Origin of the sequence: Alcaligenes aquatilis (assembly GCF_003076515.1) — a bacterium.
Taxonomy (GTDB): Bacteria; Pseudomonadota; Gammaproteobacteria; order Burkholderiales; family Burkholderiaceae_B; genus Alcaligenes; species Alcaligenes aquatilis.
Genome location: NZ_CP022390.1, coordinates 288358 through 346028, shown reverse-complemented (window position 1 = coordinate 346028; position 57671 = coordinate 288358). Strand labels below are relative to the sequence as shown.

At 54.7% G+C, this 57671-nt stretch carries 49 protein-coding genes, 5 tRNA genes and 3 rRNA genes (2 of these 57 only partly in view); 31 read left to right on the top strand and 26 right to left on the bottom strand.

The genetic code is table 11. The features are described from left to right. A protein-coding gene (locus CA948_RS01560) for a patatin-like phospholipase family protein (RefSeq protein WP_094196075.1) crosses the window boundary here: on the top strand, positions 1 to 535 show its end. It extends 689 nt beyond the left edge of the window; only the last 535 of its 1224 coding nucleotides appear in the window; the start codon falls outside the window, past its left edge; the stop codon is at positions 533 to 535. Between the two features lie 18 nt (positions 536 to 553). On the opposite strand, the gene CA948_RS01555 is transcribed toward CA948_RS01560, so the two are convergent. Then, positions 554 to 1474, bottom strand: a complete 921-nt coding sequence (locus tag CA948_RS01555) for a DMT family transporter (protein ID WP_108727123.1) — start codon at positions 1472 to 1474, stop codon at positions 554 to 556. A gap of 339 nt (positions 1475 to 1813) precedes the next feature. Here CA948_RS01555 and CA948_RS01550 point away from each other — a divergent pair. Further along, positions 1814 to 1889, top strand: a tRNA-Asn gene (locus CA948_RS01550). 262 nt (positions 1890 to 2151) lie between these two features. Here the strand turns inward: CA948_RS01550 and CA948_RS01545 are convergent. After that, positions 2152 to 3294 carry a porin gene (locus CA948_RS01545; RefSeq protein ID WP_108727122.1) on the bottom strand — a complete coding sequence of 381 codons (1143 nt, stop codon included), beginning with the start codon at positions 3292 to 3294 and terminating at the stop codon, positions 2152 to 2154. 543 nt (positions 3295 to 3837) lie between these two features. Here CA948_RS01545 and CA948_RS01540 point away from each other — a divergent pair. Then, positions 3838 to 3913, top strand: a tRNA-Asn gene (locus CA948_RS01540). Positions 3914 to 4058: 145 nt separating this feature from the next. On the opposite strand, the gene CA948_RS01535 is transcribed toward CA948_RS01540, so the two are convergent. After that, a complete protein-coding gene (locus tag CA948_RS01535; protein WP_108727121.1) occupies positions 4059 to 4349 on the bottom strand; it encodes an IrmA family protein in 291 nt (96 codons plus the stop codon). A gap of 299 nt (positions 4350 to 4648) precedes the next feature. On the opposite strand from CA948_RS01535, the gene CA948_RS01530 reads away from it, so the two are divergent. Continuing rightward, positions 4649 to 6226 (top strand): Na/Pi cotransporter family protein, encoded by a 1578-nt coding sequence (locus CA948_RS01530; RefSeq protein WP_203226733.1) that lies wholly within the window; start codon positions 4649 to 4651, stop codon positions 6224 to 6226. Positions 6227 to 6469: 243 nt separating this feature from the next. Further along, entirely contained in the window at positions 6470 to 7558 is a 1089-nt protein-coding gene (locus CA948_RS01525; protein ID WP_108727120.1) for an AI-2E family transporter, read from the top strand. A 136-nt stretch (positions 7559 to 7694) separates the two neighbouring features. Here the strand turns inward: CA948_RS01525 and CA948_RS01520 are convergent, their stop codons facing one another. Then, entirely contained in the window at positions 7695 to 8078 is a 384-nt protein-coding gene (locus CA948_RS01520; RefSeq protein ID WP_094196070.1) for an MAPEG family protein, read from the bottom strand. 111 nt (positions 8079 to 8189) lie between these two features. Here CA948_RS01520 and CA948_RS01515 point away from each other — a divergent pair. Further along, positions 8190 to 8265, top strand: a tRNA-Thr gene (locus CA948_RS01515). Positions 8266 to 8541: 276 nt separating this feature from the next. On the opposite strand, the gene CA948_RS01510 is transcribed toward CA948_RS01515, so the two are convergent. After that, a complete protein-coding gene (locus CA948_RS01510) occupies positions 8542 to 9642 on the bottom strand; it encodes a DUF1176 domain-containing protein (protein ID WP_203226732.1) in 1101 nt (366 codons plus the stop codon). Positions 9643 to 9951: 309 nt separating this feature from the next. Here CA948_RS01510 and CA948_RS01505 point away from each other — a divergent pair, with 309 nt between their 5' ends. The 7 genes from CA948_RS01505 to CA948_RS01475 all read left to right on the top strand — a co-directional run bounded on the left by CA948_RS01505 (position 9952) and on the right by CA948_RS01475 (position 17386). Continuing rightward, a complete protein-coding gene (locus CA948_RS01505) occupies positions 9952 to 10386 on the top strand; it encodes a hypothetical protein (protein WP_108727119.1) in 435 nt (144 codons plus the stop codon). Between the two features lie 385 nt (positions 10387 to 10771). Then, positions 10772 to 11941, top strand: a complete 1170-nt coding sequence (pobA, locus tag CA948_RS01500) for a 4-hydroxybenzoate 3-monooxygenase (RefSeq protein ID WP_094196067.1) — start codon at positions 10772 to 10774, stop codon at positions 11939 to 11941. 38 nt (positions 11942 to 11979) lie between these two features. Then, positions 11980 to 12342, top strand: coding sequence for a c-type cytochrome (locus tag CA948_RS01495; RefSeq protein WP_094196066.1), 363 nt, complete (start codon positions 11980 to 11982; stop codon positions 12340 to 12342). A gap of 10 nt (positions 12343 to 12352) precedes the next feature. Beyond that, on the top strand, positions 12353 to 12844 hold the full coding sequence (locus CA948_RS01490; RefSeq protein WP_094196065.1) for a hypothetical protein: 492 nt from the start codon (positions 12353 to 12355) through the stop codon (positions 12842 to 12844). A 10-nt stretch (positions 12845 to 12854) separates the two neighbouring features. Beyond that, positions 12855 to 14420, top strand: a complete 1566-nt coding sequence (locus tag CA948_RS01485; protein WP_234354390.1) for an FAD-binding oxidoreductase — start codon at positions 12855 to 12857, stop codon at positions 14418 to 14420. Between the two features lie 36 nt (positions 14421 to 14456). Continuing rightward, positions 14457 to 15908: an aldehyde dehydrogenase gene (locus tag CA948_RS01480; protein ID WP_094196064.1), complete on the top strand. Its 1452-nt coding sequence runs from the start codon at positions 14457 to 14459 to the stop codon at positions 15906 to 15908. Positions 15909 to 15967: 59 nt separating this feature from the next. Next, a complete protein-coding gene (locus tag CA948_RS01475) occupies positions 15968 to 17386 on the top strand; it encodes an MFS transporter (RefSeq protein ID WP_230018738.1) in 1419 nt (472 codons plus the stop codon). Here CA948_RS01475 and CA948_RS01470 read toward each other — a convergent pair. Then, positions 17383 to 18339, bottom strand: coding sequence for a LysR family transcriptional regulator (locus tag CA948_RS01470; RefSeq protein WP_022983202.1), 957 nt, complete (start codon positions 18337 to 18339; stop codon positions 17383 to 17385). The genes CA948_RS01475 and CA948_RS01470 overlap by 4 nt on opposite strands. A gap of 136 nt (positions 18340 to 18475) precedes the next feature. Here CA948_RS01470 and CA948_RS01465 point away from each other — a divergent pair, with 136 nt between their 5' ends. The 8 genes from CA948_RS01465 to CA948_RS01430 all read left to right on the top strand — a co-directional run bounded on the left by CA948_RS01465 (position 18476) and on the right by CA948_RS01430 (position 26046). Further along, on the top strand, positions 18476 to 19585 hold the full coding sequence (locus CA948_RS01465; RefSeq protein WP_108727118.1) for a 4-oxalomesaconate tautomerase: 1110 nt from the start codon (positions 18476 to 18478) through the stop codon (positions 19583 to 19585). A 118-nt stretch (positions 19586 to 19703) separates the two neighbouring features. After that, positions 19704 to 21074, top strand: a complete 1371-nt coding sequence (locus CA948_RS01460; protein ID WP_108727117.1) for an MFS transporter — start codon at positions 19704 to 19706, stop codon at positions 21072 to 21074. Between the two features lie 33 nt (positions 21075 to 21107). Further along, complete coding sequence (locus CA948_RS01455) at positions 21108 to 22136, top strand: amidohydrolase family protein (protein WP_094196061.1); 1029 nt, start codon at positions 21108 to 21110, stop codon at positions 22134 to 22136. A 32-nt stretch (positions 22137 to 22168) separates the two neighbouring features. Further along, positions 22169 to 22852 (top strand): 4-carboxy-4-hydroxy-2-oxoadipate aldolase/oxaloacetate decarboxylase, encoded by a 684-nt coding sequence (ligK, locus tag CA948_RS01450; protein WP_094196060.1) that lies wholly within the window; start codon positions 22169 to 22171, stop codon positions 22850 to 22852. Between the two features lie 10 nt (positions 22853 to 22862). Next, positions 22863 to 23783, top strand: coding sequence for an amidohydrolase family protein (locus CA948_RS01445; RefSeq protein WP_094196059.1), 921 nt, complete (start codon positions 22863 to 22865; stop codon positions 23781 to 23783). 16 nt (positions 23784 to 23799) lie between these two features. Continuing rightward, positions 23800 to 24192 carry a protocatechuate 4,5-dioxygenase subunit alpha gene (ligA, locus tag CA948_RS01440; protein ID WP_094196058.1) on the top strand — a complete coding sequence of 131 codons (393 nt, stop codon included), beginning with the start codon at positions 23800 to 23802 and terminating at the stop codon, positions 24190 to 24192. A gap of 12 nt (positions 24193 to 24204) precedes the next feature. Then, on the top strand, positions 24205 to 25053 hold the full coding sequence (locus CA948_RS01435; protein ID WP_094196057.1) for a class III extradiol dioxygenase subunit beta: 849 nt from the start codon (positions 24205 to 24207) through the stop codon (positions 25051 to 25053). A 39-nt stretch (positions 25054 to 25092) separates the two neighbouring features. Beyond that, entirely contained in the window at positions 25093 to 26046 is a 954-nt protein-coding gene (locus CA948_RS01430) for a Gfo/Idh/MocA family oxidoreductase (RefSeq protein ID WP_094196056.1), read from the top strand. 228 nt (positions 26047 to 26274) lie between these two features. Here the strand turns inward: CA948_RS01430 and glcF are convergent, their stop codons facing one another. The 3 genes from glcF to glcD are packed head-to-tail and all read right to left on the bottom strand — an operon-like array spanning position 26275 to position 30064. After that, entirely contained in the window at positions 26275 to 27495 is a 1221-nt protein-coding gene (gene glcF, locus CA948_RS01425) for a glycolate oxidase subunit GlcF (RefSeq protein WP_108727116.1), read from the bottom strand. Further along, the gene (gene glcE, locus CA948_RS01420; protein ID WP_108727115.1) at positions 27480 to 28565 is read right to left on the bottom strand and encodes a glycolate oxidase subunit GlcE; all 1086 of its coding nucleotides are present in this window, start codon (positions 28563 to 28565) and stop codon (positions 27480 to 27482) included. Before glcE ends, glcF begins: the two co-directional genes overlap by 16 nt. Continuing rightward, positions 28565 to 30064, bottom strand: coding sequence for a glycolate oxidase subunit GlcD (glcD, locus tag CA948_RS01415; protein ID WP_108727114.1), 1500 nt, complete (start codon positions 30062 to 30064; stop codon positions 28565 to 28567). Before glcD ends, glcE begins: the two co-directional genes overlap by 1 nt. Positions 30065 to 30259: 195 nt before the next feature. On the opposite strand from glcD, the gene glcC reads away from it, so the two are divergent. Beyond that, positions 30260 to 31024, top strand: coding sequence for a transcriptional regulator GlcC (gene glcC / locus CA948_RS01410; protein ID WP_094196052.1), 765 nt, complete (start codon positions 30260 to 30262; stop codon positions 31022 to 31024). A gap of 11 nt (positions 31025 to 31035) precedes the next feature. Here the strand turns inward: glcC and CA948_RS01405 are convergent, their stop codons facing one another. The 4 genes from CA948_RS01405 to CA948_RS01390 form a co-directional block, all read right to left on the bottom strand. After that, positions 31036 to 32616 (bottom strand): phytoene desaturase family protein, encoded by a 1581-nt coding sequence (locus tag CA948_RS01405; protein WP_108727113.1) that lies wholly within the window; start codon positions 32614 to 32616, stop codon positions 31036 to 31038. 129 nt (positions 32617 to 32745) lie between these two features. After that, a complete protein-coding gene (locus tag CA948_RS01400) occupies positions 32746 to 33678 on the bottom strand; it encodes a LysR family transcriptional regulator (protein WP_094196050.1) in 933 nt (310 codons plus the stop codon). 25 nt (positions 33679 to 33703) lie between these two features. Next, the gene (locus CA948_RS01395) at positions 33704 to 35041 is read right to left on the bottom strand and encodes a sodium/glutamate symporter (RefSeq protein ID WP_108727112.1); all 1338 of its coding nucleotides are present in this window, start codon (positions 35039 to 35041) and stop codon (positions 33704 to 33706) included. A 34-nt stretch (positions 35042 to 35075) separates the two neighbouring features. Continuing rightward, positions 35076 to 36389 carry an NAD(P)/FAD-dependent oxidoreductase gene (locus CA948_RS01390; protein ID WP_203226731.1) on the bottom strand — a complete coding sequence of 438 codons (1314 nt, stop codon included), beginning with the start codon at positions 36387 to 36389 and terminating at the stop codon, positions 35076 to 35078. Between the two features lie 295 nt (positions 36390 to 36684). Between CA948_RS01390 and CA948_RS17540 the strand changes: the two genes are divergently transcribed. Next, positions 36685 to 36891, top strand: coding sequence for a hypothetical protein (locus CA948_RS17540; RefSeq protein WP_159086093.1), 207 nt, complete (start codon positions 36685 to 36687; stop codon positions 36889 to 36891). Positions 36892 to 37447: 556 nt separating this feature from the next. On the opposite strand, the gene rrf is transcribed toward CA948_RS17540, so the two are convergent. The 5 genes from rrf to CA948_RS01365 form a co-directional block, all read right to left on the bottom strand. Then, positions 37448 to 37560: ribosomal RNA gene (rrf, locus tag CA948_RS01385) — 5S ribosomal RNA — on the bottom strand. A gap of 180 nt (positions 37561 to 37740) precedes the next feature. Beyond that, positions 37741 to 40625: ribosomal RNA gene (locus tag CA948_RS01380) — 23S ribosomal RNA — on the bottom strand. Between the two features lie 377 nt (positions 40626 to 41002). Then, a tRNA-Ala gene (locus CA948_RS01375) sits at positions 41003 to 41078 on the bottom strand. 11 nt (positions 41079 to 41089) lie between these two features. Then, a tRNA-Ile gene (locus CA948_RS01370) sits at positions 41090 to 41166 on the bottom strand. 93 nt (positions 41167 to 41259) lie between these two features. Then, positions 41260 to 42798 (bottom strand): 16S ribosomal RNA (locus tag CA948_RS01365). Together the 16S, 23S and 5S rRNA genes with 2 tRNA genes alongside form the textbook arrangement of a ribosomal RNA operon. A 1276-nt stretch (positions 42799 to 44074) precedes the next feature. On the opposite strand from CA948_RS01365, the gene CA948_RS01355 reads away from it, so the two are divergent. Continuing rightward, positions 44075 to 44869, top strand: a complete 795-nt coding sequence (locus CA948_RS01355) for a uracil-DNA glycosylase (protein ID WP_238988630.1) — start codon at positions 44075 to 44077, stop codon at positions 44867 to 44869. A gap of 30 nt (positions 44870 to 44899) precedes the next feature. Continuing rightward, positions 44900 to 45253, top strand: a complete 354-nt coding sequence (locus CA948_RS01350) for a hypothetical protein (protein ID WP_094195338.1) — start codon at positions 44900 to 44902, stop codon at positions 45251 to 45253. Between the two features lie 335 nt (positions 45254 to 45588). On the opposite strand, the gene lipA is transcribed toward CA948_RS01350, so the two are convergent. After that, positions 45589 to 46593 (bottom strand): lipoyl synthase, encoded by a 1005-nt coding sequence (lipA, locus tag CA948_RS01345; protein WP_108727110.1) that lies wholly within the window; start codon positions 46591 to 46593, stop codon positions 45589 to 45591. A gap of 199 nt (positions 46594 to 46792) precedes the next feature. Between lipA and CA948_RS01340 the strand changes: the two genes are divergently transcribed. Continuing rightward, positions 46793 to 47584: an enoyl-CoA hydratase gene (locus CA948_RS01340; protein ID WP_108727109.1), complete on the top strand. Its 792-nt coding sequence runs from the start codon at positions 46793 to 46795 to the stop codon at positions 47582 to 47584. 67 nt (positions 47585 to 47651) lie between these two features. Here CA948_RS01340 and lipB read toward each other — a convergent pair whose 3' ends face one another. The 5 genes from lipB to CA948_RS01315 all read right to left on the bottom strand — a co-directional run bounded on the left by lipB (position 47652) and on the right by CA948_RS01315 (position 51503). Beyond that, positions 47652 to 48314, bottom strand: coding sequence for a lipoyl(octanoyl) transferase LipB (lipB, locus tag CA948_RS01335; RefSeq protein ID WP_108727108.1), 663 nt, complete (start codon positions 48312 to 48314; stop codon positions 47652 to 47654). 17 nt (positions 48315 to 48331) lie between these two features. After that, positions 48332 to 48604, bottom strand: coding sequence for a DUF493 family protein (locus tag CA948_RS01330; protein WP_094195334.1), 273 nt, complete (start codon positions 48602 to 48604; stop codon positions 48332 to 48334). Continuing rightward, entirely contained in the window at positions 48601 to 49473 is an 873-nt protein-coding gene (locus tag CA948_RS01325) for a D-amino acid aminotransferase (protein WP_094195333.1), read from the bottom strand. Before CA948_RS01325 ends, CA948_RS01330 begins: the two co-directional genes overlap by 4 nt. Before the next feature lie 24 nt (positions 49474 to 49497). Continuing rightward, positions 49498 to 50727: a serine hydrolase gene (locus CA948_RS01320; RefSeq protein ID WP_203226730.1), complete on the bottom strand. Its 1230-nt coding sequence runs from the start codon at positions 50725 to 50727 to the stop codon at positions 49498 to 49500. A 125-nt stretch (positions 50728 to 50852) separates the two neighbouring features. Continuing rightward, positions 50853 to 51503, bottom strand: coding sequence for an alpha/beta hydrolase (locus CA948_RS01315; protein ID WP_162496889.1), 651 nt, complete (start codon positions 51501 to 51503; stop codon positions 50853 to 50855). Between the two features lie 57 nt (positions 51504 to 51560). Between CA948_RS01315 and CA948_RS01310 the strand changes: the two genes are divergently transcribed. From CA948_RS01310 to CA948_RS01295, 4 genes are all read left to right on the top strand, one after another. Continuing rightward, the gene (locus CA948_RS01310) at positions 51561 to 52430 is read left to right on the top strand and encodes a biotin--[acetyl-CoA-carboxylase] ligase (protein WP_108727107.1); all 870 of its coding nucleotides are present in this window, start codon (positions 51561 to 51563) and stop codon (positions 52428 to 52430) included. A 38-nt stretch (positions 52431 to 52468) separates the two neighbouring features. Further along, positions 52469 to 53305: a type III pantothenate kinase gene (locus tag CA948_RS01305; protein ID WP_094195330.1), complete on the top strand. Its 837-nt coding sequence runs from the start codon at positions 52469 to 52471 to the stop codon at positions 53303 to 53305. A gap of 335 nt (positions 53306 to 53640) precedes the next feature. Then, the gene (gene galU, locus CA948_RS01300) at positions 53641 to 54471 is read left to right on the top strand and encodes a UTP--glucose-1-phosphate uridylyltransferase GalU (RefSeq protein WP_108727106.1); all 831 of its coding nucleotides are present in this window, start codon (positions 53641 to 53643) and stop codon (positions 54469 to 54471) included. Positions 54472 to 54724: 253 nt separating this feature from the next. Further along, positions 54725 to 54934 (top strand): cold-shock protein, encoded by a 210-nt coding sequence (locus CA948_RS01295; protein ID WP_026483779.1) that lies wholly within the window; start codon positions 54725 to 54727, stop codon positions 54932 to 54934. A gap of 156 nt (positions 54935 to 55090) precedes the next feature. On the opposite strand, the gene CA948_RS01290 is transcribed toward CA948_RS01295, so the two are convergent. Together CA948_RS01290 and waaC are read right to left on the bottom strand one after the other, a co-directional pair. Continuing rightward, positions 55091 to 56416, bottom strand: a complete 1326-nt coding sequence (locus CA948_RS01290; protein ID WP_108727105.1) for a 3-deoxy-D-manno-octulosonic acid transferase — start codon at positions 56414 to 56416, stop codon at positions 55091 to 55093. Next, positions 56413 to 57429 carry a lipopolysaccharide heptosyltransferase I gene (gene waaC / locus CA948_RS01285; RefSeq protein WP_094198233.1) on the bottom strand — a complete coding sequence of 339 codons (1017 nt, stop codon included), beginning with the start codon at positions 57427 to 57429 and terminating at the stop codon, positions 56413 to 56415. The genes CA948_RS01290 and waaC overlap by 4 nt, the downstream gene beginning before the upstream one ends. A gap of 124 nt (positions 57430 to 57553) precedes the next feature. On the opposite strand from waaC, the gene CA948_RS01280 reads away from it, so the two are divergent. Next, a protein-coding gene (locus tag CA948_RS01280) for a LysR family transcriptional regulator (protein ID WP_094195327.1) crosses the window boundary here: on the top strand, positions 57554 to 57671 show its 5' end (the start). Its footprint extends 782 nt past the window's final position; the window shows 118 of its 900 coding nt (coding positions 1–118); the start codon lies at positions 57554 to 57556; the stop codon falls past the right edge of the window.

The window sequence follows — 57671 nt, the reverse complement described above, 5'->3', positions numbered from 1 at the left end:
CGGTGGCCTGGTCTCCAATACGCCGCTGTCTTACGTGCTGGATCAGTCCCCCCGCCGCGACACCCTGGTTTTTCAAGTGGATTTGTGGAGTGCGCGTGGCCCGGTGCCCAATAATATGGGCGAAGTCAGCGACCGCCTGAACGAAATCCGCTACTCCAGCCGTACGCGTATGGTGACCGAGGACATGCGTCATTCGCAGTACATGCGTCATATCCTGTCAGAGCTGTTGCCGTTGATCCCCGAAGAGCAACGCAAAGAACTGCTGCCTTGCCGTCTGGCCGAAGAGCTGGCCAGCAACAAACGCTACAACGTGGTGCACCTGATTTATCGCAACCAGCCCTACGAACAGCACTACAAGGACTACCAGTTTGGCCGCATGACCATGCGCGAACACTGGCGCAGTGGCCTGGATGATATTCGCCAGACGCTGATCCACCGTGACAAACTGAATATGCCCGCAAATCTGGCCGGCTTTACCACCTACGACGTACATCGCGACGAAATCGAAAAACGGCTGGCAAACAACGGCAAGTAAGCCAGCCTGTGCAGGGACTTAGCGGCGGCTCAAGACCATCGCGCCGCTAAGCACAAAGGCCGTACCCAGCAATTGCATGAGCGTAATGGGCTCATTCAGGAACCAGTTCGCCAGAAACAAGACCGAGACCGGGCCAATCAAACCCATTTGAGCACTCATGGGCGCGCCAATACGTTCCACCGCCCACATCGTCATAAAAGTTGGCAAGACCGTATTAAAGACGGCGTGGATCATGGACAGACCATAAACGGGAGCGGGCTGCACCAAACCCTGCCAGCCAAGCACGGCAAAAAAGTGGATCAGGGTATAGACCACCGAGAAAGACATGGCATAAGCCACCAGCCGTGTAGAGCCAATCGCTTTGAGCAATTCGCCTGAGCCAATCAAGTAAATGGCATAGGAAATGGCCGAGCCCAGCACACAGAGCGCGCCCAGCAACACATCATCGCCTGTCAGGCTCAAATCCTGTATAAAGACCAGCCCTACCCCCAGATAAGCCAGCGCCAGAGCCAGCCACTGCTTAGGCAAAATCCGTCGTTTCAGAAAAACGGCGGAGAACAGCAGCACAAAGGTAGGCGACAAAAACAGAATCAGCCGCTCCAATCCTGCCGAAATATATTCAAGGCCAATGAAATCCAGCAAACTGGCCAGGTAATAACCCAGAAAGCCCAGCACCACCAGCTCCAGTTTCTGGCGGCCAGTCAGTGCGGCCAGCTTGCCCTGACGTACCTTCTTTACCTGCCATAGAGCGATAGCCAGAAAGAAAGGCAAGGACAACAACATGCGAAAGCCAATCACGGTCAGGGCGTTGACATCGTATTGGTAGGTCAGCTTGGCAACCACCGCCTTGGCGGAGAAAAGAATAGAACCGCCCCCCGACAGCGCCAGCCCAATTAAAAAGGAGCTGCGTTGCGCACTGGGGCTTTGACTAACTTGCATGGGGATTCATCACTTTGCAGGGCGACATGGTTAGCGCAAGAGCTATTGGCCCCGGCGAAAAAAGAGTCAGTAAGGACAATAAGATGTCGATTCTACCCTTTGCCTTGCACTGCGGCCATGTTGTCCCTGCCCGCATTCTCCACAATGACGAAGCAGCCCCTACAGCGCACCAAAAACAGAAGGGTGTGCCTGAAGCGATATCGAACAACGGGGTTCAATCAAGGCCAAGACCTCGCCTAGCCATCCTGAAAACAGCATCAATGTGCAAACAATTTTATCGCTCCCGCCCACAAAGGCTTGCACATTTCTAAAAATACATGCTATATTCTTTTTCTCTGGTCCCCGATAGCTCAGTCGGTAGAGCGACGGACTGTTAATCCGCAGGTCCCAGGTTCGAGCCCTGGTCGGGGAGCCAAGAAAACCATCAAAATCAGCCCATCGCATTTGCTTTGGGCTGATTTTTTTTGTCCCTGCAAAACGCGTCCATCCCATCACGAAGAAGCGGCGTTATTAACATTTGGACAAACAAAATCCACCCACTTATAAAGGACAGCGGGACTGCATGTTGATGCAGCCCCGCTGTGGCTCTTTTCCCCTGACCTAGCCCCTGCCCGGGACGATGCCGCCGCTGCTAACGCACTACGTCGACCCGGGACTGGCAGAATCAGTCAGAAAGATCAGAAACGGTGCGTAATACCGACCGTAGCAACCGTGCTCTTCAGATCGTTGTAGTAACCGATATTGCGAGCATAGGAACCAATGGCGTACAGGTTGGTGCGCTTGGACAGATTGTGCAGGTAGCCAGCACTGAACACGTGTTGAGTCTTGGCATCATCCGTGCTGCGTGGCGTCGAACGAGGGTCAGCCATGGTCCAGGAAGCCAGAACCGAACCGGCCTTCCCGGTAGGAACGGTCACACCCAAGGCATAGGAATTGACCTTCAGGTCTTTGCGCAGACCAGGGCCAAACTGTTCTGTTTGTAGCGAGCCACCGATGTAGCCGTTGCGGCTTTGACCAAAGGCAGCATGCACCGTAGCAAAACTGAATTGGTAGCTGGCGGCCAGACTCCAGGCGCTGACATTGCCGCTTTCAGCCGCAACCAGGTTGCCACCTTGCTCACGCGCCGAACCATAACGGGCCTGGTCGAAACTCAAGGCGGCTTTCAACGGACCATCGCTATAGCGCATGGCGACGCTAAAGGCTTTGACATTCGCGTCATCGCTGTTGATGGCATTGCCCGTCAAACCGCTGCGATCCCACTTTTGGGTGCCATTGGTGTTGAAGGAGTAGCCCGCACCAAACTGAAAGCCGGAAAATTCGGGGCTTTGGTAGGCGACCATATTGTCATAACGAACCGTATTGGCGGCGTTGAATGCAGCGCCAACACCGTACTGGTAGCCGTTACCACCAAAGGGGCTGGCCACACCGGCAACGTACAAGGAAGTAACCGTGGTTTGACGGCCCAGGTCCACACGCCCCCAGGAATCCCCACTCAAACCGATCGTCGCTTGACGGCCAAACAAACGGCCTTGGCGCATATTGCCAGTGCTCAAATCAAAGCCGCTTTCCAGCACAAAGTTGGCTTTCAGACCGCCGCCCAGATCTTCGCTGCCCTTCAGGCCCCAACGATTACCCATCCAACCCTGGTCATACAGACCAAAACGGCTTTGTTTGACGGCGCCACCGTTCAAGTCACTTCCTTTCCACTGCTCGTAGCCCAGGCCGGTGTCCACCACGCCGTACAAGGTCACGTTCGATGCTGCGTAGGCGGGAGCCGCCAATACGTGCATCAACAAGGCTGCCAAGATAGTTTTTTTCATGTTCTCTGTTCTCTGTAAACGTCTGAATGCCGGATTTCTTGTCTTGTCCGGCTCTTGATCCAGTGCTGAGACCTACCGCCTGAACGCTGATTTACCAGCGTCAAATTCCCGCACCCCTCCTGTTTCTTGAAGCAAAACGGCTCAACAGATCAACCCTGAAACGGGAACGAAAGGGGCTTGATAGTTGAAGCACATATACTGCAAGCATTTATATTTCAGACATAAACAATATTAATGTCAACAAATTGAATGCAGCGTGTTTTCTAGGTTTCATACGCATTTTCCCTAGTTTTTCACCTACAGAGAATTCAGCAAAAAACAGGCAAAGCAGGCGCAAAGCCAGTAAACAGCCGGCTTGCAACCATTTGCTACAAAACAGAGCGATGGACCTTATTGACCAGACGGTATGTTTTCAAGGGAAAAATCAGGAATTACGCCTATTGCCAAATCTGCATCCAGTTTTGCGTATATGAAAATACATTTCTTATAAAATAACTCTTTACAAGCTCGATAGCTTTACCCTATAATTATTTTCTTTGCTGGTCCCCGATAGCTCAGTCGGTAGAGCGACGGACTGTTAATCCGCAGGTCCCAGGTTCGAGCCCTGGTCGGGGAGCCAAAAATACCAAAGCCCAGCGACGCAAGTCGCTGGGCTTTTCTACGTCTGCTGCCATGAAAAAGCCTCTTGATTACGCAAGAGGCTTTTCCGGCCAGATCACGATCCTGGATCGCCTACGTTGCTCCTGCGGGCGTGATGCCGATCTCTATGGAACAAAGTTCTGCACATCCAGCCGGTCCTTGGCCAGCAAATCAACACGCTCGCCATTCATCACCGCCGTCGCCCCCGTCACCTCCACTCGCAAATTCTGATCGCAAGCGATTTCGTTATGCCAATACGCAGTGGCATAACGATCGGCACTGGAACTGCCAACATCTTCAGCCACCAGCTTATTGTTTTTCTTGCTCGGCGCCTGAACAGGCTCCATTAAGGAATCAAACATAGCGTTCGCAGCGCCCATCCCCTGATTCGCAAATACCGTATCGGAATGCCACATTTGAACCGCCTGCGCCTGACTAACCTTCAAACCCTCAGCAGCATGGCCCCTGCGGCCAGCTTCACGCTTTTACAAGAATCCACATTGCCCTCTATTTTGCAATAGGGATCCCAGCGCTTTTCTACACAAAAAGAGAATGATCGCTGCATTTGCACCATACGCTTGCACCAACATCCTGTGTGCAACACTCAAGAATTTCACTCCACAGACAGCGTAACTGGCGATAATGCACCATCCAACATTCTGTTCCGGCTTTTCTCGCCAGAACCTGCCGATTATTTCGCTGTTCGCACTTTTATATGCTTGATACTCTTTTCCCCTTTTTAGGGGGGCTTGGTCTGTTCCTGATTGGCATGATGCTGCTGTCCGAAGGGCTGGTGGCTTTTGCAGGCGGCTCTCTCAAGCAGATTCTGCTGGCGTTTACCGGCAGACCTATCAAGGCCTTTGCCTCAGGCGCGCTGATTACCGCCCTGGCACAATCCTCTACCGCCACCACCGTCACCCTGATCGGCTTTGTTAGTGCAGGACTGATCTCGTTTACACAAGCCATTGGCGTGGTCATCGGTGCCAGTCTGGGAAATACCGCGACCGGCTGGATCGTCTCCGGCCTGGGACTAAAAGTGGATCTGGGCTTTTACACCCTGCCACTCCTTGGTTTGGGTGCCCTGCTCAAACTGCTGGCCCCCGGTCGCTACAAAGAACTTGGCCGTGCGCTGGCGGGTTTTGGCATCCTGTTTCTGGGACTGAGCATGTTGCAAGACGGCATGCAAGGGCTGGCCGCCAGTTTCAGCCTGGCTCATCTGCCTACGCAGGGCTATGGTGCTCATTTTCTGATCATGTTGACCGGCCTGGCCCTGACTGCCGTGCTGCAATCGTCGACAGCCGCTATTGCCATGACCTTGACCGCTCTGGATGCCGGGGCCGTCAGCTTTGACCAGGCCGCCGCCGTTGTCGTAGGCGCCTCCATCGGCACCACCCTGACCGGAATATTGGTCGCCATCGGTGGCACTATCTACGCCAAGCGCACGGCCATCGCCTACATCCTGTTCAACGTCATTGCCGGTCTATTGGGGCTGCTGATCCTTCCTGTGTTTCTCAAGGCCATGCACGCCACCGGTTCCTATATCAACATCCCGCCCGGCGCAGTCGGATTGGCCGCATTTCACAGCTTGTTCATCAGCATCGGCGCCGCCTTGTGCCTGCCCTTTACGCAACAATTTGCCCGTTGGGTGCAAAGACTGGTGCCAGATCGCTCGGCCCGTCCCCAGCACCACCTGGACGACAGCTTGCTACAAGTACCGGCTCTTGCCCTGGAAACCACCCAGCGCACTTTGGAGGAGCTGGCGCAGCGTCTACTGAACCTGTATCAGCACACCCTGAACATGAGCCGCCCCAACACTGCTACCGCCGACTTACAACAAATCGAAACCGTGCTGGATCAAGCCTACGAATTTGTACTGCGTATCCCCAGCGCAGCGGATGATCCTGCCGTAGCCACCCGCATCAGTGCGCTCTTGCACACCATTGACCACATGCATCGCCTGCGCAGCCGCTTGCAAAACCCTCCCAACGGCGATCTGCACGATAGTCGCTATCAGCAAGCCCAAACCCTGGCCACCGAACTCAATACCCTGGCCCAGGCAAGCCTGCACGGGCAAGCCCCTGCCGATTGGCTCGAGCAAATACAAGTCAAGGCCCATGCCCTGACTGAACGCTTGAGCACCATTCGCGGCCAGCTTCTGGCTGCTCCGCAAGGCCATGACGACGCCTCCCGTACCCTGCATATCACCGATACCCACCGCTGGTTCGAACGCAGCAGCCAGCATGTCTGGCGCAGCAGCTATTACTTGAATCTGGCCCGCCAAACGGAACTGTGAGCCAGACAGCTCCGGTTCCACCAAGGTGACGCCGCTACCCGCAGGCAGACATGCTCCCACCTGACGATTCATACCTAAAGCAGCTGTTGCAGCCCTCCTGCGTGGCAAGACTCATATAACAAGAATATGAAAGAGCCTTTGTTCCAAGACTGACCAGAACCCTGCAAACGGATACCAAGATTCACTCCCGTCGTCAGGATTCCCCTTACAATCGGCTCAAATTCACGCTAATGGAAAAACTCCATGTCCACCCGGCCAAATTTACAATTCCGTACTTTTTTGCTTTTACTGGCCGCGGTCTCCGCTGCCTTTGTATGGATACTTCTTCCCTTTTACGGCGCCATATTCTGGGGTGCCGTTCTGGCTATTTTGTTTATTCCTTTGCAACGCAAGCTGCTGGCTAAAACAAAAGGCCGGCGTTCGCTGTCTGCCCTGATCAGTTTGCTGGTTATTGTGTTGATCGTCATTATTCCGGTCATCCTGATCTCCATGTCATTGGTTCAACAAATCGCCTCTCTGTACGAGTTGATGAATAGCGGCCAATTGAACCCTGGTGCCTATTTGCAAAAGATCCTCAATGCCCTGCCTCCAAGTGTGCATGACTTTGCCGCCCGTTTCGGCCTGCATGACACCGCATCCCTGCAAGAGAAGTTTTCCCAGTTTGCCGTACAAGGTGGCCAGTTCCTGACCAAACAAGCCCTGAACGTAGGCCAGAACACCTTCCAGTTCCTGGTCAGCCTGGGCATCATGCTGTACATGCTGTTTTTCCTGCTGCGCGATGGCGTGGAGCTGGGTCGTCACTACCGCCAACTGATTCCCTTGAGCGAGAACCAGAAAACCCATCTGTTTCGCAAATTCACCACCGTGGTGCGTGCCACCGTCAAAGGCAATATTGCTGTGGCTGCCACTCAAGGGGCGCTGGGCGGGATCATGTTCTGGTTCCTGGACATTCAGGGCGCCTTGTTCTGGGGTGTCCTGATGGCCGTCCTGTCCTTGTTGCCCGCTGTAGGTGCCTCGCTGATCTGGGCTCCCGTCGCCATCTATTTCTTTGTCGCGGGTCACTACGTCCCCGGCATTATCCTGACGGCCTTCGGTATTTTGGTCATTGGCCTGGTCGATAACCTGCTGCGCCCCTTGTTGGTGGGTAAAGACACCAAAATCCCGGACTACGTGATTCTGATCTCCACCCTGGGCGGTTTGTCGATTTTCGGCCTGAACGGCTTTGTGATCGGCCCTCTGATCGCCGCCATGTTTATTGCCTGCTGGGATCTGTTCCCCTCGGCGGTCAGCGCCCGCGTTGAAGCTGAAGAACAGGAAAATCACAGTAACTAAGCCCCAAGCACCCAGCCCAAGACATCCGCTGCTCTGGCCGGTTTATCAGATGAGATAGCGTGTTGTCTGGATGTATAAAAAAGGGGCTGGTTCTACCTTCTCAGGCGGAACCAGCCCCTTTCCCTTTGCAGCAAATTTACACCACGACCACTGGCAAAAACAAAATCCAGATATTGACCGCCACGGCCAGGAACCACACCAGCGAACGCAAGCTGGCCTTGTCCATGATGTACATCAACAGATACAACACACGCAGCGCGATCCAGACCATCATCAGGTTTTGCACGCGCAAGGCATCTGCCCCCGACCACAAGGCCAACAACACCGCCGCATAAAAGAACGGCAGTGCCTCAAACGCATTGGCCTGCGCCGCATTGGCCCGAGAGCGCCAGCCCGACAAACTGGCCAGCCACGGACGAGGTTCGTGATTCGTAAAACCCGCCGCACCGGCTTTAGCACAAATCGCTGCCAACCAAGGCAAGAAAGCCGCTACTACCAAACTGATCTTGATCCCCAGCATCACCGTCCCCTTAACAGGCTGAAAACGCCCAACATAGCACGCCACGCCCCAAATGCGCGCGCAGAATTTACAAACTCAAAAAAAACAGGATATACTTACTGTCTTAGGTTAGCCGATGTAGCTCAGTCGGTAGAGCAGCTCATTCGTAATGAGAAGGTCGAGGGTTCGATTCCTTTCATCGGCACCAGCTAATCTAAAACCATTGAAATAAAATAATCAATATCAATCAAATCAATGGTTTAGCTTTCTCAGCGTAGAAGCATTTGATCGCCTAGCTTCAACTATTCCACATAGACGGCCCCCAAAAAGCCCCACGGCAGGCCCCACGAAAATAGGCGCATGACAAAACAGGCGGGCGACCATCGCGGTCCAGCCCAGAAGCCGTCGGCATCTTTCAACTTGCCAACACACCATCGCCAGACTGAGCACAAAAAAAATAAACCCCAGACTCCAAAACCGGAGCTTATCCATCTCCAAAGGCCGCATCAATGGCTTTTTTACAGCCCCACGGCCCAACAACTTGGCTGAGATACTCCGGAATAACCCAAGCGCCCCCCGCTCGAATCAGTGCGCAGCGCCCCGTGTCGCCGCGTTCACTTGCAACAAACTCGGCTCCATCCCAGACCGATGCTTCATAACTCCAGCAATCGCCCAACCCACGGCCTTTCATGCTGGACGAAACGGTTCCATTATCGTAGTCAGTGGCACTGGTACTGACTAATACCGGAGCAGACTGCATAGTGTTATCGATCACAAAATAGGCTGCCCCAGCGTTGTAAGCCGCTAGCCAGCAAGGCGCGCCAACCAGGGAGAACTGCTGATTCAGTCGTGCAATTTCCCATGGCTCGGACAGTATGTCTGCGCTGCAGGATGGCTCTTGGTCAGCGGCTAGCACCTTCAAAAGCACAGGCCTGATCAAGGCGTCCTCTTGCGCTGTCATCGGGCGCAGGCTTTTATCCACTACCGGGGCACGGTTGATAACTGGCGCAGCAATAGGCGCCTTTACCGAAGACTCACTGCCTTTTCCTTTACGCAAAATAGCGCCTGGGGTATTTACCCGCCCTTGAACATCGTCCATTTTCAACAAGACCGCACTTGAACCGGCTCCCGAGAACGCATAGGTGCTGCCATTCTCACGAAAGGAGATTGCCTGATCTTTTTGCAAGGCTGTCAAAAACAGGGCTAACTGTGCCTCGTTCATTTGCCATGCTTCGTCACTCGCAAAACTCAGTGGACCTGCTTTACGGCCCGCAATAACAAGTTCTGGTGCTGAGCCTTTTTGCCACTGGGCATCACTATAGTGGGCAAGCATGACTCTATTGGCCACCGGCTCTCCACTGCCCGCTTTACGAGTCAATAAAACCGTTGAACCGGACTCTTCACCATCAGCAGCGTAACCGGCAGCACGGCAAGTTAGCGTGTTATCGCAGCTCAGGTCCCAGTCCTTATGAGAAAACGAGACTGACGCAGCATGAGCCGCTGCACCTCCCATACAGAGTACGAGCGATATAGCGACTGTTCGTACTGAAAAAAACGCACTACGATCTTGTTTCTGCCTGCTCATTTCCTCTCCTCCCTAAGGCCTTGTCTGGATACACAGCACATGTTACGTCGCCACGGTGCTAAATGCGTTTTCCCAAGCCTATTTCCGAAAACCACATTAAACGTCCGACCGCGTGTGTGTGTGTGACATTATTCTGTTCTATCGCCCTCTTGGCAAAGCTTGGCGCTATCTGGCTGAGCTGCGGACGCCTGGTTCACCCTGTTGCCGTTTGTGCTCTGGCAAACCCTTTGCATCGAATGCCAACAAAAAAACATGAAATGTCTATCAAGCGATAGATAATCAAACCTCATTCACGTCGAGTACATTCTGATGCGCAAATACCTGAATCCCATTGCAATTGGCTTGCTCAGTCTCCTTGCCGTTGCCAGCCACGCGGCTTCTACCGACTTTTCCGTCACCACTGAAGATCTTAAAAAACTGCGCTCGACTTCCGCCATGCCAGGCCAAGCGAGTCCTTCGCCAAGCACGCCCAGAGTTCCAGCCCAGGACTCGGAGTTCAGCAGAAACTTCCAAAAGGCACTGAACAATGAGGAAAAAGCACGCCAGGCGGCTCGCGAGCAGCAACTGGAGCGCAACCGCCTGCCTCAGCTTGAACAGAACAGGAACCCGGCCAATCGCTTCGGCCCGCCCGACAACAAGAAAGAAGACATGGGGATTTATTTTGATGCTGAGGGCACCGCTGCGACCTCTTGCCGAAAGGACGAGCTAGGAAAGACTCGTTGCAAAGTGCGTGAACTGCGTTAGAAACCTAGCCTCAGGCGTACCGTCCGCGCGCTATTTTCAGGAACGAAACGTCATGGCTTATCGGCACGCATCAGGCCAGCCAGCGATATAAGGCCGGACCCTGCGGCTCTCACCACGGCTGCGCCGCACCATGCCAAAGTATCGAACATACCGTGTGCTGGCCCAGGCAGACAGGGTCTTAAGCTCATCCGCTCACCGTGCAAAAGGAATAGACACACGCCCAACTCGAAGACAGAACACCTAAAATTGATTCGGCTACTCAAACAGTACTGTTCGCATAAAAACGCATAGCTGCTAGTACATATTCGATGTATTTGCCTGCTGATTTTTTCACGACAATACGCCAAACAGCGAGTAACACAGCAACATCTTGGTGGAGAAAAAAATGCGAACTCAAGTAGCTATTATCGGAGCGGGCCCGTCCGGTTTGCTGCTGGGACAGATTCTGTCCCGAAACGGTATCGACAACATCATTCTTGAACGTCAAACGGGAGACTACGTTCTGGGCCGCATTCGGGCCGGCGTGCTGGAAAGCGTCACCGTCGATGCCCTGGAGCAGGCCGGTGTCACCGATAATCTGAAAAAGAACGGTCTAGTACACAATGGCTGTGAACTGGTGTTTGGCGACACCTCGTTTCGAGTCGATTTTGAAAAACTGGTCAATCGCCATGTCGTGGTCTATGGCCAGACCGAAGTCACCCGCGACTTGATGCAGGCACGTGAAAAGATCGGCGCAACAACCGTCTATGAAGCCCAAGAGGTGGCCTTGCATGAAGTAGAAAGCAGCCACCCTTATGTCACCTATAAGCACGAAGGGCAGACACACCGTCTGGACTGTGACTTCATCGTCGGTTGTGATGGCTTTCATGGCGTATCGCGTCCCGCCATTCCGGCCGATATCCTGAAAACCTACGAGTGTGTGTATCCCTTTGGCTGGTTGGGCCTGATGGCAGACACCCCACCGGTCTCGGACGAACTGATCTATGTAAAGCATGAGCGCGGCTTTGTACTGTGCAGCCAACGCTCCAAAACACGCAGCCGCTACTATCTTCAGGTGCCCTTGAGCGACAAGGTAGAAGACTGGTCCGATGAGCGTTTCTGGGACGAACTACGCACTCGTCTGGGGCCTGAACGTTCTGCCAACCTGGTCACCGGCCCCAGCATTGAAAAAAGCATTGCCCCTTTACGCAGCTTCGTGACCGAACCCATGCGCCATCACAACCTGTTCCTGGCAGGTGATGCGGCCCATATTGTTCCTCCCACCGGCGCCAAAGGCCTGAATCTGGCCGCCAGTGATGTCTTGTACCTCTCGGAGGCGCTGCTGGACTTCTACCAGAACCAGTGTCGCGACAAAATAGAGAGCTACTCGGATCGTTGTCTGAAACGCATCTGGGGCGCGGAGCGGTTCTCCTGGTACATGACGCGGATGATGCACACCTTCCCGGACATGAATCACTGGGATCACAAACTTCAGGCAGCAGAATTTAACCAACTGATGAACTCCGAGCACGGCGCCCGCCTGCTTGCCGAGAACTACGTTGGTCTTCCCTACTAACAAAAAACATCAAAATCAATCGTAACCAGGAGACGGATATGGCTTACCACAGGCCAGCAATACAAGGCTTCACTTGCCACGCTCTCAGAACGGCTCGCTTGCTGACATTGGCGGGCCTGGGAAGCTTGTGTTTTTCGACAGGCGCTGCCGCCGAACAAGCAAAGACACTGGGGCAGAAAACCTACGAAAAAACCTGTATTTACTGTCACGAAGCAGGAATCGGCCCGGAGCTGAAAGGCCGGCAGCTTCCGCCCGAGTTCTTTGCCATTATTGTGCGCAGCGGCCTAAGAGCCATGCCTGCCTTTCCGCAGACCCATATCAGCGATGCCACCCTCAAGGAGCTAGGTCAGTATCTGTCCACCTCCCCGGCCCGGGTGCCCGCCAGCGCGACCAGCAAATAAGGAGCCTGGCATGAACAGTCAACGTCGTCAGGTTCTCAAAGGCATGGTACTGACAGGATCGGCCCTGGGCAGCCTGGGTTCGTCCGCCACTGCCTGGGCAAACCGTGTACAGCAAGCGCCCCCCCTGCATGTCATTCTTACGCCGGGCCAATGCGCGTCGGCATTTCTCAGCGGCGTACAGGCGTACCAGCCCGCGTCAGCCCCCCAGGTGCTGTACACCAGCACCGACTTGTCCTTTCTGCGCCAATGGCAAACCCTGCTAGAGCAGACAGGGCCTAAAAAAATCCTGGGGCTGGTCGATGATGCCAGCGCCACCATTGTGATCGATCTGCTGCGCAGCGCTCAGGGCCGTCTGCATTGGCAGGCCCACCACGCACAGCTCAGCACCCGGGACAGCCAAGGTCTGGGCGCTGCCTTGGCCGGGGCCGCACCCATACAATCTGCCATTCAAAACACACACTACGTAAACGGCCATCACGTGTCGTTCATGCTCGAAATTTAAGGAGGGGGTCGTGCAAAACAACAAACAAATGGTGCTACCCAAAGGGGTAGATCAGTCCCAGTTTCAACAGGCGCTGACCCAGTTCCAGACCTTGTTGGGCAAGGAAAATGTCCTGCTGGAGTCGGCACAGATTCAGCCCTACACCAAAATCATGATGTCGGTCTCCGAAGAGGCGCATACGCCCTCGGCGGTGCTGTCGGCCACCACCGTGGAGCAGGTACAGCAGATCGTCAAGATCTGCAACGAATACAAGATCCCTATCTGGACCATTTCCACTGGGCGCAACTTCGGTTATGGCTCGGCCGCGCCCGGACAACGGGGCCAGGTGGTGCTGGATCTGAAAAAAATGAACAAGATCCTCCATGTGGACCCTGATCTGTGCACCGCTTTGGTCGAACCCGGGGTGACGTATCAGCAGCTCTACGACTATCTGGAGGACAACAATATTCCTCTCATGCTGTCCTTTTCTGCGCCCTCGGCCATTGCCGGCCCGTTGGGCAATACGATGGATCGTGGCGTGGGCTATACCCCGTACGGCGAACACTTCATGATGCAATGCGGCATGGAGCTGGTGCTGGCCGACGGTCAGGTATTGCGTACCGGCATGGGCAGTGTTCCGGGCGACAAGGCCTGGCAGGTTTTCAAATGGGGATACGGTCCCACTCTGGACGGGATGTTTACCCAGGCCAATTACGGCATCTGCACCAAAATGGGGTTTTGGCTCATGCCCAAACCTCCGGTCTACAAACCCTTTGAAATCAAGTTCGAGCAAGAGGCCGATATTGCCGATATCGTGGAGATGATTCGCCCCTTGCGCATTGCCCAGGTCATCCCCAACTCGGTGGTTATTGCCAATATTCTGTGGGAAGCCGCTACCTGCAATACGCGGCGCAGCGACTACCTGAGTGAACCGGGCGCCACCCCGGACAGCGTTCTGAAGCAAATCCAGAAAGACAAGAACCTGGGAGCCTGGAACGTCTACGCCGCCCTGTACGGTACACAAGAGCAAGTGGATGTGAACTGGAAAATTGTCCAGGAAGCAGTCAAGAAAATGGGTAAAGGCACGTTGGTGACCCAGGAAGAGGCGGGCGATACACAACCCTTCAAATACCGCGCCGAACTGATGTCGGGCGTGCCCAATTTGCAGGAATTTGGCTTGTACAACTGGCGCGGAGGCGGTGGCTCCATGTGGTTCGCCCCCGTCAGCCAGGCCCGTGGCAGCGAATGCGACAAACAAAAAACACTGGCCAAGACCATTTTGAACAAGCACGGGCTCGATTACGTCGGTGAGTTCATTGTGGGCTGGCGAGACATGCACCATGTCATCGATGTGCTTTACGATCGCAGCAATCCACAAGAGACGGCACGGGCCGATGCCTGCTTTAATGAACTGCTCGATGAGTTCGAGAAAGAAGGGTATGCCGTGTATCGGGTCAATACACGCTTTCAGGAGCGGGTCGCCCAATCATACGGAACGGTGAAACGCCAGGTCGAACACGCGATCAAGCGCGCCCTGGATCCGAACAATATCCTGGCACCGGGCAAATCCGGCATTGACCTGAACAACCCGTTTTAACTTTGCCTATCTATCCGCAGCATTGCAGGAGACATAATGAACACCAGTCAACTACTGATCAATGGCCAGCTTCGTGAGGCCAGTGGTCAACAGACATTTACGCGTCAGAATCCCGTTACCGGCCAAACCGCGACCGTCGCGGCGGCCGCCCAGCCCGATGATGTACAAGCCGCGCTGCAGGCCGCCGAGCAAGCCTTTGTGCACTGGTCAGCCCTGGGCCCCACCGAGCGCCGCCTGCGCCTGCTCAAAGCGGCGGACCTCATGGACGAGCGCGCAGCCGAGTTCATCGCCACGGTCCGTCAGGAAACAGGTTCGACCGACTCCTGGTATGGTTTCAACGTACATTTGTCGGCCAACATCTTGCGTGAAGCCGCTGCCATGACCACGCAGATTGACGGCTCCATCATCCCCTCGGATCTGCCCGGCAGCCTGTCCATGGCCTATCGCGTTCCCTGCGGCGTGGTCGTGAGTATCGCTCCCTGGAATGCACCCGTGATTCTGGCCACCCGTGCCATGGCCATGCCCCTGGCCTGCGGCAACACCGTCATCCTGAAAGCCTCCGAACAGTGTCCGGCCACCCATGTTCTGCTGGGACAAGTGCTCAATGACGCGGGCGTCGGAGCCGGCGTGATCAACGTCATTACCCACGCTCCCGAAGATGCGCCTGCCGTCGTCGAGCAGCTCATTGCCCACCCGGCCGTCAAACGCATCAACTTCACCGGCTCCACCAAGGTCGGCAAGATCATCGCCGCCACCGCCGCCAAATACCTCAAACCCGTCCTGCTGGAACTGGGTGGCAAGGCACCGGTTATTGTGTGCGAAGACGCCGACCTGGAGCAGGCCGTTGCCGGCGTAGCCTTTGGCGCCTACTTCAACCAGGGCCAGATCTGCATGTCAACCGAGCGTTTGATTGTGCATGAGTCGATTGCCTCGTCCTTTCTGGAAAAACTGGTCGCCAAGATCAAGACCATTCCGGTTGGCTCACCCGATCAGGCAGACACGCGCTTTGCCTATCTGGAAAGTGCCCAGTCTGCCCAGCGCATCAAAGCCCTGGTAGAGGACGCCGTTGCCAAAGGTGCCACCTTGCCGCTCCCCCTGAACATCGAGGGCGCCCTGATGCATCCGCTGATCGTCAATGACGTCACCCCCGACATGCAGCTCTATGCCACGGAATCCTTTGGCCCGGTCGTCACCATGACCCGCTATCACGAGGACAGCGAGGCAATCCGCTTGGCCAACGATAGCGAATATGGCTTGGCGGCAGCGGTATTCACCCAGAATGTGAACCGTGGCCTGAGTATTGCCAAACAGATACAAAGCGGTATTTGCCACATCAATGGCCCCACCGTCCATGATGAGGCCCAAGCCCCGTTTGGCGGCATGAAAGCCAGCGGTTATGGCCGCTTTGGCAGCAAATCCGCCATCAATGAGTTCACCGAACTGCGCTGGATTACCGTCCAGACGACCCCCCGCCAGTATCCTTTATAAATCTGGCCTGCAGGCCCGGGCGCAGGATCGGTCCCGGGCCGACCCTGCGCCCTGTTGTCATGCCTCACCCTGCCCCCGCACCGCTTGCTCCTTTTCAAAAAACCATGTTGCCCGCGCTGTTGGCGTTGGCAATCTTCATGCAAATGCTGGACGTCACCGTACTCAACACGGCGCTGCCCAGCATGGCCCGCGACCTGAACACCTCAGCCCTGCACATGCAGTCGGTCATCGTCAGCTACGTCCTGACTGTGGCAGTATGCATCCCCATCAGCGCACACCTGAGCGACCGTTTTGGCACCCGACGAATCTTCATGGCCGCCATGTTTCTGTTTGGCCTGGGATCGCTGTTGTGTGCCCTGTCCTCGCAATTGTCCATGCTGCTGGTCTCCCGTGTGATTCAGGGCATGGGCGGAGCCTTGCTGACCCCAGTGGCACGACTGGTATTGATGAAATCATTTCGCAATGCCGAGTTATTGCGTGTACTGAACTATGCCGTCATGCCCGCTCTGCTGGGGCCCATACTGGGGCCGCTGGTAGGCGGCTATCTGGTGCAATATGCCAGTTGGCACTGGATTTTCCTGATCAATCTGCCCTTTGCCCTGCTGTCCCTGTTTTTTGCCAGCAAGTGGATGCCTAACTACACCGAAAAGCCGGGAAAACTGGATCTGCACGGCTTGCTGCTGTTCATTGGCAGCGCCTGCCTGCTGACGCTGGGCTTTGAATTGGCGGGCCACATCGCCAGCCCCGCTTTGTCAGGGGTGTTAATACTGGCCGGTTTTTTTCTTTTGCTAGGCTACAAGCGCCATAGCACGCACAAACAAAACGCCTTGTATCCAGGCCATCTGCTGTCTGTACGTACCTATCGGATTGGTTTGAGCAGCAATCTGCTTAGCCGGATCGGCATGGCAGCATTGCCCTTTTTGCTGCCCATGCTGTTTCAGATCAGCTTTGCCTACAGCCCCGTACAATCCGCTTTCTTGCTGTTGCCCATGGCCATTTCCGCCATGGCAGCCAAACCCTTTTTGCACCCATTGCTGAACCGATTTGGCTATCGGTCCATTTTGCTCAGCAATACCATCCTGATCGGCCTGCTGATTACGGCGCTGGCTTTTATTGACGCGCAAACCAGTACCGTGTGGATCAGTCTGCACTTACTGCTTTTGGGAGCCGCCAACTCGATTCAGTTCAGCGCCGTCAACACCCTGACCATGGCCAGATTGCGTCCCTATCAAAAAAGCAGCGGCAATAGCCTGATGGCGGTAAATCAGCAACTGGCCATGGGTTTGGGAACCGCCATCGGTGCCATGCTCCTGCGCTACGGACAAGCCCTGTTTGGCGCCTCATCCGTACAGACGGCCACCACAGCCTTCCAGTTCACATTTGTCATTGTCGGACTCATTACCCTGAGCTCCGCATTCATTTTTCGACGCCTGCATGCCATGGATGGGCATAACATGACCCAAAAGCAAGGCGCTTAATCATCCCGACCAGGGAAATGTCGCTGGCAAATATCAATCAGGATCTGCCGCACTTTAACCTGGAGTTTGGTGGGCAAACGTTTGGAGGAATAGGCCAAGTACAAACGATTGACCAAGGCCGGCTGCTCGATTGGAATAGCCGTCAGTAAGCCACTTTGCGGGATGAACTCCAACACCGAGCGGGACAAAATGGCAGCCCCCATGCCTTTGGCCAGCAATTGAATGATCACCCCCACACTGTTGATCTCAAACTCAATCTGAGGCTTCAGATTGAGCTTTTGCATCTCTTTTTCCACCAACATCCGAAAACTGTTGGACAGGCTGGGCATGATCAGCGGAATATCGGCCAGATCTTTAAGCGCTATACGGCTGCGTCCCTGCGCATAAGGGCTGTCCACACCGCAAATCAGGTGCAACTGTTCCTCGGCCAGAAGCTGCGTCTCCAGTGTTGGCGAGGAAGAAGGGTTATACAGCAATCCCATATTGACCCGATCCAGATGAATTTGCTCCTCCAGATTCACCGTCAGGGACTCGATAATCGTCAGGTGTGCATCGGGTAACTGTTCCTTGAACGCCTGCACGACATCCAAAGAAATGGTGCGCGCCACCGTTGGCGGCAAACCTAAATACATGTGCCCCGTCAGCTTGCCCTCAGACAGACTCAGATCCTCCTGCGCCTGCTCCAACTGGCGCAAAATCAAGCGGCTGTGTTTGAGCAAGATCTTGCCGGCGTCGGTCAACATGACACCGCGCCCGTGACGAATCAGCAAATTCTGCCGCAAATCAATTTCCAACTTGCGAATCTGCCGGCTCAGGACTGGCTGAGCCACATTGGTAAATTCTGCAGCTCGGGTATAGCTGCCCAGTTCGGCCACATGCGTGAAGTAGCTCAATTGCTTGAGATCGATCACGTATTCCATAGGGCGCTTGTCTTCGCTATGTTTTTTTGACATATCTACTAGTCGGGTTTCGTTCTTTTATCTTTTATCGGGCTTACTAAAATAGGTACGCATAGCAAGAGCGAATGGGAACACAGTCAATGTGCCTCGCAGTTTGCCTGTTTTTTCAGTGACCTATGGAGCACCACCTATGGCCAGCCAATATAGCATTCCTTGTATCCTGATGCGGGGGGGTACATCCAAAGGTCCATTCTTCTACGCCAAAGATCTGCCCGACGATATCCAGGAACGAGATCGACTCTTGCTCAGGCTGATGGGCTCACCCGACCGTCGTCAGATCGATGGCATCGGTGGCGCCCACGCCTTGACCAGCAAAGTGGGGATCGTGGACATCTGCAGCACCGGCCAAGCTGATTTGAGCTTTTTGTTTGCCCAACTGCAGCCCGACTCCGATCTGGTGGACACCAAGCCCAATTGCGGCAATATGCTGGCGGCGGTCGTCCCCTTTGCCTTGGAAAAAGGCCTGATCCAGGCGCAAGGCCCCACCACCACGGTCAAAGTCCTGACGCTCAATACCGGCATGGTCAGCGAAATTCAGGTGCAAACCCCCGAAGGCGTCATCAGCTACGACGGCGATGCCGCGATTAACGGTGTACCGGGCACCAGCGCCCCGATTGCCATCAATTTTCTGGATACGGCAGGCTCGGTTTGCTCGGGCCTGCTGCCCACGGGCAACCCAAAAGACACCATCACCGTTCATGCGGACGGCTTGCCCCCGTTCACCCTGGATGTCACCTGCATTGACAACGGTATGCCGCTAGTGATTTTCAAGGCGACCGATGTGGGCGTAAGCGGTCTGGAAAGCGTGGCTGAGCTCAACGCCAATACGGAACTGAAGCAACGCGTAGAAGCGTTGCGCCTGCAGATATCCGAACGCATGGGACTGGGCGATGTCTCGACCAAGAATTACCCGAAGATGACACTGATCGCCCCGCCTGAACACGGCGGCGCTGTGACCACCCGTAGTTTCATCCCCCATGTATGCCATGAGGCCATTGGCGTGCTGGCTGCCGTGACAGTGGGTACGGCCATCAAACTGCCCGGCACGGTTTGCGAGGGGATCGCCCGCTTCGAGCAAGCTCAAGGTCCAGTCACGCTATCGGTCGAACATCCCACTGGCGAATTCAGCGTCACGCTCGATAGCGACCCCGAAAACCCCGAGATTGTGACCAAGGCAGCATTGCTGCGTACCGCAAGAGCACTGATGCGCGGCGACGTTCTGGTCCCGCACTCGAACTAAACGCATTTCAAACAAAAAAAGAACACCGCAGGGCTTGCGCCACTGGGGTGGCAGGGGGTGGGCTGCGCCTGCGCATACGGTGCCCACCGAAAAACAATGATATTGGACGAGACAAACCATGACATCCCTAGCCAACAGCACAGACCAACCCAGCCTTGATGTGCAAACCTTGCTCAACGAGTCCCCCTTTTCTGGCTTTCAATGGCTCATCTTCAGTTTGTGCTTTTTGATTGTGCTGCTCGATGGTTTTGATACGGCTGCCATCGGCTATATCGCCCCCTCTTTAATCGCCGAATGGGGTGTCAGCAAGCCTGCTCTGGCCCCCGTACTCAGCGCTGCTCTGTTCGGACTGGCAACGGGAGCCTTGCTGTCCGGGCCACTGGCTGATCGGCTGGGCAGAAAGACGGTGCTGGTCAGCTCGGTAGCGGTTTTTGCCCTCGCCTGCCTGGCCTCCGGTTTCTCCCCAGACATCTGGACATTGGCCGCTCTGCGCTTTGTGACCGGTTTGGGCCTGGGAGCGGCCATGCCCAACGCCGTCACCTTGATGAGCGAATACTGCCCCGATGCCCGCCGTGCCACCCTGACCAATGCCATGTTCTGCGGCTTTCCTCTGGGTGCCGCCCTGGGCGGCTTTCTGGCCTCCTGGATGATTCCCCAGTTTGGCTGGCGCAGTGTATTGATACTGGGTGGCATTGCCCCCCTGCTGCTACTGATCGTGCTGATCCCGAAGCTGCCCGAGTCCGTGCGCCACATGGTCGCCCGAAATGACTCCGCCGACCGCATCCGCCGAGCACTGGCCCCCATTGCCGGCAAGGCCGTGGACGGCGTCCAACGCTTTACCCTGAGCGAGACCAACCCCCAGCCTGCCGCCAACAGTGGCATCGCTATCGTGTTATCGCGTCAGTACCGCTTGGGATCACTCATGCTCTGGCTGGCCTACTTCATGGGGCTGGTCATTTTCTACGCCTTGATGAACTGGATGCCCGTGCTGTTCAAAGAGGCCGGGCTTAGCTCCCAGACCAGCACCCTGGTCGCCGCCCTATTCCCCTTGGGTGGTGTAGGTGCGGTGCTCTCTGGCTGGTTGATGGATCGCTTCAACGCCAACCGCATCATCGCTCTGGGCTACGCATTGACCGCTGTATCCATCTGGTGGATAGGCCAGATGGCCGGACATCTGGGCGGCCTGGTCGTGGTCGTCTTTCTGGCCGGCACGCTCATGAATACCGCACAGTCCTCCATGCCTGCGCTGGCAGCGGCCTACTACCCCACTCGGGGACGCGCCACGGGCGTGGCCTGGATGCTGGGCATCGGCCGTTTTGGCGGCATTGCCGGTTCTTTCCTGGTGGCCGAGCTGACGGCACGCGACCTGGATTTCAGCCAGATCTTTACCGTTGTGGCCATCCCAGGCGTCATCGCCATGGCCGCCCTCCTCATCAAGCAATACAGCCGTGCGCAGCCGCAAGGCGGCACGGTTACCCCCTCTCATTAACCCCTTAAGCATCAAGACGCAGGAGACCCTTCCATGATCATCGACGTACACGGGCACTACACCACGGCCCCCGCCGCACTGGGGGCCTGGCGCGACTTGCAGATCGCCGGCCTGAAAGACCCCAGTCAAACGCCCCGCGCCAGTGATCTGAAGATCAGCGATGACGAGATCCGCGAGACCATCGAGAACAACCAGCTCAAGCTGATGAAACAACGCGGCTCGGACCTGACCATCTTCAGTCCCCGCGCCAGTTTCATGGCCCACCATATCGGCAACTTCGAGACCTCCAGCACCTGGGCCGCCATTTGCAACGAACTGTGCTATCGCGTCAGCGAACTGTTTCCAGACCATTTCATCCCGGCTGCCATGCTCCCGCAATCGCCGGGCGTGGACCCCAAAACCTGCATTCCCGAACTGGTCAAGTGTGTAGAAGAGTATGGCAACGTCGGCATCAACCTGAACCCTGACCCGTCCGGTGGTCACTGGACGGCCCCGCCGCTGTCCGACCGCTCCTGGTACCCCATTTACGAAAAAATGGTGGAGTACGACATCCCTGCCATGATCCACGTCTCGACCAGTTGCAATGCCTGCTTTCACACCACCGGCGCCCATTATCTGAACGCAGACACCACGGCCTTCATGCAATGCCTGACCAGCGATCTGTTCAAGGACTTTCCCACGCTCAAGTTCCTTATCCCTCATGGTGGCGGCGCTGTGCCCTATCACTGGGGCCGTTTCCGTGGTCTGGCACAGGAGCTGAAAAAGCCCCTGCTGGACGAGCACCTGCTCAACAACATCTTCTTTGACACCTGCGTGTACCACCAGCCGGGCATCGACCTGCTGACCGAGGTTATCCCTGTCAAGAACATCCTGTTCGCCAGCGAAATGATTGGCGCGGTGCGCGGCATTGACCCCACGACCGGCCACTACTACGACGACACCAAACGCTATATCGAAGCCACGCTCAAGCTGAACGAACAAGAACGCCACCAGATCTACGAAGGCAACGCCCGCCGCGTGTTCCCGCGCCTGGACGCTGCCCTGAAGAAAAAAGGCTTGTAAGCCACCTGCAACCATTCACCAAGGAAACAACCATGTACGAACTGGGTGTCGTGTACCGCAACATTCAACGTGCCGACCGCCAGGCCGCCGATGCACTGGCAGCCCTGGGCTCGGCCACTGTCCACGAAGCTATGGGCCGTGTCGGTCTGCTCAAACCTTATATGCGCCCGATTTACCCCGGCCAGCAAGTCTCGGGGACCGCCGTCACGGTGCTGCTGCAACCGGGCGACAACTGGATGATGCACGTCGTCGCCGAGCAGATACAGCCCGGCGATATCGTGGTCGCTGCGGTGACCTCGGAGTGTAGCGACGGCTATTTTGGCGACCTGCTAGCCACCAGTTTCCAGGCCCGTGGAGCGCGCGCCTTGATCATTGACGCCGGAGTGCGCGATATCAACACCTTGCAGGCAATGAACTTTCCCGTCTGGAGCAAAGCCATCTCCTCCAAGGGCACCATCAAGGCCACCTTGGGTTCGGTCAATATTCCAGTCGTGTGTGCCGGCATGTGGGTCACGCCCGGCGATGTCATCGTGGCTGATGATGATGGCGTGGTGTGCGTACCCGCCGCCCAGGCCGCCGTCACGCTGGCCGCTGCCCAAAAACGAGAAAGCTTCGAGGGGGAAAAACGCGCCAAGCTGGCCAGCGGTGTCCTGGGCCTGGATATGTACAAAATGCGCGAGCCCCTGGAGAAGGCCGGGCTCCGCTATATCGACTGAAGGAAGGATGATGAGCCATTTCGAGAAGACTCCCGGCTGGCTAGACTGGTACGCCGCCCCCTCCAAACCCCGGCTCCAGTTGCCGGCTGGCGCGGTTGATGCCCACTGCCATGTGTTTGGTCCCGCTGAGCAATTCCCCTTCGCCCCCGAGCGCAAATACACTCCCTGCGATGCCAGCAAACAGCAGTTGTTTGCCTTGCGCGACCACCTGGGCTTTGCCCGCAACGTCATTGTGCAAGCCACCTGTCACGGCAAGGACAACCGCGCCCTGCTCGATGCCTTGCAGGCCTCACACGGCAAGGCCCGTGGCGTTGTCACCCTGGGCTCGGATGTCACGCAACAGCAGTTGGACGCCATGCACCAGGCTGGCGTGCGCGGTGTGCGTTTCAATTTTGTCAAACGTCTGGTCGATTTCACGCCGAAAGAAGAACTGCTGAGCGTTGCCCATAAAATAGCGCCTTTGGGCTGGCATGTGGTGGTGTACTTCGAGGCACAGGATTTGCCAGAACTATGGGATTTTTTCACCGGTCTACCGACCACAGTGGTCGTTGACCACATGGGCCGTCCGGATGTCAGCAAAGGGGCTGAGAGTGCCGAGTTCGACCTGTTCGTACGCTTGATGGCCGAACACCCGAACATTTGGTCCAAGCTCTCGTGTCCCGAACGTCTGAGCAAAAGCGGGCCTGCCGCCCTACATGGCGAGCAGCATGCGTATCAGGATGTCGTGCCATTTGCCCGCCGATTGATGCAGCAGTTCCCCGACCGCGTTTTGTTCGGCACTGACTGGCCCCACCCCAACCTGAAAGACCATATGCCCGATGACGGTTTGCTGGTTGACTACGTGGCGCAAATTGCGCCCAGTCCCGCAGAGCAACAATTACTACTAGTGGACAACCCGATGCGCCTGTATTGGCCAGAAGAGTTGACATGAATTTGAGGAGATAACGATGGCACTGGACAAACCGTACCAGGATATACCGGGCACGATTATTTTTGACTCGGAACAATCGCGTAAGGGCTACCACCTGAACCAGTTTTGCATGTCACTGATGAAAGCAGAAAACCGGGCCCGCTTTAAAGCGGACGAGTCCGCCTATCTGGATGAATGGCCCATGAGTGCAGAGCAAAAACAGGCTGTACTTAGCCGTGACCTGAATCGCTGCATGCAACTGGGCGGCAACATCTACTTTCTGGCCAAGATCGGCGCTACCGATGGCCTGTCCTTCCAACAAATGGCGGGCAGCATGACCGGGATGAGCGAACAGGACTATCGGGAAATGATGCTCAAGGGTGGCCGCTCCCCCGAAGGCAACCGCTACTTACACGAACAAGAAAAATAACCGGAACCTATCATGGCAAAGATCAAACACTCTGTTTATACCTCGCACGTTCCCGCTATCGGTGCCGCGCTGGACCTGGGCAAGCACACCGAGCCCTACTGGAAAAAAGTGTTCGACGGCTACGAATTCTCCAAGCAATGGGAGCAGGAAAACAAGCCGGATGTCATCATCCTGGTCTACAACGACCACGCCAACAACTTCAGCCTGGACCTGATCCCCACGTTTGCCCTGGGCACAGGCGCCTCTTTTGAACCCAGTGACGAGGGCTGGGGCAAACGCCCGGTTCCCACGGTACAAGGGCATCCCGAACTGGCGGCCCACATTGCCCACTCGGTCATTCAGGACGATTTCGACCTGACACTGTGCAACAAAATGGAAGTGGACCATGGCCTGACCGTTCCGCTGTCGCTGATGTTCGGTCAGGTCGAACAATGGCCCTGCCCCGTGATCCCCTTGCACGTCAACGTGGTTCAGTATCCGGCCCCCTCCGGCCAGCGTTGTCTGGATTTGGGCCGGGCAATCGGTCGCGCAGTCGCCTCGTATGACGAAGATCTGAATGTCCAGATCTGGGGCACAGGCGGCATGAGCCACCAGTTGCAAGGCCCGCGCGCCGGACTGATCAACGCGCAATGGGACAACGAATTTCTGGATCGCCTGATTGCCGACCCCGATGCCCTGGCTCGCGTGCCCCATATCGACTATGTGCGTGAGGCAGGCTCGGAAGGCATTGAGCTGGTGATGTGGCTGGTCGCGCGTGGCGCCATGAATCCACACGTCGATGTGCGCCACCGCTTCTACCATGTGCCCGCCTCCAATACCGCGGTCGGACACCTGATCCTGGAAAACAAAGAGACAGCGTGAGCGGGCCTGGCCCCACACTCTGAACGAAAGGAAATAGAAATGAAGAAAGTCAATATTGCACTGGTAGGCGCAGGCGCCTTCGGCATCAAGCACCTGGACGGCCTGGCCCGTATCCCCGAAGCCCAGGTCACCTATATCGTGTCCAGCACCCAGGCCAAGGCCCAGGAAGTGGCGCAAAAGTACGGGGTCCCCCACGCCTCGGGCGATCTGAACGAGGCGCTGGCCAGCAAGGAAGTCGATGCCGTCATCTTGTGTACCCCGACTCAAATGCACGCCGAACAAACACTGGCCTGCCTGAAAGCGGGCAAACACGTACAGGTTGAAATTCCCTTGGCGGACACCCTGGCCGGCGCCCAGGAAGTGCTGCAAGTACAACAGGAAAAAGGCCTAGTGGCCATGGTTGGCCACACGCGCCGCTTCAACCCCAGCCATCAGTGGATTCATCAAAAGATACAGGCGGGTGAATTGAACATTCAGCAAATGGATGTACAGACCTATTTTTTCCGCCGCAGCAACACCAATGCTTTGGGCAAGCCGCGTTCCTGGACAGACCATCTGCTCTGGCATCATGCCGCGCACACCGTCGATCTTTTTCAATACCAGACTGGCTCCAAAGTCATCAAGGCCAATGCCATCCAAGGCCCTATTCATCCTGAGCTTGGCATTGCCATGGACATGTCCATCCAGTTGCTGACAGAAAGCGGGGCACTGTGCACGCTATCGCTATCGTTCAACAATGATGGGCCTTTTGGCACCTTCTTTCGCTACATCTGCGACAAGGGAACCTATCTGGCCCGCTACGACGATCTGACCACCGGCAAGGACGAGGTGATCGACGTCTCGCAGGTGGATGTCTCCATGGATGGTATTGAACTGCAAGACCGGGAGTTTATCGCGGCCATTCTGGAAAATCGCGAGCCCAACTCCAGCGTGGCCTCAGTGCTGGCCTGCTATGAAACACTGGACCAGCTCGAAAAACAACTGACCGCCTAAGCCCGCACCGCCCCTTCCCGCAACACAGACTGCCGGCCCAACAGCGGCAAGCACATCATCAAGGGGCTTTATTGCACAGCAGGCAGGATGGCAAAACCCCCTACTTTGCCCCTGCCTGCCCCGACATTCACACGCAGACGGTGCGACTGCTTTGAACCGGGCCTTTCTGAGCCCATCAACGCGCAGCAGAAAGATACCCGACAGCTCAAGCAATCCACAGTCCTGCGCCTACCTCAGGTATTGATCCACCAGCTCAATCCAATGCTTGACCGGCGTGCGACCCGCTCCATTCAAATGATTCCCGCAAGCCATATTGGCCGTGACAATCAGATCAGGTTTGCTGCTCTCCAGCGCATCCATCTTGCGGTCCCGCAGCCGCCCGGCAATTTCAGGTTGAGTCAGTGAATACGTACCGGCTGAGCCGCAGCATAAATGGCTATCAGGCACCGCACCCAGATCAAAACCCAAACGAGTCAGCACCGCCTCGACTCGCCCCCCCAGTTTCTGCGCGTGCTGCAAAGTACACGGGCAATGAAAAGCCAAACGTGGGCGGGTTTGTGTATTCAGGCATTCCTCCAAAGGCTGCTCCTCCAGCACTTCGACCAGATCTTTGGCCAGCTCACTGACGCGGCGCGCGCGCTCGGCGTAGGCAGGATCATTCCTGAACAGATCCACATACTCTTTCACAAAGGCCCCGCAGCCACTGGCGGTCTGCACGATCGCCACCGCCCCCTGTTCGATCTGCGGCCACCAGGCATCGATATTTCGACGGGCCTGCTCCAAGCCCTGCTCTTGCGCGCCCAAGTGAAAGGACGATGCGCCACAGCAAGCTGCCTGAGCGATAGGCGTGACGCTGATGTCCAAGCGGTCCAGCACTCTGGCCGTCGCGGCGTTAATAGACGGTGCCATGGCAGGTTGCACACAGCCTTCCAGCATCAGGACGCGTTTGCTATGTCGCTGTGCAGGGCGCGTTAAATCCGCATTTTGCTTGGGCGGGATTTTTTCCTGTAAAGAAGATGGCAGCAAGGGACGCATGGTTCGCGCGACCCCCAACAAGGCACCGACGCGACCAGGTTCTGGCAGAATCTGCGTCAAGGCGACTCGCATGGCGCGATCCTTCAAAGGACGCTTGACTTTGGGCTCCAACGCAGCCCGGCCAATATCGAGCAAGTTGTGATACTTCACCCCCGAAGGACAGGTGGTTTCACAGTTACGGCAACTCAGGCAGCGATCCAGGTGGTGCTGAGTCAGCTCCGAGGTCGCCTTGCCTTCCAGGAACATCTTGATCAGGTAAATACGGCCACGGGGACCGTCCAACTCATTGCCTTGATCCAGATAAGTCGGGCAGGTGGCATTACAGAACCCGCAATGCACACAGGAGCGCAAAATGGCCTGGGCTTGCTCGGCTTGCGGCAGTTGTTGAGCCCATGATGTCAATTGTGTTTGCATGTGGACTCCAGCGAAGGAAAGAGACGACCAGGGTTAAAAATCCCAACAGGGTCCAGTTGTTGTTTCAAGCGCTGATGCCATATCAACAAGGACTCGGGCAAGATATCCTGCCCGGTGCCTGATCCAGACCAGCAACGGGCATGCCCTTTCATGGTTTGAGCCTGCTCATGAATCTGCTCGGCAGGGGCATCGGATTTCAGCCACAGTTGTGTCCCACCCCAATCCACCAGAATCTGGCCCGGCCATGTTTGTACGGGTGCATCCACTGGCAAAGCAATTCGCCACAAAGTGCCGGGCTGCCTGAAAAACTCCAGGCGCTGTTCGCACAAATCATCCCAATAGGACAAGTCCAAGGCCTCCCCGCCGATTTGCTCCTGGGCCAACTGCACCGAACTGTCTCCCCCTTCCAGACGCAAATGCAAACGCCCGTCCTGCCATGCTGCACCCGTAATGGGGCGACTTTGGTCACGCCAGCCACGCAATAAACCCGCCATGTCTTGCTGAGCGACATCCAGCACCAGACTGGCGCGACTACGTGGACGCGGCAGGACCTTGAAGGACACCTCCGTAATCACACCCAAGGCGCCTTGCGCACCAACCATCAAACGCGACACGTCATAACCAGCGACGTTCTTCATGACCTGGCCGCCAAAACGCATATGTGTGCCCATGCCACTGATCAAACGACAGCCCAGCACATAGTCCCGTAGTGAACCTACCCAGGGTCGGCGCGGTCCCGACAAACCACAGGCGGTGGCTCCGCCAACCGTGGCTCGGCCATCAAACAGAGGCGGCTCAAAAGGTAGGCATTGGCCTTGCTCGTTCAGGACTTTTTCCAATGCTTGCAAGGACGTCCCGGCGCGCACCGTGACCACCAGCTCCGCCGGGTCGTAATCGACCACACCTTCATGGCCTGCCAGACTCAACGCTTGCCCCTGCACGGCTTTGCCCAAAAAGGCTTTGGTGTTGCCGCCTTGCAGACGCAACGGGGTTTTCGTGGCCAGGGCTTGCTGAACCTGCTCCAGCAATTCAGCGCCGCGATCCTGATTCTTATGTTCTACGGTACTCATCAGAATCGCTCCAACTCTGGGAAAGGCAGTTGCCCGTGATGGATATGCATGCCACCCATTTCGGCACAGCGATGCAGGGTAGGAATGTTCTTGCCGGGATTCAGCATGGTTTTGGGATCAAAAGCAGCTTTGATCGCATGGAAAAACTGCAGCTCGTCTTCGTTGAACTGCACACACATCTGATTGATTTTTTCTCGACCTACGCCGTGCTCGCCAGTAATTGTGCCGCCGACTTCCACACACAATTCCAGAATCTTGCCACCCAAGGCTTCCGCGCGTTCCAGTTCGCCGGGCTCATTGGCATCGAACAAAATCAGGGGGTGCATATTGCCATCGCCAGCATGAAATACGTTGGCGACACGCAGGCCGTACTCTTCGGAAAGCTCGGCGGTTTTCTTCAGGACATAGGCCAACTGACGACGCGGAATGGTGCCATCCATACAGTAATAGTCGGGTGAGATCCGGCCTACGGCGGGAAAAGCATTTTTACGACCAGCCCAGAAACGCTGCCGCTCCTGTTCGTCCCGAGCCACTCGCACCTCTTGCGCACCGGCCTGGAACAACACCTGCTCGACACGGGCCACATCGTCCTGCACATCTTCCAAAGCGCCATCAATCTCGCAAAGCAAAATCGCTTGTGCATCAACGGGATAGCCTGCGTGAATAAAGTCCTCGGCTGCACGGATGGACATTTGATCCATCATCTCCAGCCCTGCCGGCACAATCCCCTGGGCAATAATCTGCGCCACGGCATCGGCCGCTTTTTCCACTTCGTCAAAACTGGCCAGCAGCACCACCGTACAGGGCGGACGCGCCAGCAACTTGACCGTAATTTCCGTAACGACGCCCAACATGCCTTCGGAACCGGTGAACAAAGCCATCAGATCAAAGCCGGGCGAATCCAGGGCTTCGGAGCCTAGAATCAAGCGTTCGCCTGTGACGGTAATGACTTCCAGGCGCAAAATATTATGGACGGTCAGGCCATATTTCAGGCAATGCACACCACCCGCATTTTCAGCTACGTTGCCACCAATCGAACAGGCAATCTGCGAAGACGGATCCGGCGCGTAATACAAACCAAAGGGTTGGGCCGCCTGAGAGATCGCAATATTACGCACGCCTGGCTGAACACGGGCAATCCCCGCTACGGGATCCAAATCCAGAATCTGGTTCAAGCGTGCCATCACCAGCAAAATGCCCTGCTCCAAAGGCATGGCACCGCCCGACAAACCGGTACCCGCACCACGGGCCACCACCGGCACGCCGACTTCATGGGCCAAACGCATTACGGCCTGTACCTGCTCCACATTACGGGGCAACACCACCAGCAAGGGTTTGGCGCGATACACACTGAGCCCATCACACTCATAAGGGTGCAACTGCTCATCCGTGTGCAGCACATCCAGGCCGGGAATATCATCACGCAAACGGCTAAGCAGCTGCATTTTGTCCACGCGGGGCAGCACTCCGTCCAGTTTTTCGTCGTAGCGCAAGCTCATGACGCCTCCTGTCTTTTAAAGTCTCCTGAAACGGATGGTCTTTGATGCTGGCGGGCTTGTCCAGCCGCCAGACTACTGGTCCGACCAGTTTTTACCCTTAGAGAGTATTAGGGTTTATATTTATACTTAAAAATCAGACAGATAGATAATCAGCTTGTTATCATTTTCACACGCACACAACTGGTCTGACCACGAATGAACATGCAGGAACCCAAGCGTTTAGAAGTCACCGCCGAGCTGGTCGCCCAACGCATCGAAACATTTATTATGGATGGCGTCCTGAAACCGGGACAAGTTCTGCCGTCCGAGCGGCAACTGACGCAACGGCTAGCAGTGTCCCGCTCTGCCCTGCGGGAAGGACTACAAATCCTGCGCGTGCGCGGCTTGATTGAAACCCGACATGGCAAAGGGTCCTTCGTTGCCAACCTGATTGACTCCACTGTCAGCAAACCGCTGGAGCATCTGCTGCAAGCGCAAGGGCGCACACTGTATGACTTGCTGGAAGTGCGTGAGTTATTGGAAAGCGAGGCCGCCCAGTTAGCTGCCTCCAGAGGGACAGAAGCGGATCACATCATGATAAGGCGGCGCTTTCAGGAACTGGAAGATCTGCAAATGCAGGATGCGGCTCCTGAACAGGTTGCTCGTGCCGACCACGCTTTTCATGCCGCTATCTGTGAGGCCTCGCATAATCCGGTGCTGGTACACATGATCAGCCTGTTCAACGACTTGATGTTGTCCACGGTACGCGTGTCCGTGCAGCACCTGTACCCCGATCATGATTCCAAACGCAGGCTGGACAGGCAGCATGCCCGTTTATGTAATGCCGTCACGCAAGGTCAAGCGGACTTGGCCCGACGCGCAGCCAAAGAACATATTGATGGGATTCGGCGACAGCTTCAGGAGATGGAGGCCAAACAGTTACGCCTGGAGCATGCTCGGCAGCGTCTGAATGGCCTCTAGGTTGTGTGGGCTTACTTCGCCAGCAGATTGGCCAGCATATAGCCTGATCCAGCCCCTGTCCCTGCACCCGGCCAGGTCGAGGCACCGCATAAGTACAGATCCTTGATCGGCGTCTTGTATTTGGAGTAGCCGGCCACTGGGCGAAAGAAAAAGTTCTGATCCAAGTGGTGGCTACCCGAGAGGTTATCACCACCAATCAAGTTCGCATTGAACTGCTCCAGATCCTGAGGCGACATGATGTGGCGGCCCAGAATCTTGCTACGCAAACCGGGCGCATAGCTTTCGAGCAAATCCAGAACCCGCTCTGCATACGCCTCTTTCAGCTGTGACCAGTCGCCGGCCGCAATCTGAGCAGCAGCATCGCCTTTGACCTGAGCAGGTAGCACACGCACTTGAATCCACAAAGTATGTTTCCCCGCCGGGGCGCGGGAAGGATCCAGGGCCGTACCCTGCCCAACCACCAGCACAGGCTCGACAGGCAACAAGCCTGCGGCGGCTTCGGCGTAGACACGGCTCATCATGGCCATATCGGGCGCCAGATGCACGTAGGAGAAACGCTGCAGCTCGGCACCGGCTTTCCAGTCAGGCAAGCCATCCAGCGCCAAATGAATCATCATGGTGCCCAAACCGGGGCGGAAGGCATCGACTTTCTTCTGATAATCTTTGGGAACCGCAGCGGACTGCACCAGACGACCAAAGACGAGTTGAGGATTCAGATTCGCAATCACGGCCTTGCGCGCTTTCAGGCGACGACCATCGGCCAGAACGACACCACTGGCTCGACCGTTTTCCTGCTCAATCGTTTGCACGGGGGCATTCAATAGCAGCTCCCCGCCCAACTCCTGCAACAAACCCGTCATGGCACGAATAATCGTATCGGCACCGCCCTGCCCGATCACCATACCGAAAGCTTGATTAGCCATGGATTCAAGGTAAGGGAACAAGGCACCACCGGCAGTGTCTGGTGTGAAATCCACATGCAGCCCCCAGGCCGCCATCATGGCTTTCAATGAGTCGCTCTCGAAATGGCGGTCCAGAAAGTCACGAGGTGTCGCCAGCAGCAATTGCATCAGCTCGGCCACGCCATCCTTGCCCAGCTCACGCCAGCTCTTCCACGCGCTTTTGAACAGGCCTATGGAAGGCATAGGGCTACCCAGCACCGCAAACAAATGAGGAGCTTTACGCTGAAAGTCCTCCAGCATGGCTTGCCAGGCCTGAGCGTCTTTTTCAGAAACCGCACGAATGCGCGCCAAGGTCGTTTCCAGATTCGTGCTGACACCCAAATAGCTTTGATCCCGGAACACGCTGGCAAAGCAATGCTCTGCGGGGACGAAAGCCAAACCGTGACGGCCTAGCGCCTCTTTATGACGCTGGAAAAACGCAGAGCCGGCAAAAGAGGACAGGTTCATGGCACATACGTCATGCTTGAAGCCCGGCAAGGTCAGCTCTTGAGTGCTGACCGCACCGCCAGCCGAACTTTTGGCTTCCACAACTTGAACCTTCCAACCACGGCTGGCTAACTCCACAGCCGCCGCCAGGCCATTGTGCCCTGCCCCAACCACAATCGCATCTACTGTTGTCTCTGCACTCACCACAACTCCTTTAGCTCTAAACTATTTTGTTGTATTTTACGGTGCAAACTCCAAAGCAGGTAAAAAAAGCGCCTCCTTATCCACCGCCTGCTCAGGCCACGTTGACACGCCACCTGATACCGGCAAGGCTCAAAACGTAATCAACGGGAAATGCTGCTGAATACCTCTTCGGACAGTCTCTTTCAGGAACTCCTGAAACATTACCCGCGTATGTTCAACAAAGTCTTGAGCCAGGGCACTATTACTCAGAAGATAAATGTTGCGGGAGTAGCGTCCGTCAAACACATTGCGCACAATCAGATGGGGAGACAAGGCGGTAATCCCTTGCAGACTAAAGGCCGAAATCAAGCCCCAACCAACCCCGGAGGCGACCAGCTTGGAGAGCGTATCAAAAGAGTCGACATAAAGCGTATTGTTGACCGTGATGTCGTGCTTTTGAAAAATGGATTCTATTCGACGACCAATCTGGGAGCGCCTGTCATAGCCGATATAGCTCAGTTGCTGAACCATCTCATTGAAGGTGAGGCGGGCGTGAATACTGGGGGCAATCAGCACATACGGGTCTTGCACCAACAAAGACGCGCGACAGGCGGGCGTACCCGAGGCCACGTGCGTGCTTACCAACAAGTCCAGCTCGCCCGCATTGAAACTGGAATCCAGACTGCTGATCACCCCCGATTGCACATGCAGTGTTTGCGCCCGATCAGAGAAGTTCTCGACAATGAACGGTGCCAGAACCGAGGTAATTGAATCGATGATACCGATACGCAGATGCTTGACCTGAGAGGAATGGCTGAACTGCAGAAAATTCTGCATATGAACCGCTTGCAATAACCAGGACTGGCCCAGTTCGAGCAGTTTTTTACCAGCCTGCGTCAGTCTGACCGGGCGGTTCTGACGCTGCACCAACAACACGCCATAGCTCTCCTCAAGCTTGGCTATATTCTGCGAGACCGCCGCTTGACTAAGCTGCAATTGTTGTGCGGCAGCGGAAAAACTTCGCGTTTTTCCCACTGCCACCAAAGCCTGGATCTGCCTTAATTCAAATCCTATTTTTTCCATAGACCTGTGAAATGAACTGCGGGTGTCAGGCCGCCTTCAAGCGCAAGGCACGCCCCTTGAGCATTCGACCGATCACGCCCACTACGATCATATAAGCGACCAAGGCAGCCATTGTTTCATAAATGAAACCCTGCAGAATCAGTCCAGGCATGAACGAGATCAAAATAATGTCGAATACAGCGCCGGGCACATACGCAATGGCGTAATCGTCCAGAATCGACGTTTTACGATCCGGGTCGGCAATGCGCAAGAGCAAAATGGCAATCGCCACCGTGCCCGTCATCCAGCCCCACGAAAACACACCTTTCTCGAACCAACGTTCGTCGAGCATGCGAGGTGCCACATAAAACACCATGAACAGGCACAATAGCAAACCGATGATCATCAGTACCAACAGGGGAACAGCATAGCTCAACAGCACAGTAATCTTGATCGACGCAATCCCAAAGACGATCAGATAGTCCGTTGCTGTACTGGAGACATGATTAAATAGCTTGACGTCAAAATGCTGAAGCAAGCCCAGTCGATCCAGCAAGGATCGGCTGACCGTTCCAAGTAAAAACGCGCAGGCAAAAGTCGGCACGGAAATAAAGTCATTCAAACCAGACAGGTAAGAACTCAAATAGTATGCACCGGCGGTAATCAGCAATATCAGTGCAATATGCAAGGACAAGGCATCAATCGAGGAAGCCGATACCGTTTCTTTGCCAATAGCGACGCGGTCTGCCGCCTCAATCAAGCCCTTGCGATGATGCTTCTCCATTTGTTCAAATGGGGTCAAACCACTGATCAGACCTTTGCGGGCGCCATAGCGGATAATCGCCAGGCCAATCAAAATAGCGGCAAACACCCCTACCGTTGCCGAGGTCAAAGCCAAGGTTGTGGCATCTGCCCAGCCCAACTCGGCAAACGAGTTCCCCATCGCCACAGCAGTTCCATGGCCCCCCATGAAACCAGCAGGCATGATCAGCCCGAAGGCAGGGGATAGATCCGGCCAGAAGTAGGTAAACAGCAAAGCTCCTGCCACCAACCCCAGCAACCACTGCGATGCCGTTGCCATCTGATTGAACGCCCATAACTGTCCGGATCGTGACACCAGCAATGACGGTGCAGGAAAACGGGTAGAGAGCCCAACGCCAGCAAAAATAACAGCGATCAACATCCCGCCGTAAGCGTTGAACGAACCGGAGAACGGCAAAATATCAGCCCCCTGTGGTCCCAGCGCCAGGCCCAACAAGCCAGCAATCAGGGCGACCGGCATAAACAGCTTTTGTACCAGGGTGACATTGGCCCGGATCAGTTTGCACAGCAGGATCAAACCGCTGGCAATGCCAAAATCGATGGTTAAACTCCAAATAGTCATTCAATATGCTCCTCGTTATTGTTAGTGGCAGAGCTTATAGCTCACTGGCAGACGCACGCCTGGCCAAGGCCATGCGTGCGTTAACGCCGATACTCAAGAAAGGTTCAGGGGGGTTGATAGCGGGTTTCTGGCTGATCTCCAGCATGTCCGACAGGCTCTCGGAGTGCTCACCCAAGGCCAATTGCGCCAATAACTTGCCGGTAATAGATCCCCGAGTGGCCCCCACGCTTTGGTGGACACCCGAAAAATAAAGATTGCTATCCAATTGGCCAAAGAAAGGCTGGTAATTACGCGACAAGGCGCAAGCTCCACCCCAGGTATAGTCCAGCGTCAAGTTTTCCAGTGATGGATAGCGCGCCTGCAGACCTTGAAGATGGCTGTCCCGTATGGCACGTCGGCTCTGGAGGTCGTCATGGTACTTGGGGACAAACTGGTAACTATTGCGGATCACCAAGCGTCGGTCCCGAGTCAAACGCAGAGTTGTCCCACCATGATCGGCAGGCGTGGCCCCCCAAGAATGCTGCTCCCGAAACAATTGCATTTCCTGCAGGCTCAGGGCTCGGGTCATGCTGGCATACGTCATGGTCGGCAACATGCGAGAGCGCAAGTAACCAAACTCCTGGGTAAAGATATTCGTTGCCAGAATCACCTTGGGACTCTGGAACACCGCATCTTGGGTATGGATATGATATTGACCATTGTGCTGTTTGAACTCCAGCACAGGGTGCTCTTCATAGAGCTCCACATTTGCCGGCAAATGCTCGGCCAGCCCATTGACTAAAGCCGCAGGCTGTACAAGCACCGAACGCTCTGTATAGATAGCTTGGCTGTAGTAGGTCGAGCCCAGCACTCGGGCAAGCGACTGCCCCTCAATACGCTGGTAAGGGTAATCAAAATCATCCAGCAAGCTGGCGTAATCGTTCAGAAATGAAATGCCACGCTGCCCGACCGCAACCTGATACTTTCCAGCCTCTTCCCAATCACAGTGGATCTGATGTTGCTGTACAGCCGATCGCAAGTCCTCAATCGCCTCCAGATTAAGTCTGTAAATCTTTTTCTTGCGCTCCAGGCTACCAAACTCCAGGTCACGCTTATGGGGCAGATCAATCAGAAATCCTGAATTCCGACCCGAAGCCCCTTGCCCAACCTTCAATGCCTCCAGCAATACAACCCGATGCTGAGGCTTTAACAAGGCATAGGCACGAGCAGCTGCCAAACCCACAAAGCCAGCGCCCACAATCACCACATCTGCCGCCTGTGTGCCGTGAATTTGGCGACTGGGACGATTAACTGTCAGCAACTTATACCAGCCACAGCGGCTGTCATCACGGGGCAAAATAATAGACATGATCAGTACGAAAAAATAATGGATCATGGATATATACCGCGCCCACAATCACACTTCATCTACTATCAGCCCACCGCTCACAAGATAAGCGATTCTTATAATGACAACACCCTTCACTATCGACTCAAGGACTACTCAGCACGCTACAAAAAGCGAGGTACACGCCCACCTGCACACCCACCCATACCCTACTCAGGTAAAGAAAAGTGCGCTTATGCAATTAATCTAAAACGCTTGGCTTGCTTCAGAATTTGACTCTTTCCCGCTTACTGGGCAAGAAACAGCCGAGCATTAAATGCCGAACTACGTCTCCCCCTTACCTCCCCACCACAAGTATGCAACTGCCTTGCGAATCAGTCCTCTTGCCCAGGGAAAATACACAATGATCAAGCCAGGAAATGTTGGCTACATGGCATGGATTAAAGAAAAAGGTAAAAAACCACCCAACGTAAAGCTGCTGGTAAACAGTTCGCTACCACAGTTTGCGGCATTAACCGAATGACAGTGGCAGAGCTACCGGCATACAAGCAAAAGAAGCGCCTTAAAGCCCCCATCAGCCACTAGCTCTCAGCACATAAAGAATAAGGCAAGTACCATGATGCTCAATAAAAGCGGCGGGCAACAGCCGTACATGAGGAAGGAAGATCGGTAACCGAAACGGGCTGATGGTGTGATGCAGGTGGGCAGAGCTATCAACAACAAACACTCCACGCAGCCAGAGTCAGGCAAGCACCATGACGATGGAAGCGACGGCGGGTAAGCGAACAGAGGAAGGAAGGTGAGGCTGAAGGCTCCGGCCTGTATTGGCAGCACCGGATGCTACGCGGCGGAGCTACCCGAGGGGCAAGCCGAAGCAGACACGAGTAAGCCGTACAGAAGAAGAAGGGAGACAAGGTGCCCAGAACGGGCCAGGAGGAAGGAAGGGACGTCCGACCGATGATCGCAGGGATCCGGTCCTTATGCCGCCAGAACACAGCTGGGCAGCCGTGTGTACGTGTGGCGCGCATAAAAAACAAAACCCCCGCAAGGGATACTTGCGGGGGTTTTGAGCAATAAGAGCTTGACGATGACCTACTTTCACAGACGTCCGTCCACTATCATCGGCGCAAAGGCGTTTCACAATCCTGTTCGGGATGGGAAGGTGTGGGACCACCTTGCTATGGTCGTCAAGCGTAACTGGTTGCCAGGCCGTCTTTACAGGGACGTCCCAGCCAATTGGAAGAAGCACACTGCCAGCGATCAGTACGGATCAGCTAGCAGCGGTTACGAAGGTGTCGAGCGCGGGTTGCGCTGCACTTCAATATTACGTTCTGTGGTCAACAACTTAACTCACTACAACCTCAAGGGTTATAGGATCAAGCCACACGGGCAATTAGTACTGGTTAGCTACATGCATTACTGCACTTCCACACCCAGCCTATCAACGTCCTGGTCTCGGACGACCCTACAGGGAGGTCAAGCCTCCGGGATATCTAATCTTCAGACGAGTTTCCCGCTTAGATGCCTTCAGCGGTTATCTCTTCCGTACGTAGCTACTCGGCAATGCCATTGGCATGACAACCGATACACCAGTGGTACGTCCACTCCGGTCCTCTCGTACTAGGAGCAGGCTCCGTCAAATATCCAACGCCCACGGCAGATAGGGACCAAACTGTCTCACGACGTTTTAAACCCAGCTCACGTACCTCTTTAAATGGCGAACAGCCATACCCTTGGGACCGGCTACAGCCCCAGGATGAGATGAGCCGACATCGAGGTGCCAAACACCGCCGTCGATATGAACTCTTGGGCGGTATCAGCCTGTTATCCCCAGAGTACCTTTTATCCGTTGAGCGATGGCCCTTCCATACAGAACCACCGGATCACTATGTCCTACTTTCGTACCTGTTCGACTTGTCAGTCTCACAGTCAAGCACGCTTATGCCATTGCACTATCAAGACGATTTCCGACCGTCTCTAGCGTACCTTCGAACTCCTCCGTTACACTTTAGGAGGAGACCGCCCCAGTCAAACTGCCCACCATGCACGGTCCCCGATCCCGATAAGGGACCTAGGTTAGAACCGCAAACAGACCAGGGTGGTATTTCAAGGATGACTCCACGCGATCTGGCGACCACGCTTCAACGTCTCCCACCTATCCTACACAGGCCGGTTCACAATCCAATGCAAAGCTACAGTAAAGGTTCATGGGGTCTTTCCGTCTAGCCGCGGGGAGATTGCATCATCACAACCATGTCAACTTCGCTGAGTCTCAGGAGGAGACAGTGTGGCCATCGTTACGCCATTCGTGCAGGTCGGAACTTACCCGACAAGGAATTTCGCTACCTTAGGACCGTTATAGTTACGGCCGCCGTTTACCGGGGCTTCGATCAAGAGCTTGCACCCCATCACTTAACCTTCCGGCACCGGGCAGGCGTCACACCCTATACGTCCACTTTCGTGTTTGCAGAGTGCTGTGTTTTTAGTAAACAGTCGCAGCCACCGATTCACTGCGGCCTCTTCATGCTTTGTGCGCAGGCACATCACACTAATGAGGCATACCTTCTCCCGAAGTTACGGTATTAATTTGCCGAGTTCCTTCTCCTGAGTTCTCTCAAGCGCCTTGGAATATTCATCCCGTCCACCTGTGTCGGTTTGCGGTACGGTCTCGTAGAGCTGAAGCTTAGAGGCTTTTCTTGGAACTGCTTCCAGTTAGTTTAGAGCCGAAGCTCTATTCAGTCACACCCTTGAATTACGCACCCGGATTTGCCTAAGTGCCTTCTATGATGCGCCAACGGGGACATCCAACACCCCGATAACATTCTGCAATCCGTCCCCCCATCGCACTCTACGACGGTGCGGGAATATTAACCCGCTTCCCATCAGCTACGCATCTCTGCCTCGCCTTAGGGGCCGACTCACCCTGCGCCGATGAACGTTGCGCAGGAAACCTTGGACTTACGGCGAGGGGGCTTTTCACCCCCTTTATCGCTACTCATGTCAGCATTCTCACTTCCGATACCTCCAGCATTCCTCACGGAACACCTTCACAGGCTTACGGAACGCTCTCCTACCATGTGTACTAAAAGTACACATCCGCAGCTTCGGTCTATGGCTTAGCCCCGTTACATCTTCCGCGCAGGACGACTCGATCAGTGAGCTATTACGCTTTCTTTAAAGGATGGCTGCTTCTAAGCCAACCTCCTGACTGTCTATGCCTTCCCACTTCGTTTCCCACTTAGCCATAGTTAGGGACCTTAGCTGGCGGTCTGGGTTGTTTCCCTCTTGAGTCCGGACGTTAGCACCCGGTGCTCTGTCTCCCGTACTGTACTTGCCGGTATTCGGAGTTTGCCATGGTTTGGTAAGTCGCTGTGACCCCCTAGCCATAACAGTGCTCTACCCCCGGCAGTAATATACGAGGCACTACCTAAATAGTTTTCGGAGAGAACCAGCTATCTCCAGGCTTGTTTAGCCTTTCACTCCGATCCACAGCTCATCCCCTAATTTTTCAACATTAGTGGGTTCGGTCCTCCAGCACGTGTTACCGTGCCTTCAACCTGGCCATGGATAGATCGCCTGGTTTCGGGTCTACACCCAGCGACTGAATCGCCCTATTCGGACTCGCTTTCGCTACGCCTCCCCTATTCGGTTAAGCTTGCCACTGAATGTAAGTCGCTGACCCATTATACAAAAGGTACGCAGTCACACCACGAAGGTGCTCCTACTGTTTGTATGCATACGATTTCAGGATCTATTTCACTCCCCTTCCGGGGTTCTTTTCGCCTTTCCCTCACGGTACTGGTTCACTATCGGTCGATCACGAGTATTTAGCCTTGGAGGATGGTCCCCCCATATTCAGACAGGATTTCACGTGTCCCGCCCTACTTGTTCGATGCTTAGTTCCACGTACTGAATTTCGCCTACAGGGCTATCACCTGCTACGGCTGGACTTTCCATTCCATTCGACTATTCACTACGCTAAAACATCCAGGCTGGTCCGGTTTCGCTCGCCACTACTTCCGGAATCTCGGTTGATTTCTTTTCCTCGAGTTACTGAGATGGTTCAGTTCACTCGGTTCGCCTCCACATGCCTATGTATTCAGCATGGGATACCGTATTACTACGGTGGGTTTCCCCATTCGGACATCTACGGATCAAAGCTTGTTTGCCAGCTCCCCGTAGCTTTTCGCAGGCTACCGCGTCCTTCATCGCCTGTGATCGCCAAGGCATCCATCATATGCACTTATTCGCTTGATCCTATAACGCTTGGTGCTGTTATAGGAATATGAGTATACGTTGTTGCCGTTCATCAATCCTTAGCTGTTATTCAATCCGAGGACTGAACAACGTCTATATTTTTGAGAACTTTCGTTGAACATAATTTGTTCTGTTGCAATCACAACCCGTGTATTGTCATCACAAGGCGACTAATCGCTTTGCGTTTATTAGACAACACACCTTCGTTGTGCTTCTTCCTAATTGTTAAAGAGCAATTCGTGGGTTGTATAACCCAACGAGCAGTATTCTTGTAAAAGAACACTCTTCGTTGAATCTAACGCCAGGCCAACCGTTGTTGTCCTGTGCCCTATACTCTGTCATGAACCTTGCTGTATCAACACCAACCACAAAAGCGGTGGTGGAGGATGACGGGATCGAACCGACGACCCCCTGCTTGCAAAGCAGGTGCTCTCCCAGCTGAGCTAATCCCCCGAGGTAATCGTTGGTGGGTCAAGTTGGAATCGAACCAACGACCCCCGCCTTATCAAGACGGTGCTCTAACCGACTGAGCTACTGACCCATCTATCACCAGTGGGCGATACCTTCAATGGTCATGACATTAACTAACAGCCAATAAGTGTGGACGCTTTCGCTTTGCGAGCCATTCGCTCTAAAAGGAGGTGATCCAGCCGCACCTTCCGATACGGCTACCTTGTTACGACTTCACCCCAGTCATGAATCCCACCGTGGTAAGCGCCCTCCTTACGGTTAGGCTACCTACTTCTGGTGAAACCCACTCCCATGGTGTGACGGGCGGTGTGTACAAGACCCGGGAACGTATTCACCGCGACATTCTGATCCGCGATTACTAGCGATTCCGACTTCACGCAGTCGAGTTGCAGACTGCGATCCGGACTACGATCGGGTTTCTGAGATTGGCTCCCCCTCGCGGGTTGGCGACCCTCTGTCCCGACCATTGTATGACGTGTGAAGCCCTACCCATAAGGGCCATGAGGACTTGACGTCATCCCCACCTTCCTCCGGTTTGTCACCGGCAGTCTCATTAGAGTGCTCTTGCGTAGCAACTAATGACAAGGGTTGCGCTCGTTGCGGGACTTAACCCAACATCTCACGACACGAGCTGACGACAGCCATGCAGCACCTGTGTTCCGGTTCTCTTGCGAGCACTGCCAAATCTCTTCGGCATTCCAGACATGTCAAGGGTAGGTAAGGTTTTTCGCGTTGCATCGAATTAATCCACATCATCCACCGCTTGTGCGGGTCCCCGTCAATTCCTTTGAGTTTTAATCTTGCGACCGTACTCCCCAGGCGGTCAACTTCACGCGTTAGCTGCGCTACTAAGGCCTAACGGCCCCAACAGCTAGTTGACATCGTTTAGGGCGTGGACTACCAGGGTATCTAATCCTGTTTGCTCCCCACGCTTTCGTGTCTGAGCGTCAGTATTATCCCAGGGGGCTGCCTTCGCCATCGGTATTCCTCCACATATCTACGCATTTCACTGCTACACGTGGAATTCTACCCCCCTCTGACATACTCTAGCTCGGCAGTTAAAAATGCAGTTCCAAGGTTGAGCCCTGGGATTTCACATCTTTCTTTCCGAACCGCCTACACACGCTTTACGCCCAGTAATTCCGATTAACGCTTGCACCCTACGTATTACCGCGGCTGCTGGCACGTAGTTAGCCGGTGCTTATTCTGCAGATACCGTCAGCAGTATCTCGTATTAGGAGATACCTTTTCTTCTCTGCCAAAAGTACTTTACAACCCGAAGGCCTTCATCATACACGCGGGATGGCTGGATCAGGGTTTCCCCCATTGTCCAAAATTCCCCACTGCTGCCTCCCGTAGGAGTCTGGGCCGTGTCTCAGTCCCAGTGTGGCTGGTCGTCCTCTCAAACCAGCTACGGATCGTTGCCTTGGTGAGCCTTTACCCCACCAACTAGCTAATCCGATATCGGCCGCTCCAATAGTGAGAGGTTCCGAAGAATCCCCCCCTTTCCCCCGTAGGGCGTATGCGGTATTAGCCACTCTTTCGAGTAGTTATCCCCCGCTACTGGGCACGTTCCGATATATTACTCACCCGTCCGCCACTCGCCACCAAGAGAGCAAGCTCTCTCGTGCTGCCGTTCGACTTGCATGTGTAAAGCATCCCGCTAGCGTTCAATCTGAGCCAGGATCAAACTCTTCAGTTTAATCTCTGTGGTTGTCCCGTCTTGCGACGAGACCGATTGTGTCTCAAAGAAAAATTCAGAGTTACACAAGGTAATTCTTCATCTTTCGTTTGTGAGCACTTGATACAAACTTGTGGCGATCCCCGAAGGGTTCGACTCGCTCATTCCAAGCGCCCACACTTATCGGCTGTTAATTGTTAAAGAGCAGTGACAGTTACCTGTCGTTCTACTGACTAACCCGGCTGGCTCGTCGCGTTTAGCGCTTCGTGCCTTGCTGTGTTAGCAGCAGAGAAACGAGATTATGAAGCAGATCAGGCAGCGTGTCAAGCGTTTTTTTTGAAGAAGCTAGAAAGTTTTAAACTGTCTAACTCGTCCCGCTTAAACCAGAACTTTCGTTCCGTCCTACCTGGTGAACAATCAACCGTCAGGCCAACCATTCAACTTCACAAACAAGGGTAAATTTTCAAAACCGTTTCAACTTTCAAAACAGCTAAAAACTTAACGTTGCGTTCTCTGGAGCAGAACCTAGAACTTTAACACAGAATTTTCTGATTTGTCAAGCTCCGGATTTTACACCGTGTCAGTTACCTGACCAGTCATTCAAGCTTCGGTGCGGGCCTCTTGGCCAAGGCGGTGAAACTTGTCTAACTGCTCTCTGCGGCGCTTCCGGGAAAACCCTGTGCGTGCTGCAGCGAGAAAAGAACTATAGCACGATGATTTTCGGCTTGGCAAGTTTTTAACCTGAATATTTCATGCAAAAGAGATGGCTCACAGCGAATTTTCACTTAGGTTATTGTTATATATAAACAATCTAAAATGAAACAAAATAATACCAAATTGCCTATTATTCCTGTATAGCTGGACGGATACCAGAACTGGCAGGAGAAACACCAGGAAGTCATAGCGCAGAACAGGTAGATTCTGGGCTTTTTCTCTCTAGCTCGGCATCGTCTCTCTTGTTTCACACTAAATTCCTGCCCCAGAGTGTTTTTGCAGACAGACAGACAGACAGACAGACAGACAGACAGACAGACAGACAGACAGACAGACAAGATGAGCATGCAGTTGCGATCTTGGGGGGGACTGAACAGAAGGCTATCACCCTGGATCGCTAATCTAGAACTACGCCTGCAACACTCTATATAGAGCTGGTCGTCTCTCTATATAGAGAGGCATACCAAGCACCCTGCTTTTTGCCGTCAAACCTCCCTCTATATATAGACACCCCATCCAAGCAGATAGGTAGGCCACCTCTCCCCCATTACAATAGGCGGACAACTCACTCTGTATGCAGACTATGGCACGATCATCTTCTCAAGCTCCTGCGGCACAGCTCAGCCTGATTGGCGAGGAAATCCTCTCCGGCAATCTCCTGACCGAGAACATCCTCACTCAAGTTGCCCGCCTTCCCAGCGACTGGCGAGCCACATTGGATCGCCCGGAGCTGCAAGACATATTGGCGGCTCTGGCCAGGTGGCTGGACAAAGAGTGCCAGGATGGCGCCGCTATTTACCCGGCCGCCCCTTTCCGTGCACTGGAGCTACTGCCATTACAAAAAGTCAGTGTGGTGATTCTGGGCCAGGATCCTTATCACGGCCCCAATCAAGCACAGGGCCTGTCATTTTCTGTGCCCGACACCTGCCCGGCCCCACCCAGTCTGCGCAATATCTTTAAAGAGCTGGAACTGGAATATCCCGACACCGTGTCACCTAGCAGTCATGATCTGAGCAACTGGGGCCGACAAGGTGTCTTGCTATTGAATACATCGCTCACTGTAGAAGATGGTTTGCCTGCCTCTCACGCCAAGAAAGGTTGGGAGCAAATTACAGACTCCCTACTGATGAACCTGGCTCAGCAAACTACGCGCCCTATTGTTTATATGTTGTGGGGTGCGCACGCTCAGGCCAAAGAGGCCTTGATTCAGCAGCACTCTCAACGTCCCTATCTGATTTTGAAGGCCAATCACCCTTCCCCCTTGGCTGCGCGCCGGCCCCCTGTGCCTTTTATTGGCTGCGGTCATTTCCACCAAGCCAATGACTGGCTCAAAGAGCAGGGGGTCACCCCCATTCAATGGTTTGCCACTGGCGCTTAACCATCCGTTCCCCTTACCTGATCCCGAACCATGCCTTTAAGCCCCGCTAATCCAGAATTAAGCTCTTCAGAACAACATGCTCTTTGGTCGAACGAACTGCTCGAACAATATAGCTGGCAATTCCAGGGGGAAACACCATTTGCCGTTCCCCTGGCAAGCCTTCCCTTACTAGATGAACTGTTCAAGTTTGTTAATGAGACCATCAAGGACTCTTTTGACCGCTCTTTATTCTGCTGGACTGATCTCAAACAAGACAGCAAAGGCCTGACGGCCTGGTATTTGGGCGTCGAAGATTACGACGAAGTGCTGGAGCCTTATATAGAGAGTTTGTCGACCCGTGCCCTGACACTGAGCGATGCAGTGGAGCCTCCAGCTTCTCGCTGAAAACGGTCAAGCGCCTATTCAAGAAGAATTCCAAAGGGTCGATTACGGCCCTTTGATTTTTACGATCATTCAACATACTCTCGTCGCAGCAAGCAGGGATAAGTAGATAGTCCAACGGACAAGAACTTCTCGTCCACTCACCTCACTCCACACAGCACCGGATCAAATAGCCGCGCAGCGACGAGATAGCCCAGCGTGGTTGGTTGATATAGCCTTCAACTGAACAAGGCGTGACTCACCCAGCCTCTTTATAAGAGCAGGCATAAAAAAAAACCCGGCCAACCGACCGGGTTTTTCAAATAAAAGCAGCGCTTTATAACACCCCACCCTATCAATTAGGGCTGCACACCTGCGGCGTGCGCTTGCTGATCAGCGTGATAGGACGAACGCACCATGGCACCCACAGCAGCATGGGTAAAGCCCATTGCATAGGCTTCGCGTTCAAACATCAAGAATTCATCAGGCGTCACGTAACGCATCACGGGCAAGTGGTGGCCAGATGGTTGTAGATACTGGCCAATGGTCAGCATATCGATGTCGTGCGCACGCATATCGCGCATCACTTCCAGAATCTCTTCGTTGGTTTCACCCAAGCCAACCATCAAACCGGATTTGGTCGGAATGTCTGGATGCAGCTTCTTGAACTCTTGCAGCAGTTTCAAGGAGTGGTGATAGTCTGAACCAGGACGCGCCTGCTTGTACAAACGAGGCACCGTTTCCAGATTGTGGTTCATTACATCAGGCGGGCAAGCATTCAGGATGCCCAAAGCACGGTCCAGGCGTGCGCGAAAGTCCGGTACCAGCACTTCAATGGTGGTCGTGGGCGAATGCTCGCGCACCTGACGGATACATTCTACAAAGTGGGCAGCACCACCATCACGCAAATCGTCACGGTCTACGGAGGTAATCACCACGTAGGACAACTTCATGGCACCAATGGCCTTGGCCAGGTTGGCCGGCTCGTTCTCGTCCAGCGGATCGGGGCGGCCGTGGCCCACATCACAAAATGGGCAACGACGTGTGCACTTGTCACCCATGATCATGAAGGTTGCCGTGCCCTTGCCAAAGCACTCCCCAATATTGGGACAGGACGCTTCTTCACACACCGAAAACAGTTTGTGCTCGCGCAGTGTTTCCTTGATCTCGTAGAAACGAGAGTTTGGAGCAGCCGCCTTCACCCGAATCCAATCAGGTTTTTTCAAACGCTCTGCTTGCACAACCTTAATGGGAATGCGCGAGGTCTTGGCCTCGGCCTTCTGCTTTTGCGTTGCGTCGTATTCGACAACGCGAGGGCGCACAGTAGGTTTGGAATCGACGGACGTATCTGTAGGGGGGGTCATAAGCGTCTAAATAGAAAAACAGCATGCGAGCAGCATCACTAAACGATGGGCGCAGTGGCCAATTGTAGCCCCTTCGCTTTACAAGCGCCTAGAACAAGGGCGATAGTTTGTGCCAGACCCCTCTAATATAGAGGTCGCCTTAACGATGCAGCAACACCCGAGAATAAAACCTGCACATACTATAAGTACGGAGACTTGCATGTCACAAGAGTACCTAGCCGATCCCGTCCTGCTGGAACAACACCAGGGACTGGCCCGCATCACCTTGAACCGGCCCGCCAAGTACAACGCGCTGTCTGAAGAAGTGTTGGACTCTTTACAACACATTCTGGACAAGCTGGCCCAGGACCCCAGCTTGCAATGCGTCATCATCCAGGCGGAAGGCAAGGCTTTTTGCGCCGGGCACGATCTGAAGCAGATGCGTTCCCAGCCCGAACACGATTACTACCGGGATCTGTTCAGCCGCTGCAGCCGCGTTATGCAAGCCGTGCTGGCCTTGCCGGTGCCGGTGATTGCCCGTGTGCAAGGACTGGCCACCGCTGCAGGCTGTCAACTGGTTGCAACCTGCGATATGGCTGTGGCCACCGAATCCACCCGCTTTGCGGTATCAGGCATTAATGTTGGCCTGTTCTGCTCTACACCCGCTGTTGCCCTGTCGCGCTGCGTGCCGCCCAAAGCCGCTATGGAAATGTTGATGACCGGCGAATTCATCAGCGCCCAACGTGCTCAAGAGTTGGGACTGATCAACTACGCGGTCGCTGAAGATCAACTGGATCAAACCGTACAGAAACTGGCCGACAGCATCATGGCCAAGAGTCCGGTTGCCGTCCGTGCAGGCAAGGCCATGTTCTACCGCCAGCGCAGCCTGGCTATTGAACAAGCCTACGACTACGCCGGCCAGGTCATGGCCGACAATATGATGAGCAATGATGCCTGCGAAGGTATAGACGCCTTTATCGAAAAACGCGCGCCGCAATGGAGCGGAACCTGAAACCTAGGGATAAGTAAGCTATATAGTGAGAGCACCGCATGACGCAGTGCTTTCACAGCACCCGCCGCTACGCCATCGTTACAACTGTACGCAACGCTATCGCCCGGGCCAGATAATCAGACAAATACTGTGCAACCTCGTCCATGGGAACCACGATCCCTTGCGAGTGCATATCCGTTGTTTGCAGCCCTTCATAGCCACAGGGATTGATGCCGCTAAACGGGCTTAGATCCATGTCTATATTCAAGGCCAGGCCATGGTAAGAGCGGCCATTGCGAATCTTGATACCCAGTGCGGAGATCTTGGCCAACTCCTGGCTTGCCATCCCTTGCGGCACGTAGACGCCCGGCGCCCCCGGTTTACAGCAAGCGCCCTTGACACCGAAATGCGTCAGACAGGCAATGACGGCCTCTTCGAGCAGGCGTACATATTCTTTGACGTACAGACCTACCCGGCGAAGATCAAACAGGCAATACACCATTAACTGACCAGGGCCGTGATAGGTAATCTGCCCACCCCGGTCGGTTTGCACCACGGGGATGCCGCCGGGGTTAAGCAGATGTTCCGGCTTGCCGGCTTGCCCCTGAGTGTAGACATGCGTGTGCTCAACAAGCCAGATTTCATCCGGAGTCTCTGGCCCGCGCTGCTCGGTGAAGTCGCGCATTGCCTGCCAGATAGGTTCATAGGCGCTAGGCCGCTCAAACCATTTGATACGAACTGAGTCGGACATGAACGCCTGATTCCTGCTTACATCACCACGCGCACAAGATGATGCGCATGCAGGGCACGATACAGATTGTCCAGTTGCTCGCGCGAAACGGCACGCACGGTAAAAGTCAGTCCAGTGTAATTGCCCGCCTTACTGGGCCGCACTTCAATAGTGGCGGCATCAAAGTCTGGGTCATGTTCCAAAACGATAGCCAGCAATTCGTCTTGCAGTGTTTCATGGCTCTGACCCATGACTTTGATAGGAAAGTCACTGGGGTATTCAATCAACGATTCTTCAGGGGAAATTGTCATGCTTGCTCCGCAGCCTTGATAGCCTTGTCATAGCCTTCACGTAATTTGGCAAAGACAGGGCCGGGTCGTCCGTCACCGACGGGCTGACCGTTAAATACAACGATGGGCAGCACCTCTTTGGTGGCTGACGTCATCAAAATTTCATCGGCAGTATCGACCTCCTCTCGGGAGATCTGACGTGCCTGGAAGGCGATCCCCGCCTGAGCGGCCAGCTCTTCCATCAAACTGTAGCGCACCCCTTCCAGGATCAAGTTATTGCGCATGGGTGCCAGCAAGGTGCCGTCACGCACAATCCAGATATTGCAGGAGGCCCCTTCGGTCAGGAAACCGTCTCTGAACTGAATGACTTCATCCACACCGGCTTCGACCGCTTGCTGCTTGGCCAGTACATTGCCCAGCAAGGAAACGGATTTTATATCGCAACGCAGCCAGCGTTCATCTTCAATGGCCACCGCCGTCAAACCCGTCTCGCGTTCTTGCTGCACGCGCTTGAACGGCGAGACCATGATGAAGATACTGGGCGTCACATTGCTGGGGAAGGCGTGGTCGCGCTTGGCAACACCACGGGTCACCTGGATGTAGACCATGCAGTCGGCCCCACGACCCGAACGGGCCAGCATGTCCATCACCAGCTTTTCCCACTCACGGCGGGTAAAAGGGTTATGAATGCCCACTTTGGCCAGACTGCGTTCCAAACGCCCCAGGTGCCCATCAATACGGAAAGGTTTTCCGTGATAGGCAGGTACGACATCATAAATGCCGTCGCCAAAGATGAAGCCACGATCCAGTACCGAGATCTTCGCTTCGCCCAAGCGCACGAAATCGCCGTTCAAATAAACAATGCTGTCAGGGTCAATGCCTGCAATCATAGGGGTCAGCCTCGCACCAAGGGATTACTCAAACATCAAGCGTACTTTGTCGGCCATACGACCGAAAAAGCCTGCCTCGGGCACATCCTGCAGCACCAGCAAAGGCTGCTCTGCCAGAACCTTGCCATCCAAGGACAAAGTCAGTGTACCGACCTTGTCACCCTTGCTCAACGGAGCCAGCAAAGGCTGGGTATAGTTAGCCACAGGCTTGATTTCCGACGACTTTCCACGGGGCACTGTCAACCACAAAGGCTGGGCGGTACCCAGGCCTACGTTCTCGACCTCACCTTCCCACACCCGAGCGGTGACAGCAGGATTGCTAGTGTCATACAGCTTGACCGTTTCAAAGTTCTGGAAGCTCCAGTTCAACAGCTTCAGACTATTTTCTGTACGGGCGGCATCGTTCGCCGTACCAACAACGACTGACACCACACGGCGGCCGTCGCGCAAGGCAGTCGACACCAGGCAGTAACCCGCCGATTGGGTATGGCCGGTTTTCAGGCCATCAACCGTGTTGTCCAGCCACAGCAGGCGGTTACGGTTGGGCTGCTTGATATTGTTATAGGTGTACTCTTTTTGGCTGTAGTAGTGCAGGTACTGGGGAAAACGGGCAACCAGTGCAGCAGACAACATGCCCAGATCACGTACCGAAGTCAGATGATCAGGGTCAGGCAAGCCGGTAGAGTTCTTGAAATGCGTAGCAGTCAAACCCAACTTGGCAGCCTCTTCGTTCATCAGGGCAGCAAAGGCCTCTTCGCTACCTGCAACGGCTTCGGCCAAGGCCACAGAGGCATCGTTACCCGATTGCACGATCACACCTTGCAGCAGATCGTTCACCGACACTTGCGAATTGACCTTTACAAACATGCGCGAGCCTTCGGTACGCCAGGCTTTCTCCGAAATCACAACAGTCTGATCCAGCTTTAAGCGACCGGACTCCAAAGCATCAAAGACCAGATAAGCGGTCATCAGCTTAGTCAGGGAAGCCGGTTCCACCTGTTCATTCAGCCCTTCAGCGGCAATGATCTGGCCGCTATTGACATCCATGGACAACCAGGCACGCGCCGTCAAGGCTGGTGCGGGTACCACGGACAAATCACCCGGCAAGGCAGGCGTCGGCGCCCCAAGCACTTGAGCCGATTCTGTCGGTGTGGGAGTTTGAGCCTGTGCCTGTACTGCCATAGGCAGTGCCAAGGCAAGTGCCACCACACAGCGGGAAAGGACCGGAGATGCAAATTTTTGAATTGAAGTCATGGAAAAAATCGATTGCTTTGACAGTGGCGGAAAGAGCCCATTATGGCAGAGCCATATAGGCCTGTGAGGGGCCAAGCCCCTGAGTCTGAGCAGGAAAACGCAACGATTTGAAAGCAAAATCCGACTTAGGTTCCAAGCCCAGCCAAATGTCGGCTGATCAATTCACGGAGCTGAATCAGCTTGCCATGAAAAAAGTGACCAGCCTCAGGCAACACGACCATGGGCAACTGATGCTCACGTGCAAAGTCCATGCCCTCGGACAAGGGAACAACGTCGTCGGTTTCGCCGTGCACCAACAAAGTATCGGCAGGAGGGCTGACATCGCGGAACCGGAAGCGATTGACCGCCGTGCCCGTCAAGATAAAAGCATGCGGCAATGGTGCCTGGGCGTCCTGCAGACCGGCATACACTTGGGCTGCAACCGCTGTGCCAAATGAAAAACCGGCCAACAGAGATGGGCCGGAACTCCACTGTGGAAAATGCGATGGGAATTGCTCTATCAAGGCCAGCATATCGGCGGTTTCGCCACGACTGCTGTCGAACTGCCCGGCGGACTTTCCGACACCGCGAAAATCGGGGCGTACGGCCAGCAAACCGTGTTGGGTGGCGCTACGTGACAGGGTTGTCACGACTTTGTTATTACGTGCTCCACCATGCAAAGGGTGTGGATGCAGCAACAGAGCCCAACCCCTGGGCTCGCCTGTCGGCCAGTCCACAGCACAGTCAATAACACCAGCCAAGCCGGAAAATTGGATTGTATCTACGCGTTCAGACATGCTCAGATCAAATATCACATAAGATTACGTTTAACTCGTCCAGTGTACCGGATTGTCATGAATACCTCTTCTGCATTCACCTTACCCAGCCCTCGCGATATGGTGGCAGAGCTGCGTACGCGCTTGCCACATTTCCCCCAGATCCACTGGGTGGATTCGACTGAATCGACAAACGCGGATTTGCTCGCTCTGGCTCGTCAAGAATCGGGACCACGTGTGCGACCTTGGTTATTAGGCGCGCACCTGCAAAGCCGTGGCCGTGGGCGTGCTGGGCGCACGTGGGAAAATAGTGTTGGCGCAAACCTGATGTTTTCCTGTGCCTTCGATATTTTTCTGCCTGCACGGCAATTGCCTACACTCTCACCGCTATCGGGTCTGGCAACGACAGAAGCCCTGCGCCTGTTTCTGGAGCCGGCGGTTCGTAATCGTCTAGCCATGAAATGGCCTAATGACGTGCTGTGGGATCAGGCCAAGCTATCCGGCATTTTGGTAGAGGCCACCCGCGCCAGCGCTGCGCCCAGCTCCAGTGATCATCATGTGGTCATTATTGGTATAGGCCTGAACCTGCGCGAAGCGGCAACCATCAGCCAAAACACGCAGCGCGCCATTGCGGACTGGACCAGCATTGTGGAACACTCCCAGCAAGCATCCCTGGCACGATGTTCGGACATTGTGGCCAAGGTTGCGCAAAGCCTGTACCTGAGCCTGAACCATGTCACAGCCCACGGCTTTGCTGATCTGCCGACACGCTACGCACAGGTAGATGCGCTGATTGGCCAACAAGTCCATATCATTGACAACGGCCAAGTCCTGCATACCGGTATCGTGACTGGCATCAACACGTCGGGGCAATTATTGTTGCGTCACCCCGATGGTACGGAACGGGCGGTCACCGTGGGCGAAGTTTCCGTTCGCGCCCAACGCTGATCGCTATACTGCACTCTTTTCAGCTCTGACGACCCGGCATGACCCTGCTTATCGACTCTGGTAATACCCGCATCAAATTGGGGTGGTGCCATCCCTTAACCGGCGCGCGCGAAAGCCAGCCGGTTAGCCTGCATGCGGACCAATTGGATCAATTGGCTGTTTGGCTGGAAGCAGGTCAGGCTCCCTTGCAAGAATTCGCCAATCAAAAGGGTGTGCAAGCGCTGGGGGTGAATGTGGCAGGCCCACAGGTACAAAAACAAATTGATGCGGCCGTCAGTCGTCTGGGTTTAGGCCCGGTACGCTGGTTACAGGCACAAGAGCAGATTTTTGGGCTGCACAATGATTATGAACAGGCCGGGCAACTGGGCGCCGACCGCTGGGCTTCTTTATTAGGGCTCAGCGATTTGCTGGCCCAGGAATATCCTGCCCAGCAAGGGGCCTTGCTGATCAGCTTCGGTACTGCCACGACGATTGATTTGCTGGGACCCGAACAAAATGGCGTGCGCCACTTTCTGGGTGGGTCCATTTTGCCCGGCCCCAGCTTGATGCTGGCTTCACTCAAACAAAATACGGCACAACTTCCTGAGGCCCACGGGCAGACGGCGGCTTTCCCCCGCAATACCCAAGCCGCCATCAGTACAGGAGTTGCTGCGGCACAGGCTGGAGCTGTGTTACGGCAATGGGAGAGAGGGCGTCAGCATCTGGGGCATAGCCCATTGGTGTTTCTGGCCGGCGGTGGCCGCGCTCTGGCGCAGCAAGAACTGTTAGAACAATTAAGTCACCATTGCCGCCTGCTCAATATAGAGGTACCCCAGCTGCACGAGCTGGAAACGCCTGCTTTGCGTGGCTTGGCGCTGTTTGCCGCCCATTTGTAAGCCAGAATGGGTTCCACAACGGGCTTTCAGCGTCAGACAAGCAGGGAGACCCTTAGATACGATTGGCATTAAAACGGATGAACTTAAACTCCCCTACCCGTACAATCTTGGGTTGAACTGTATTTTTCAGGGCATCTGCGATGCGACTGCTTTTCATACTGATCCTGGTGGCAAACGTCGCCCTTCTAGCTTTTGGACAAGGCTTTTTCGGCACACCTCCCAGTGAGCAAGGGCGTGAGCCTCGGCAGTTTTCGCAGCGAAACCAGGATGCCATTCAACTTGGAACTCCGGCTCATCCCGCGCCAGCTTCACCTTGATCCTCGATTGACGACACTATGAAACCCATACGCAAAGCTGTTTTCCCCGTCGCCGGTCTAGGCACACGTTTTCTGCCGGCCACCAAGGCCATGCCCAAGGAAATGTTGCCAATCGTCGACAAACCACTGATTCAGTACGCTGTCGAAGAAGCGGTTGCCGCCGGAGTCACCGAACTGATTTTTATTACTGGCCGCAACAAACGTGCCATTGAAGATCATTTTGACAGCATCCCGGAACTGGAACACGAGCTGGAAGGCAAGAACAAACTGGAGCTGTTGGATGCTGTTCAGAACATCGTCCCCAGCCATGTAAGCTGTATTTACACCCGCCAGCCACGCGCGCTGGGTTTGGGCCATGCTGTGTTGTGTGCCGCCCCCATCGTCGGCAACGAACCCTTCCTGGTTCTACTGGCAGACGATCTGATTGACGCTATCACACCGGTATGTCGGCAACTGGTTGAGGCGGCGCATCAATACAACGGCAGTATTGTGGCAACTCAAAATGTAAATAGAAATGAAACGAATAAATATGGAATCGTTTCGGGTAATGCCGTCGACTCCAAAGCCACTCGATTAAATGGAATTGTTGAAAAGCCAGCACCGGATGTTGCTCCTTCCACACAAGCCGTTGTGGGCCGTTATGTATTAGAAGCAGAAATATTTGACCACCTGCGACGCACTCAAGCAGGGGTAGGTGGAGAGATTCAATTAACGGATGGAATTGCCAGCCTTTTGAAAAGCCGTCCGGTATATGCATATGAATATGAAGGCACACGTTACGACTGTGGTAGCAAGTCCGGTTTCTTTCATGCTACGCTTGAATTTGGTCGGAAATACCACGGACTTTAACGAGGGGCGCAGAGGGGTCCGTTGCAATAACAAGCTTGGTTGTAATTGTTGATCAAACACTGCCTGAAAACCACGCAAAGGGCGATTTAGCTTGACTTACAGGCCAAATACCCCCTACGATTGGCGGTGCAGGATTTCAAGTTCGTCGAAGTTTGTTCAATACGGTATTGTTTCTAATACTCATTGCCCTGATTTTTACATCTTGACAATCTTTTTTGAGCAGATTGCTCGTCATTTTTAGGGAATGCAGGAAATGCAAACAGAAACCGGTATCGTGAAATGGTTCAATAACGAAAAAGGCTACGGCTTTATCTCCCCCGACAACGGTGGCAAAGATCTTTTCGTTCACCATTCCGACATCTTGGGCACAGGCTTTAAATCCTTGGAAGAAAACCAACGCGTTTCGTACGTGTCGGCTGAAGGCCAGAAGGGCCCACAAGCTAAGAGCATCCAGAAACTGTAAATCGATTTCGATCAGTTTTTAGATCTCAAAAAAAGCCCGCTTAATGCGGGCTTTTTTATTTGATTTGATTCAAATCAAGACAAGCTGTCTTCAAATTACCACAAACTCAAAAGCACATAAAACCTAATACTTATTAGCTAATAAACAGCTCGGTATTTAATCGCGAATTTGTGCCAATCCAGAAAGTACACGTTGCACTGCACCTTGATGCATCTGGACCCAATGCAAGCCCGAATCAGCCATCTTGTTATGACGTGCCGGATCGTCCACTAAATCCAATGCTTGTTGCAACGCCAAGGCTGGCGTACTGGCCCGTATCACAGCACCTGCCTGCATGGCATCTTGCATAGCCTGGGCAAAATGATGAGTATGCGGGCCCACAATCACAGGGACACCGACTGCGCAGGCTTCAATAAAATTCTGTCCGCCCAAGGGCTGGAAGCTACCCGCCACAATGGCCACGCGCGCCAAGCCGTAATACCAATGCATTTCACCTAGGGTATCGCCCAAAAGCACATCAACCTCTCGGCAGGCTTGAATCGCACTCGTACTGGTATCGCCCTGTTTCAACAGCTCACTACGTCGCACCGAACGCAAGCCTAGCTGGTTCAGATAGTCTGCCGCTTCCTCAAAGCGCTCGGGATGACGCGGAATAACGACAAACAAGACTGGGCGATGCAGTTCGCTGCCATGCTCGCGTTCGCGACGCAAATAGTGGGCAATAGCATCCATGAAATCAGCATGCTCGGTCTCACGCGTACTGGCAATCACCACCACACGCCGCCCCAGCTCGCTGGCAAAGCCACGACCACGAGCAATCTTGTCCTGCGGCAAGACCACATCAAACTTAAGATTCCCAGATACGCGCACTCCCTGAGCTCCCGCCAGCTCCAGTCGTTGGGCATCGGCCAGACTTTGTGCATAGATCAGTTTGAAGGAACGGTAGGCCCCACGCATGACCGAACCCGCCTTCAAACTGGTTCGCAGCGCACTTTCCGAAAACCGAGCACTGGCCAGCATCATGGGAACACCTTGTCGGCGCGCTGCAGCCAGCAGATTGGGCCACACTTCGCGTTCAATCAACACCCCGGCACATGGACGGTAATGCGCGAAAAAACGCCGTACCGAGCCGGGAAAGTCGTAAGGCAGCCATTGCTGCAACAACTGTCCACTTGCGATCTCGGCGGCAAATGCTTGTGCCCCTTCTGCGCGGCCCGTGACGGTCATATGGGTCAACAAGACCGTCTCGCCTTGATCCAACAAGGCACGAATCAAAGGCTGAGCGGCACGCGTCTCACCCAAACTGACTGCATGTACCCACACCGGCGCCTTCTGAGGCACAGGCAGGGAACCATAAAAACCAAAGCGAGGGCCCGATAACACCTGCCAGTCACCACCAGCACGACGGGCACGCACACCCATCCAGGCCATCAAGGCTGGAGCCAGGAGACGAATGGAGGCAGTATAGAAAAATCGGTTCACCCGCTAAGCCTCGATGTAAGACCGGCAGCCGCCAAGCCCGGTTCAGGCATCTGCGTCCGCCCCAATGCCTGATCGATCGCACAGAGCACTGTTTCTGCCGAAGGAGGATGCCCGCGCTCGCCCAGGCTGGCAGTATAGGCAGAACCTTCCAAAGGGGTACGTACTGGGGTCGAGGCCTTATAGATACCGATAGTGGGACGGCCCAGGCCGGCCGACAAATGGGTCAAACCGCTATCCAGACCCACCATGACCTGGGCTCCAGCCAATTGCAAAGCGATAGGCGTCAAATCCATTCGTGGCATGACCTGTGCCTGACTGCGACCAGCTATCAGGGCTTGGGCACGTTCAGACTCGGTAGGGCTGCCTGCCAACAAGCGCAGTGCCAAGCCTTCACCTTGCAGGCGGTCAAAGACCTGCTGCCAGTTCTCCGGCTCCCAGAGCTTATCGTCGCGACTGGCTGACGGCATGATAATGGCATAAGGATTTTCGTCCTTGGGCGCTTGTGCGGCCAAACCCTGCAAACCAAAATCGGGCGCACCTTCGAATTGATAGCCGAAGGCCGAAGCGGCCAAGCTGCGCTGACGGAAAACGGCAGGCTGCCAAAACCCGACGCGATGACGCACGTCATAGAACAACGAGGCCAGCGGCTCACGCGCAGACTTCCAGTCCAGACCATGACGGCGGCCTTTCGTTTGGCGCACCAGCCAAATGGATTTCATCAAGGCCTGCATATCGAGCACCACATCGTATTGGCGCGACTGCAACTGTTCTCGCAGGGCGGCACGTTCCTGGCGTGTCTGGGCAGACCACCATTGTTTGCGCCAACGCCGATGCGCCACCGGAATCACTTCATTTACTGCCGGATGCCAGCCCGGAATCTGAGCAAAGCTCTCTTCCACAAGCCAATCTATTTGTGCACCGGGCACATAGCGTGCAATGTCCGAGATCGCTGGCAGCATATGCACCAGATCTCCCAAAGAGGACGTACGCACAATCAGTATCTTGCAAGTCATGGGCGAATTATAGTGGTGGGCGCGTTCAATCAAACAAAGATACGGAAAAATATCCGTCAGCTCTAGTTCTGAGCGCCGATGGCGATCAGGCATAATAAGACTGCCTATTTTCTGGACCGGAAACATGATTGATCTCAAACAGATCGAAGCCTTTGTATGGGTTGCCGAGCTTGGCGGTTTCCGGGCAGCTGCCGAAAAACTCAACACGACCCAACCGTCTATTTCTCAGCGTATTGCCGGGC

Bases quoted from the DNA above. Each gene is read 5' to 3' on its own strand.
- CA948_RS01430 (WP_094196056.1), top strand. From the start codon at position 25,093: ATGAAGAAAGTCAATATTGCACTGGTAGGCGCAGGCGCCTTCGGCATC.
- glcC (WP_094196052.1), top strand. From the start codon at position 30,260: ATGAACATGCAGGAACCCAAGCGTTTAGAAGTCACCGCCGAGCTGGTC.
- CA948_RS01340 (WP_108727109.1), top strand. From the start codon at position 46,793: ATGTCACAAGAGTACCTAGCCGATCCCGTCCTGCTGGAACAACACCAG.
- ligK (WP_094196060.1), top strand. From the start codon at position 22,169: ATGTACGAACTGGGTGTCGTGTACCGCAACATTCAACGTGCCGACCGC.
- CA948_RS01395 (WP_108727112.1), bottom strand. From the start codon at position 35,041: ATGACTATTTGGAGTTTAACCATCGATTTTGGCATTGCCAGCGGTTTG.
- CA948_RS01400 (WP_094196050.1), bottom strand. From the start codon at position 33,678: ATGGAAAAAATAGGATTTGAATTAAGGCAGATCCAGGCTTTGGTGGCA.
- CA948_RS01470 (WP_022983202.1), bottom strand. From the start codon at position 18,339: ATGTCAAAAAAACATAGCGAAGACAAGCGCCCTATGGAATACGTGATC.
- CA948_RS01435 (WP_094196057.1), top strand. From the start codon at position 24,205: ATGGCAAAGATCAAACACTCTGTTTATACCTCGCACGTTCCCGCTATC.
- glcD (WP_108727114.1), bottom strand. From the start codon at position 30,064: ATGAGCTTGCGCTACGACGAAAAACTGGACGGAGTGCTGCCCCGCGTG.
- CA948_RS01490 (WP_094196065.1), top strand. From the start codon at position 12,353: ATGAACAGTCAACGTCGTCAGGTTCTCAAAGGCATGGTACTGACAGGA.
- CA948_RS01295 (WP_026483779.1), top strand. From the start codon at position 54,725: ATGCAAACAGAAACCGGTATCGTGAAATGGTTCAATAACGAAAAAGGC.
- CA948_RS01535 (WP_108727121.1), bottom strand. From the start codon at position 4,349: ATGTGGCATTCCGATACGGTATTTGCGAATCAGGGGATGGGCGCTGCG.
- CA948_RS01475 (WP_230018738.1), top strand. From the start codon at position 15,968: ATGCCTCACCCTGCCCCCGCACCGCTTGCTCCTTTTCAAAAAACCATG.
- lipA (WP_108727110.1), bottom strand. From the start codon at position 46,593: ATGACCCCCCCTACAGATACGTCCGTCGATTCCAAACCTACTGTGCGC.
- CA948_RS01325 (WP_094195333.1), bottom strand. From the start codon at position 49,473: ATGATTGCAGGCATTGACCCTGACAGCATTGTTTATTTGAACGGCGAT.
- CA948_RS01310 (WP_108727107.1), top strand. From the start codon at position 51,561: ATGAATACCTCTTCTGCATTCACCTTACCCAGCCCTCGCGATATGGTG.
- CA948_RS01555 (WP_108727123.1), bottom strand. From the start codon at position 1,474: ATGCAAGTTAGTCAAAGCCCCAGTGCGCAACGCAGCTCCTTTTTAATT.
- galU (WP_108727106.1), top strand. From the start codon at position 53,641: ATGAAACCCATACGCAAAGCTGTTTTCCCCGTCGCCGGTCTAGGCACA.
- CA948_RS01495 (WP_094196066.1), top strand. From the start codon at position 11,980: ATGGCTTACCACAGGCCAGCAATACAAGGCTTCACTTGCCACGCTCTC.
- CA948_RS01480 (WP_094196064.1), top strand. From the start codon at position 14,457: ATGAACACCAGTCAACTACTGATCAATGGCCAGCTTCGTGAGGCCAGT.
- CA948_RS01510 (WP_203226732.1), bottom strand. From the start codon at position 9,642: ATGAGCAGGCAGAAACAAGATCGTAGTGCGTTTTTTTCAGTACGAACA.
- CA948_RS01530 (WP_203226733.1), top strand. From the start codon at position 4,649: ATGCTTGATACTCTTTTCCCCTTTTTAGGGGGGCTTGGTCTGTTCCTG.
- CA948_RS01330 (WP_094195334.1), bottom strand. From the start codon at position 48,604: ATGACAATTTCCCCTGAAGAATCGTTGATTGAATACCCCAGTGACTTT.
- glcF (WP_108727116.1), bottom strand. From the start codon at position 27,495: ATGCAAACACAATTGACATCATGGGCTCAACAACTGCCGCAAGCCGAG.
- CA948_RS01545 (WP_108727122.1), bottom strand. From the start codon at position 3,294: ATGAAAAAAACTATCTTGGCAGCCTTGTTGATGCACGTATTGGCGGCT.
- CA948_RS01520 (WP_094196070.1), bottom strand. From the start codon at position 8,078: ATGCTGGGGATCAAGATCAGTTTGGTAGTAGCGGCTTTCTTGCCTTGG.
- CA948_RS01315 (WP_162496889.1), bottom strand. From the start codon at position 51,503: ATGTCTGAACGCGTAGATACAATCCAATTTTCCGGCTTGGCTGGTGTT.
- CA948_RS01465 (WP_108727118.1), top strand. From the start codon at position 18,476: ATGGCCAGCCAATATAGCATTCCTTGTATCCTGATGCGGGGGGGTACA.
- glcE (WP_108727115.1), bottom strand. From the start codon at position 28,565: ATGAGTACCGTAGAACATAAGAATCAGGATCGCGGCGCTGAATTGCTG.
- waaC (WP_094198233.1), bottom strand. From the start codon at position 57,429: ATGACTTGCAAGATACTGATTGTGCGTACGTCCTCTTTGGGAGATCTG.
- ligA (WP_094196058.1), top strand. From the start codon at position 23,800: ATGGCACTGGACAAACCGTACCAGGATATACCGGGCACGATTATTTTT.
- lipB (WP_108727108.1), bottom strand. From the start codon at position 48,314: ATGTCCGACTCAGTTCGTATCAAATGGTTTGAGCGGCCTAGCGCCTAT.
- pobA (WP_094196067.1), top strand. From the start codon at position 10,772: ATGCGAACTCAAGTAGCTATTATCGGAGCGGGCCCGTCCGGTTTGCTG.
- CA948_RS01445 (WP_094196059.1), top strand. From the start codon at position 22,863: ATGAGCCATTTCGAGAAGACTCCCGGCTGGCTAGACTGGTACGCCGCC.
- CA948_RS01525 (WP_108727120.1), top strand. From the start codon at position 6,470: ATGTCCACCCGGCCAAATTTACAATTCCGTACTTTTTTGCTTTTACTG.
- CA948_RS01390 (WP_203226731.1), bottom strand. From the start codon at position 36,389: ATGTCTATTATTTTGCCCCGTGATGACAGCCGCTGTGGCTGGTATAAG.
- CA948_RS17540 (WP_159086093.1), top strand. From the start codon at position 36,685: ATGCCGAACTACGTCTCCCCCTTACCTCCCCACCACAAGTATGCAACT.
- CA948_RS01350 (WP_094195338.1), top strand. From the start codon at position 44,900: ATGCCTTTAAGCCCCGCTAATCCAGAATTAAGCTCTTCAGAACAACAT.
- CA948_RS01455 (WP_094196061.1), top strand. From the start codon at position 21,108: ATGATCATCGACGTACACGGGCACTACACCACGGCCCCCGCCGCACTG.
- CA948_RS01305 (WP_094195330.1), top strand. From the start codon at position 52,469: ATGACCCTGCTTATCGACTCTGGTAATACCCGCATCAAATTGGGGTGG.
- CA948_RS01320 (WP_203226730.1), bottom strand. From the start codon at position 50,727: ATGACTTCAATTCAAAAATTTGCATCTCCGGTCCTTTCCCGCTGTGTG.
- CA948_RS01355 (WP_238988630.1), top strand. From the start codon at position 44,075: ATGGCACGATCATCTTCTCAAGCTCCTGCGGCACAGCTCAGCCTGATT.
- CA948_RS01460 (WP_108727117.1), top strand. From the start codon at position 19,704: ATGACATCCCTAGCCAACAGCACAGACCAACCCAGCCTTGATGTGCAA.
- CA948_RS01505 (WP_108727119.1), top strand. From the start codon at position 9,952: ATGCGCAAATACCTGAATCCCATTGCAATTGGCTTGCTCAGTCTCCTT.